The sequence below is a fragment of the Microbispora sp. H10885 genome (assembly GCF_014161415.1).
In the GTDB taxonomy this organism is placed as follows: domain Bacteria; phylum Actinomycetota; class Actinomycetes; order Streptosporangiales; family Streptosporangiaceae; genus Microbispora; species Microbispora triticiradicis.
Map to the genome: position 1 here is coordinate 413689 of NZ_JABBWY010000006.1, position 56400 is coordinate 470088.

Genomic DNA, 56400 nt, shown 5'->3' on the forward strand with positions numbered 1-56400 from the left:
GTTCCTGCGCGGCCGGCGCGTGATGACCATGCAGAACTCCAAGTACGCCTTCCGCGGGTCGAGCGGCAAGCTGGTCACCATCTACCCGGTCGACGAGGCCGAGCTCGAGCTGACGCTCAAGGAGCTGGCCGAGGTCCTCGACGGCGTCGAGGGCCCGTACATCCTCAGCGACCTGCGCTACGGCGACGGACCGCTCTACGTCCGGTACGGCGGGTTCGCCGAGCGTCACTGCCTCGACGAGAGCGGCGAGCAGGTCCTCGCGATCGAGAACGCCGACGGCGAGCTCGTCCCCGACGTGCGCGGCCCGGGGTTCTCCCTGCCCTCCTGGGTGCCCCTGCCGGCGTTCCTCGAACCCCACCTCGCCGCCCGCAACGCCGTGACCATGGAAGGCGTGCCGTACCAGGTCGACAGCGTGCTGCACTTCTCCAATGGCGGCGGCGTCTACCTCGCGCACGACACGCGCACCGGCGAGAAGGTGGTGCTGAAGGAGGCGCGCCCGCACGCCGGGCTCGACGTGGAGGGACGCGACGCGGTCACCCGCCTGCGGCACGAGGCCGAGATCATGGAGCGCCTCGCCGGGCTGGACTGCGTCCCCCGCCTGCACAGCCACTTCACCGTGGGCGAGCACCACTTCCTCGCGCAGGAGTACGTCGACGGCACCTCGCTCAGCCAGCTCATCGCGCAGAAGCACCCCCTCACGCGGGCCGACCGCACGCCGGAGATGAACACGGACTACGCGGAGTGGGCCGTCACGATGCTCGCCAAGGTGCGCGCGGCGGTCTCGGCCCTGCACGAGCGCGGCGTGGTGTTCGGCGACCTGCACCCCTTCAACATCCTCGTCGAGGACGACCGGGTGGTGCTGATCGACTTCGAGGTCTCCTCGCCGGTCGAGGAGCGCAGGCGGCCCACGCTGGCCAACCCCGGCTTCGTCCCGCCGAGCGGCCTGGCCGGCGTCGAGGCCGACGAGTACGCCCTGGCCTGCCTGCACCTCGGGATATTCGCCCCGATGACCACCATGCTGCTGCAGCTCCACCGGCCCAAGGCCGCCCAGCTCGGCAGGCTGGTGAAGGAGACGTTCCCGGTGCCGCCCGAGCTGATCGACGGCGCGGTGGCGACACTCCTCGGCCTCGAGACCGGCGTACGACCGGCCGAGCCGGAGCCGAGCCGGCTCTCCGAGGGCTGGCCCGCACTCCGGGACGCCCTGGCGACGGCGATCCTCGCCTCGGCGACACCGGGGCGCGACGACCGGCTGTTCCCCGGCGACATCGTCCAGTTCGAGCCCGGCGGCGGCGTGAGCCTCGCGAACGGCGCGGCCGGCGTGCTCTACACGCTGGCCGCGACGGGGGCCGGGCGCTTCCCCGAGCACGAGGAGTGGCTGGTCAGGCGGGCGGCGGAGCCGGGCATCGGAATCGGCTTCTACAACGGGCTGCACGGCGTGGCGTACGCGCTGGAGGAGCTCGGGCGGCGCGCGGACGCGCTCGGCGTGGCCGAGCGGTGCCTGCGGGAGCCCTGGGAGGGGCTCGACCTCAGCCTCTACCGCGGCCTGTCCGGCGTCGCCCTCGCCCTGATGCACCTGCACGACGCGACCGGCGAGCCCGAGTTCCGCGAGCGGGCCGCGCGCGTCGTCGCCGCGGTGGCCGACCGGCTCGGCGGCCCGGACGACGTCCCCGAGATCAGCGGAGGCAGGTATCCGCACGCGGGGCTGATGTACGGCTCGTCGGGGCCCGCCCTGATGTTCCTGCACGCGTACGAGCGCACCGGCGACCCCGGTCTGCTCGACCTCGCGGCCACCGCACTGCGCCAGGACCTGCGCCGGTGCGTCGGCCGCGAGGACGGGCAACTCCAGGTGCAGCAGGGCTGGCGGACCAACCCCTACCTGGACGAGGGGTCGGCCGGCATCGGCCTGGTGCTCGACCGCTATCTCACGCACCGCGACGACGCCCACCCTGACGACGACTTCGCCGGGTCGCTGGCCGCCATCCGGTCGGTGCTGACCCTTCCGTACTACGTCCAGTCGGGGCTGTTCGCCGGCCGGGCGGGCATGATCGCCTGCCTGTCGTCCGGCTCGCGCCCCGACCCCGGGGCCGCCGAGGCGCAGATCGCCCGGCTGGCCTGGCAGGAGCTTCCGTACCAGGGCGGGCTGGCCTTCCCCGGCGCGCAGTTGCTCCGCCTGTCCATGGACTTCGCCACAGGGAGCGCCGGCGTGCTGTTCGCGCTCGGCACCGCGCTGCACGACGAGCCGGTCCGCCTCCCGTTCCTCGAGCCCCCCGGACGGTCACAGGCGCAGGCCCCCCTGCGCACCGCCGCCGGGTCGGATGTCCCGACCAGCACCGGAAGGAGGTGAATCGCAATGGCGCTCCTCGACCTTCAGACCCTCGAGACCCCCGGTGGTCACGGTGGCGGCGGCGGCAGCAACCTGAGCCTGCTCGCCTGCACCCCGCACGAGAACAGCAGCCTCAGCCTCATCTGCGGCTGACAGCTCCTCGCTCGACCCCACTTCCGGCACCGTGCCGGGTGAACCATCCAGAAAAGGGAGATGATCCACATGGCGCTTCTCGACCTGCAGACCCTCGAGGCCCCCACCGGTGGCGGCGGCGGTGGCACCCAGGGCAGCAACCTGAGCCTGCTGGGCTGCACCCCGCACGAGAACAGCAGCCTGAGCATCATCTGCGGCTGATAGCCGCCGCTGCTGGCGCATGAAGCGAAGGTCTGGGCGGTCGTCGCGGCCGCCCAGGCTTCCGCGTTTCGGGACTGGAGGACCCCTGGTGAGTTCTCGTTCGGCGGACCTGCTGATCGCGCGGGCCGTACGGCGCGGCGGGCCCTGGCTCGCGGTGCTGACGGCGACGGCGCTGACGGGCGCCGCCGCCGACCTGCTCGTCCCGGCGGCGCTCGGCCGAGCGCTCGACGCCGTCGTGCGGACCTCCCCCGACCTCCCGGAGACGGTCGCCGTCGCCGCACTGCTGGCCGGGCTCGTCGTCGTGTGCGACGCGCTGGGCGTCCTCGCCGCGGGGGTGAGCGGCGCGCGGGCCGCCCAGTGGCTGCGCACCCGGGTCGTGACCCACACCCTGTCGGCCGGGACCGGGATGACCCGGCATCTCGCCCCCGGGGAGATCGTCACCCGCGCCGGCGTGAACGTCGAGGAGGCGGGCCGGACCCCGGAGGCCGTCGTGACGGCCGCCACCCTGGTCATTCCGTCGGCCGGCAGCGTCGTCGCCCTCGTGCTGATCGACCCGTGGCTCGCGGTCACGCTGGTCGCCGGCCTGCTGCTGATCGTGGCCGTGCTGCGCGCGTTCATGCGGAAGACCACCGCGGCCTCCGGCGGCTACCAGGAGGCGCAGGGCCAGATCGCGGGCATGCTCGTCGGAGCGCTCGCCGGTGCCCGCACCATCAGCGCGGCCGGCACCGAGGACCGCGAGGCCGCACGGGTGCTGGCCCCGCTCCCCCGGCTACGCGCCCAGGGCCTCGCGCTGTGGCGGCTGCAGGCGCGGGCCGGTGTGCAGGCCGCCGTCGTCGTCCCGCTCCTGGAGATCGCGGTACTCGCCGTCGGCGGGCTCCGCCTGTCGGCGGGCGGCCTCACCGTGGGCGAACTGCTCGCCGCCGCGCGCTACGTCGTGCTCGGCGCGGGCCTCGGATCGGCGCTGGGCTACGCCGCGCGCATCGCCCGCGCCCGGTCGGCCGCGCAGCGCCTGGAGCAGCTTTTCGCCGTGCCGCCCCCGGCGTACGGCTCCCGCCCGCTGCCGCCGGGCCCGGGCACCCTGGAACTACGTGACGTGACCGTACGGGCCGACGGGGTCCGGCTGCTGAGCGGGATCAGCTTCGTGGTGCCGGGAGGCACCTGCACGGCGGTGGTCGGCCGCTCCGGCTCGGGCAAGTCGTCGCTGGCCGCCGTCGCCGGACGGCTCGCCGACCCCGAGCGGGGCGTCGTGCTGCTGGACGGCGTGCCGCTCCGGGAGATCGGCAGGGAGCCGCTGCGGCGTGCGGTCGGGTACGCCTTCGAGCGCCCGGCCCTGTTCGGCCGCACCCTGGGCGAGGCCGTCGGCTTCGGGCTACCGGCGGACACCGCTCATGCCGAAGACAGGGTCAGGGCCGCGGCCGTCGCGGCCTGCGCCGACCCCTTCGTCCGCAGGCTGCCCCTCGGGTACGCCACCCCGGTCGAGGAGGCGCCGATGTCCGGGGGCGAGATCCAGCGGATCGGCCTCGCCCGCGCGTTCGCCCAGGCCGGGCGGGTGCTGATCCTCGACGACGCCATGTCGAGCCTCGACACGGTCACCGAGCGGCAGGTCGGGCGCGCGCTCACGGGCAGCCTGGCCGACCGCACCCGCCTGGTGGTGGCCCATCGGGTGACGACGGCGGCGCAGGCCGACCAGGTCGTGTGGCTGGAGGACGGGCGGGTCCGCGCGATCGGCACACACGAACGGCTGTGGGCCGATCCCGGCTACCGGGCCGTCTTCCAGGCGCAGGAGGCGTCGTGAGGCGGCGGGTCCTCCTGGACGCGCTGTGGCGCGAGCCGTCCCGGCTGCTGTGGCTGGCCTGCTGGTCGGTGGCCGAGGCCCTGCCCTCGCTCACCGGGGGATACGCGATCGCGCGCGCGGTGGACGACGGGTTCGCGGCCGGCCGGCCCGGCGTCGGGTTCGCCTGGCTCGGGGTCCTGGCCGCCGCGTGGGCGGTGGCCGCGGTGTCCGCCCGGCAGGTGCTGCTGCTGATCGCCGGGATCGTCGAGCCGTTCCGCGACGACCTGCTGAGGCGGGTGGTGACCGGGGCGCTGCGGGCCGGGCGGGGCGGCGACAGCGCAGCCGTCGCCCGGATGAACCATCAGGTCGAGCTGGCCAGGGACGCCTTCGGCGCCATCATCACGGTGGTCAGGTCGTTCGTGTTCACGCTGGTCAGCGTGGCGGTGGGACTGTCGACCCTGGCGCCCGCCGTGGTCCCGCTCGTGCTGCCCCCGGTGGCCCTCGGGCTGGGCCTGTTCCTCGTCTCCCTGCCCTCGCTCGCGCGGCGGCAGCGGGAGTTCATCGTCGCCGACGAGCGTACGGCGGCCGCCGTGGCCGCGATGGCGAGCGGACTGCGGGACGTGACCGCCTGCGGCGGGGAGGAGCGGGTCGCGGCCGAGGTCGGGCAGGCGGTGACCCGGCAGGCCGCGTCCGCGCGGGCGCTCGCCCGGGTGACCGCGACGCGGACGCTGTCGCTGGCCGTGGGAGCGTGGCTGCCGGTCGTGCTGCTGCTCGCGGGCGCGCCCTGGCTCGTCCGCCAGGGGGTCACCGGCGGGGTGATCCTCGGCACGCTGACCTACGTCATGCAGTCGCTCGCCCCCGCACTGGGCGGCCTGGTGCAGGGCCTGGGCGTCAGCGGCGTACGCCTCGCCGTCACGCTGGAGCGCATCCTGCACGTGCCCGGCCCGCCGGTGGCGCACGGTGACACAGAGCCGGACACCCTGCCGGACAGTGCCCGCCTGGTGCTCCGGGGCGTCCGGTTCGCGTACGGCACCGCCGATCAGAAGGCCCCCGAGCCGGTGATCGACGGCCTGGACCTCGACGTGCCGGAGGGCGACCACCTGGCCGTCGTCGGCCCGAGCGGGATCGGCAAGTCCACGCTGGCCGCGCTGGTCGCCGGCCTGCTCACGCCGGACGAGGGCGAGGTCCTCGTCGGCGGCGTCCCGGCCACGCGGGTGCTCCCGGCCGCCCGCGCGCTGATCCCCCAGGAGGCGTACGTCTTCCCCGGCACCCTGGCCGAGAACCTGACCTATCTCGCGCCCGGCGCGACGCCGGAGCGGGTGGACGAGGTCGTCGCGGCGTTCGGGCTCGCGGACCTCGCGCAGCGCTGCGCGGGCGGCCCGCTCGACCCGGCCGAGCTGTCGGCGGGCGAACGGCAGCTCATCGCGCTGGCCAGGACCTACCTGTCCCCCGCCCGGCTGGTCGTGCTCGATGAGTCGACCTGTCACCTCGACCCGGCGGCGGAGGCGCGGGCGGAGGCCGCGTTCGCGGCGCGCGGCGGGACGCTGGTCGTGGTGGCCCATCGCATCTCGTCGGCCCTGCGCGCCAAGCGGGTGCTCGTCATGGACGGCACCCGGGTCAGGCTCGGCTCCCACGAGGAGATGGTGGCCGCGTCACCGCTGTACGCCGACCTCGTGGGGCACTGGACCGGCCTACCGGCGGGGGCGGTAGCGGAGGATGCCGATGTCGCGTCCGGCAGACGGCCAGAGCCAGCCGCACTCGGAGGCGATCTGAATCGCCTCGACGCGTGAGCGGGCCCCCACCTTGCCGAGGATGCGGGACAGGTAGTTGCGCACGGTGCCCTGTGACAGGCACAGGCGGTCGGCGATCTCGCAGACGGTGGCCCCCGCGGCGGCGGTCTCCAGGACGTCCAGCTCGCGGGCGGTCAGCGGGTTGCTGTCGGCGTCGAGCGCCGCGACGGCCAGTTCGGGGTCGATGACCCGCTCGCCCGCGGCCACCCGGCGGATGCAGTCGACGAGGTGGGCCGGAGAGGCGTCCTTCACGACGTAGCCGCGCACGTTGGCGTCGAGCGCCTTGCGCAGGGCCGTGGGCGTGCCGAGCCCGGTGAGCACGACGGTCTTGCAGGAGGGTAATCGGCGGTGCAGCTCGGCCGCCGCGGTGAGGCCGTCGACGCCGGGCATGCCGATGTCGAGCACGGCGACGTCGGGGCGCCGCAGACAGCCCAGCCGCACGATGTCCTCGCCCTTGTCCGCCTCCGCCACGACCTCCAGGTCGTCCTCGCTCGACAGCAGTGCGACCAGCGCCTTGCGGATGAGGTGCATGTCCTCGGCGAGCATCAGTCGGATCAACCCAGACTCCCTACCACGCGACGCGAGCGGGTGCTCGCCCTGTGTGACCGCGATCTCACCACTATGACCGCCGAACGTGAGCACAGGGACCTCTCTACCCGAACTGTCATCTTTAATCTGCGGATGAGTCAGGAAAAAGCCGGACGCCCGGCTTCCTAGGGGAGCCAGGCGTCCGTGAACTGCTGATATGTTCGTTTTCTGGGGTGTTACTTAGTGGTGCCGGATCACCTTGACGTAGTCGGTGGCCTCGGAACCCTTGAGACGGCGGGTGCCGTCGAAGCGCACGCCCCAGGTGCCCGACTGGTAGGCCCGCACCCGGGTGGCGAAGTCGCCGTCGCCGTCGGTCCTGATGGTGTCCACGTACCGCCACTTGCGGGAACCCGCGGGCAGGAAGTAGACGCCGACCTCCTGGGAGCCCAGCCAGTGCCAGTCGTGCCAGTAGTCACGGCTGTCGTAGCAGTCGTCGTGCCCGCCGCGACGGCCGGTGTAGCCGTTCCAGCCGAAGTACCAGTCGGAGTAGCACTGCGCGACCTGCAGCTCACCCTCGAGGGTCAGCGCACGGCCCTTGCGGACCGGCTCGGGCGTGGCGTCGAAGCCGACGATGCGGGTCGCCTTGGGGCCCGACGGACGCGGCGCGTGCCACTCCTTGCGCTTGACCCTGAAGGAGCGCTCCGCGGTGAGCGTCCGGCCGTCGAGGCCCTCGGCCTCGATCCGCACCCTGTAGACGCCCTCCCGGTCGTGCCTGTCGAAGCTCCACGACTGGGAGAAGGTGTCGAAGGACGGGCCGTCGTGCGGGCCGCCGCTCTTACGCTTGCCCCACCACGGGCCGTCGTGGCCACCGTGGCCGCCGCCGTGCCCGCGGGACCCGGACAGGGTGAAGGTGACCTTCCTGACGTCCTTGGTCCTGACCGAGGCGGAGACCGTGGCGGAGCCACGCCCGCCCACGACGACCACGTCCGGGTTGACGCCGAACCACAGGATTCGCGCTTCGGGCACGTACGGGCGCCGGCTGTCCGCGGTCGGGGTGGGTGTGGGGGTCGGCGTCGGTGTGGCCGACGGTGTGGGCGTCGGCGTGGATGTGACCGGGTCCGCGTGAGCGGGCGCGGTCGCGAGCGCCGTGGCGCCCATGGCGATCACTGCCAGGGCGGTAGCAGCTCGTTTCACCATGAGGGTGTGTCCTCTCCCCGTGTTCAAACGCGCCCCCGGGTTGGGGCGCGCCAACGTCATAGACGCTAAAAGGAAAAGGAAGGTTGCTAGTTTCTCGGAGAAAATTGTAACGAGTCCGTAACTGTCCCCTATATGCCACTTCTACGCTTTTTATGGCTTCAATGGGCGTTTTATGCCTATCGCTCCGAGCTGACATCGGCGGCGTAGCGGGGCGAGCCCGCGTACTCGGCGCGCCAGGCGCCCTGGCCGTCCTCCCGCGTCCGGGCGCTGAACCAGCCGTCTCTCCGGGTGACCGCCTCGCCCACGGGCCGCCACTCCGACGACCCGGCGGGCCTGAAGGAGATCCTCACCCGCTGCCCGGGGAAGGGCCGGTAGTCGACCCGCCCGCCCGGGTCGACGCGCAGCAGCGTCCCCGTGACCCGGGTGTCGTCCCCGCCCCGGCCACGGGCGACCTTGAGCCCCTCGATCTCGGTCGCGCGCCGCAGATGGAACACCGCCCGCGCGACGGCCGTCCCGCCCCGGGCGTCCACGGCGGTCGCGGTGACCGTCCAGGGCCCGCTCGGATACCACCGTGACAGGGGCCGGTCGGGCAGGAAGCGCCACGTCTCCCATCCCCCGGTTGCGCCGTCTCCTCCGGTTGCGCTGTCTCCTCCGGCCGGGACCGGCCCGGCGGCCCGTCCGTGCCTGGCCGCGCCGACGATGCCGGGCACCGCGGTGGCCAGGCCGCTCAGCCCCGGCATCGGCACGGCGTCCCCGAACGGCGGCGGGGGGCCGTCGCCCGGATCGTCCTCCCCGCCGGGCTCTCCTTTACCGGGCTCCCCTTTACCCGGCCCCCCTGAACCGGGCTCTTCTCCACCCGGCCCCTCCCCGCCTGGTTCGTCCCCGCCCGGTTCCTCCCCACCGGCGGAGGGGGCGCGGCCGGGTTCGAGGACGACCGAGACGCGGTCCGCGCCGCGCGCCACCACGTCGACGACCAGCCGCACCGATCCGGCCGGCCCGACGACGGGGTCGGACGGCCGCACCACGACCGAGCGGATCGCCGTCCCACCGGCGGCGGGCACGGGAGCGGGCACCGCGGCCGTAGACGACGTGCTGAGAGATGACGCGACGAGGGAGGACGCGACGAGTGCGGGCACGAGAAGAGGCGTCGTCATGCCCCGAGACCGTACGCACGCCCGGCACGCGTCCCGCCCCCGACACTCTCCCGGGCCGGTAAAACTTCCCCAGGCTCAGCCGGCCGCGTACAGTTCCTCGATCACGTCGGCGTACCTGGCGTGCACGACGCGGCGCTTGAGCTTGAGGCTCGGGGTGAGCTCCTCGGTCTCGGCCGTCCACTCGACCGGCAGCAGCCGCCACCGCTTGACCTGCTGCACCCGGGCGAGCTTGCGGTTGGCGGCCTCCACCGCCGCCTCGATCTCCTTGAGCAGGTCCGGATGCCCGGCCAGGGCGGCCAGCGACTCGAAGGCGATGCCACGGGCCCGCGCCCACTCGGGCGCGACCTCCGCGTCGAGCGTGAGGATCGCCACGGGGTACGGCCGCCCGTCGCCGTACGCGAGGGCCTGCCCGATGAGCGGGTGCTCCTTCAGGTGGCCCTCGATGACGGCCGGGGACACGTTCTCCCCTCCGGAGGTGATGAACAGTTCCTTCTTGCGGTCGACGATGCGGACGAACCCGTCCTCGTCGATCGAACCGACGTCGCCCGTGTGCAGCCAGCCGTCGGCGTCCAGCAGTTCGGCGGTCGCCTCGGGCAGTCCCAGGTAGCCCCGGGTGTTGAGCGGGCTGCGGGTCAGGATCTCGCCGTCCGCCGCCACCCGCACCTCGACGCCGGGCTCGGCCCGTCCGACCGTGCCGAGCCGGAAGACCTCCGGGCTGTTGACCGTGAAGGCGCCGGTCGTCTCGGTCATGCCGTAGACGTCGATGACCTTCAGGCCCAGGCCGGCGAAGAAGCGCTGTACCTCGGGCGGCATCGGCGCGGCGGCGGTGGCGCACCAGAGGGCCCGGTCGAGCCCGATCAGGCCGCGGATCACCGACAGCAGTGCGGCGTCCGCCCGCTCGTACGCCTCCCGCACCTCCGGCGAGACCGTGTGGCCGTACTGCTGCCCCTCGATGTAGGCGAGCCCGGCGGCCATCGCGGCGCGGACGTTCTCCTGCTGGTCGGCGGGCTGCGCGGCCAGGAGGGCCTGCAGCCGGGCGGCCATCTTCTCCCAGACGCGGGGCACGCCGAAGAACAGCACCGGGCGCACCTGGCCCAGCGCCTGGGCGAGGGCGGCCAGGTCCGTGCAGAAGTACACGTGGTTGAGCTTGAACAGCGGCAGGTACAGGCTGAGCGCCCGCTCGGCGATGTGGGCGTAGGTGAGATAGGAGATCTGCGTCCCCCGCTCGGGCAGGTCGATCATCCGCTGCGTCGCCGCGATCTCGAAGAGCACGTTCGCGTGCGTGAGCGGGACGCCCTTGGGCATGCCGGTCGTGCCTGAGGTGTACAGCACGCTGAGGACGTCGTCCGGGGTCACCTCCCGCCAGCGCCGCTCGACCGCCTCCGGGTCGGCGGCGTACGCCCGCGCGCCGAGCGCCAGGAAGTCCTCCCAGCTCAGGAAACGCTCGTCGCCCTCGGGGGCGCCCTCCAGCATGATGATCCTGGTCAGTTCGGGCAGTTCCCCGAGCACGGGCTCCCAGCGGGCCAGGTCGCCGGGGCCGCCGAGCACCGCTACCCGGGCCCCGACGTCACGGGCGACGTACGCGACCTGCTCAGGGGCGAAGGTCGCGTAGATGGAGCAGGAGACGGTGCCCGCGTGGACGGCGCCGAGGTCGGCCAGCACGTGCTCGCTGCGGTTGACCAGCATCAGCGCGACCGCCTCCCCCGGCCGCAGGCCGAGCGCGGCGTAGCCGGCGGCGATCTCCAGCACGCGCCGCCGCGCCTCGGCGTACGTCAGCGTGCGCCAGCCACCGGCGCCGTCCGGATCGGAGTAGGCGGGCGCGTCCGGGTTCTCCTCCGCGGCCCATCTGAACTGTTCGCAGAGGGTCCTGCCCGCGATCTCGTGTTCGATCGCGGCCCGCTCCTCGAGAACGCCGGCCATCGTGCCTCCCAACGGGTATGTCGCACGCGTGGCCTGCATCGCACCACAGGGGATCACCGAGGACAAGACTCCGTGGGCGGGGAGCACAAGAATGCGTCATCTCAAACGGACAAACAGGACATAAGTGCATATAAAGTACTGAGATGATGCGTGATCGGGGGGTACGCATGGCATCCGGACGACCTGGGCCGCCTGCCGGGGAGCGACCGTTCTTCGGCCACCCGCGGGGGCTGGCCACGCTGTTCGGCACGGAGATGTGGGAGCGCTTCAGCTACTACGGCATGCGCGCCGTGCTCGTGCTGTTCCTGACGGCGCCCGCCACCCGCGGCGGCATGGGCCTGCCGGAGACGACCGCCGTGGGCGTCTACGGCGTGTACGTCGCCTCGGTGTACCTGCTGGCCGTCGTGGGCGGCTGGCTGGCCGACCGGCTGCTCGGGGCGCGCAGGACCGTCCTGGTCGGCGCGTCGGTGATCATGGGTGGCCACCTGAGCATGGCGATGCCCATGGGTGGCGGATTCGTCTGGCTCGGCCTCGTGCTCATCGCGCTGGGCAGCGGCCTGCTCAAGCCGAACATGGCGGCGCTGGTGGGTGAGTTGTACCGGCACGAGGACGACGCCCGGCGCGACTCCGGCTACACGATCTTCTACATGGGCGTGAACCTGGGCGCGTTCCTCGGCATCATGATCGTGCCCTGGCTGCAGACCAGCGGCCGCTGGCACCTCGCCTTCGGCGCGGCGGCGATCGGCATGCTCTTCGGCCTCGTGCAGTACGTGCGGGGCAGGGCGACCCTCTGCGGCGCCGGCGAGGAGCCCGACCACCGGCTCACGCCCGCCGAGGAACACCGCTTCAAGGTCGTCGCCGGGCTCTGCCTCGCCGTCGCCGCGGGCGGGCTGGCCCTGTGGGCGGTCAGCGGGACGCTCACCGTCGACCGCTTCGCCCTCGTGCTCACGGTCGTGACGGCCGCCGTGCCGATCGCGTACTTCGCCTTCCTGTTCTCGTCCCACGAGGTCACCGCGGAGGAACGCAGGGGGCTGTTCGCCTACGTATGGCTGTTCCTCGCCGCCGCGATCTTCTGGCTCGTCTACGACCAGGCCGGAAGCTCGCTGCTGCTGTTCGCCAAGAAGGACACGAACCTCGACGTGTTCGGCTTCACGATCCCTCCGGGCTGGGTGGGGAACATCAACTCTCTCGCGATCATCGTGCTCGCCCCGCTGTTCGCCGAGATGTTCCTCAAGGCCGGCACCCGGATCAGCACGCCGCTCAAGTTCGCGATCGGCCTGGTGATCGTCGGGCTGAGCTTTGTCGTGATGTCCGTCGCGGCGGGCGTCGCCTCGGACGGGGTGAAGGTCTCGATCATGTGGCTGTTGTCGGTCTACCTCATCCAGACCATCGCCGAGCTGTTCCTCAGCCCGGCCGGGCTGTCGGCCACCAACAAGCTCGCCCCCCGGGCTTTCGAGAACCAGCTCATGGGCGTGTGGTACCTGGCGATGGCGCTCGGCGACTCCGTCGGCGGCCAGACCTACCGGCTGACCACGGTCGTGCCCATGCCCGTGTACTACCTGGTCCTCGCGCTCGCCGCGGTCGCCGCGGGCCTCCTCATGCTGCTGTTCGTCCGCAGGCTCCGCCTCCTCATGGCCGAACACCACCTGCCACCCGTGCCCGCCTCGTCCTGACCGTCGCCGCCCCGGCCCCTCACATCACGATGAGCGCGAGCCACCTGGATCCAGCGCGCGCCTACACCCGCAGTCGGGTGGTGTGGGGGTTGCGGTAGGTGAAGGCCCAGCGGTCGGCTCCGATCTTGCGGCGGGTGTAGCGGGTGGGGTGGCGGTAGCGGTCGCGGTTGTGGAACTGGCACGCCGGTCCCAGCAGCGTGAGGTCGGTCAGCCCGCCGCTGCACCAGTCCTCGGCGTGGTCGATCTGGCACATCGTGGCCGGCAGCGGGCAGCCGTCCACCCAGCAGGTCGCATACCGCGCGAAGACCGCCCGCCGCTGCGCCGGGGTCGCCAGGCGGACCTTGCGGCCCATGTCCAGCACCTGCCCACCGGCGTCCATCACGATCCGCACCAACGTGCTGGTACGGGCCAGCCGGTGCACGCTGGAGACGGGCAGCAGATGCCCGGTCGCCAGGATCAACCCCGGCAACCCCCGCAACCACACCCCCGGCGGCGCACTGCCCCCCACACCCGCCCAGGCACCGCCACCCGTCCACGGCGGAGCAGCAGACTCCGCTCCCGGCGACGTGTTGGCTCCCGCGCCCGGCTCGGCGGGCGCCTGAATGGTGGGCTCGCCGGTGGCGCTGGTCGCGTCGGGGTGAGTCGCACAGGCGTCGGAGCCGAACTCCTCAGCGGTGCAATCGTCAGGGCCGGGAACAGGGTCGTCGCCTGAGCCGGGCTCGGGGCCGGGGTCGGTGCCCCAAGGGTCGGGATCAGGACCAGGGCCGGTGCCGGAGGAGTCGGGACCAGGGCCGTCGCTCGGGTCGGCGTCTGAGGGGTCGCTGGTGGGGTGGTCCGCAGAGGGGTCGGCCGTGGAGTCGGCTGAGGGGGTGGTGCCTGCGGGGTTGTCGGCTCCGGGGTTGTCGGCTGGGGGGTCGTCGGGGAGGGATTCGGCGTTGACCAGTACCAGGAGCTCGGTCGCGATCTTGTTCTCCAGGAACGCGATGACCGCATCGGCGTTCCGCACACTCGGGGTGCGGTCGTCGCCCTCGGCCTTGGGCCTGGCATAGACGTCCAGCAGGTGCTGCATCCGCGCGGCCGCCTCGACCGGGAGGTAGAACTCTCCCTCCAGCCCGCCGTTCCTGCGCCGCCGCACCCTAAAGAACCGGCGGTCGAAGTCGGCCTGCTCATCGCTTTCGTGGCCGTCGGGGTCCAGCACCGCCCGCAGATACCGCCCCGCCTTGGCCACCTCCGCCGCCCCCGCCGAACCCGCCAACTCCAGCAAAATCCCCTCGGCCGTCGTCGCCTGCTCGTCGGTCAACCCCGCCGTGGCGGTGCAGATCGCCTCCACAATTCCCTCCGCGAGGCTGCCCTCGGCGAACCGCTCACGCACCCGCGACAGACGACCCAACTCCATGCCCATCGTCACCAACCGACCGGCCCCGGGGATCGTCATCCCCCCAACAGAGCGCAGCCACAACCTGGTGGAGGCATGCCCGTGGTTCCTCGCCTCCCCAGCCCGGTGAACGCGCCCGACCCGGGCAGCCAGCGCGCTGGTGATGCGGTCGCGGGCCGCCAGCAACTCCTCGGCCTCGGCCAGACACACCTCCGCCGACTCAGGCACCGGCACCAGCGCCACCGCCCGCGCCGCCTCACCAACCGCCGCCACCGCCACCCACGACGACGACCCCACACCACAAGCACCCCAATCACGGCCCGCATCGTTCTGGTCGGCGCCCGTGGCACCGCCAGACGCACCAGCGGGATCACCGCTGCCGGCAGACCCGATGCCGTCAGGAGAAGGACCGTCTGGGGAGACACCACGCGCATTCTCATCGTGGGTGGATGCGGCACCAGACGCGGTATCACCACGAGTCGTGAATGGACGAGCGGGCCCGGGCGATTCCGCCGAGTCGTCGAACCGGCTCGCATGCTTCCGCGCCGCAGGGTCGACAATCGGCACATATTCGCGGGCGAGTGAATCCTCGGTGGACCACAGGGGCGAGCGGGCGGTGAGCTGCTCCCACCAGTCGCCATAACCCGCATCGTTCGAACGAGAGAGGCGCTCAGGATCGGCGTCGAACAGATCCATCAGACCTCCCCGCAGATTCGAAATCCTGTATGAATTCTTCCACATCAGCCAGTCATGAACGCCCCCGCACCGGCAATTGCTGGAGCCACAGGCCAATTCCCAATTGTCGAATATGTGACCCCTGCCGGCTTCTTTCCAATTGGCGGCGAAATGGCCTGCCAGACGGTGGTTACAGGGTCGGCGTGAGCGGCTCCCGGGATGGGCGGCCGGCCGGAGAGCCCCCGAGGAAGACCATGCCGGAGACGACGTGCGAGGTGCCCGGAGAAGTGGCCGGGGAGGAGCCGAGGCGGCGTACCGCATCCTCGAGCACGGCCGGGGGCTGGGTGAACGTCAGCCGCACGTATCGCTCCAGCGTGCCGTCCACGCCGAACCACGGCCCCGGGGACAGCCGTACGCCCCGTGCGGCGGCGGCCTCCGCGACCGCGCTCGCCGACGGCGTGTCGAGCCGCACCCACAGCGACCCGCCGCCGGGCGGCGGGGTGAAGGCCCAGCCCGGCAGTCGCTCGCGCAGGACCCCGGTGAGCGCGGCGAGCGAGGCGCCGAGCGCGCGGCGGCGCTCGGCCCGCGCCTCCTCGATGCGCTCGAACAGGAAGGCCACGACAAGCTGGTCGAAGACGGCGCTCGCGATGTCCACGGCGGCGCGCAGCAGGGCCAGGCGCCGCACCATCGCCGCGGTCGTCCGGATCCAGCCGACCCGCAGGCCGCCCCACCACAGTTTCGACGCCGATCCCACGCTGATCACCCGCCCGTCGGTGTCGAACGCGGCCAGCGGCGTCGCGCGTACGGAGGCGTCCAGGGCCATCTCGGCCCAGACCTCGTCGGCGATGAGCGTCGTGCCGTGACGCCGTGCGGCCCCGACCAGCGCGGCGCGGCCGGCGTCGTCCATGAGGTGACCCGTGGGGTTCTGGAAGTCGGGGATGACGTAGGCGAGGCGGGCCGCCGACTGGCGCATCGCGCCGCTCACCAGGTCGAGGTGCCAGCCGTCCTCCTGGACGCCCACCGGCACCAGGCGGGCCGACCGCAGCCGGGCCGCGTCGATCGCGTGCGGGTACGTCGGCGACTCGACCAGCACCGGGTCCCCCGGCCCCGCGAGCAGGGACATGATCAGATGGACGGCCTGCTGCGCCCCGCCCGTCACGAGGATCTGCTCGGGCCGGGTGGGCAGCCCCCGCTCGCCGTACCGGCGGGCGATCGCCTCCCGCAGCGGCGCGAGCCCGAGCGGGTGGTAGCCCGAGCCCAGCGCGTACCGGTGGTAGGCCCGGCCCGCCTCCTCCACGGCCTCGCCGAGGAGGGAGATCGCGGGCGGGGCGGCGGCGTGCAGCGGCAGCAGCCCGTCCTCGTCTGAGGCGAGCCACGGGTTGTCCACGCCCAGTGCGCCGGGGTCCGGCAGGGCGGTGCGGCTCCCCGACCCCTGCCTGCTCTCCAGGTAGCCCTGCTCGCGCAGCCGGTCGTACGCCGTGGTCACGGTGGTGCGGCTGACGCCGAGCGACTCGGCCAGGTGCCGTTCCGGCGGCACGCGCACCCCCACGGCGAGTCTCCCGTCGAGGATCAGACCGCGTACGGCGTCCGCGAGCGCCCGGTAGTACGGGCGGGAGCTCGGCGGGACCCGGACGAGCCGGGCGAGCTGGGGAGCGCTGACATACCGGTCCATGCGGACCAATTTCGCTGATTGGCCCTTTTATGACAAGCCATTGGCCTGCACCATTGAGCCCACTATGATCGAACTCTCCCTTTCGCGCCCCAGCTCGCTCCCGTTCCGGCTCGTCCGTCTCTACGTCGGCCTGGCGCTCTACGGCGGCGGGATCGCCCTGCTCGTCGAGTCCGGCCTCGGCCTCGACCCCTGGGAGGTCTTCCACCAGGGCCTCTCGGTGCGTACCGGCTGGTCGATCGGCATGTGCATCAACCTGGTGGGCGCGCTGGTGCTGCTGCTGTGGATCCCGCTGCGGCAGCGACCCGGCCTCGGCACGATCAGCAACGTCCTGGTGGTGGGCACGAGCGCCGACGCCGTGATGTGGCTGGTGCCCACGCCCGCCGTGTGGCCGGTCCAGTGGATCTTCCTGCTGAGTGGGATCGTGGCCATCGCCGCCGCCTCCGGGCTCTACATCCACGCGGGCTTCGGCCCGGGCCCGCGCGACGGCCTGATGACCGGCCTGCACCGGATGGGCCTGTCGATCCGGCTCGCCCGCACGATCGTCGAGCTCACCGTGCTCGCCGCCGGATGGCTGCTCGGCGGCACCGCCGGGATCGGCACCATCGTGTTCGCCCTGACGATCGGCCCGCTGACGCAGGTCTTCATGAAGCTGTGGGCCCCGGCCGGGGTCACCACCCGGTCATCGGGTACGCAGCCGTCATGACGCGCCGCGCGGGGAGGTGAGCGAATGCGGATCGAGGACTACGCCCTCGTCGGGGACACCCAGTCGGCCGCCCTCGTCGGCCGGAACGGCTCGGTCGACTGGCTGTGCCTGCCGCGTTTCGACTCCCCCTCGTGCTTCGCGCGCCTGCTCGGCGACGAGTCCAACGGCTTCTGGCGCCTGGCCGCCGCGGGACGGGACACGGCCGCCAGGCGGGCGTACGTCGGGGACTCCCTGGTGCTCGCGACCGACTGGGAGACCTCCACCGGGACGGCCAGGGTCCTCGACTTCATGCCGGTCCGGTCGGGCAACCCGGACCTGGTACGGATCGTGGAGGGCCTGTCGGGCACGGTCGAGATGACGACCGAGATCCGCATCCGCTTCGACTACGGCCGCATCGTGCCCTGGGTCCGCCGTACGGGCGGCCACCTCCACGCCGTCGGCGGCCCCGACTCGGTCTGGATCCACTCTCCCGTCCACCTCCAGGGCGGCTACTACCGGCACCAGGCCGCCTTCGCCGTCTCCGCCGGGGAGCGGGTGCCCTTCGTGTTCACCTGGCACCCCTCCCACCAGCCGCGGCCGAAGGCCATCGACCCTCTCGCCGAACTCGGCCTGACCATCCGGCTGTGGCAGGACTGGGCCGCGCGCTGCGGCTATCGCGGCCCGTGGCGTGACGCCGTGGTCCGCTCGCTGATCACGCTCAAGGCCCTGACGTACAGCCCGACCGGCGGCATCGTCGCCGCGCCGACCACCTCCCTGCCCGAGCACCTCGGCGGAGTACGCAACTGGGACTACCGCTACTGCTGGCTGCGCGACGCCGCCATGACGCTCGACGCGCTCCTGCGGGCCGGATACGTCGAGGAGGCCGACGCCTGGCGGGTGTGGTTGCTGCGGGCCATCGCCGGCCGCCCCGAGGACCACCAGATCATGTACGGCGTGGCCGGTGAACGCCGGCTGCCGGAGACGACGCTCGACTGGCTGCCCGGCTACGAGGGGTCCCGGCCCGTCCGCATCGGCAACGGCGCCGCCGGCCAGTTCCAGCTCGACGTCTACGGCCAGGTGGTCAACGCGCTCTACCGGGCCCGCAAGCAGGGCATGGCGCCCGACGACTACACCTGGGCGCTGCTGGTGAAGGGGGCCGAGTTCCTCGAAGGCAACTGGGACCGGCCGGACGAGGGGCTGTGGGAGGTGCGCGGGCCGCGCCGCCACTTCGTCCACTCGAAGGTCATGGCCTGGCTCGCCATGAGCCGCATGACCCGAGGGGCGGCCGAACTGGGGCGTACGGGGCCGTTCGAGCGGTGGGGCGCCCTGCGTGACCGCATCCACGCGGAGGTCTGTGAGAAGGGTTACGACCCGGTCCGCAACACCTTCACCCAGTCCTACGGCTCACAGGAACTCGACGCCGCCCTCCTGCAGATCCCCATCGTCGGCTTCCTGCCCCCCGACGACCCCCGCGTCACCGGCACCATCGACGCCGTCGAACGCGAACTCATGACCGACGGCTTCGTCCTGCGCTACCCCACCGCAGAACACAACCCAGCCGAACACAACCCCGTCGACGGCCTCCCCGGCGGCGAAGGCGCCTTCCTCGCCTGCAGCTTCTGGCTCGCCGAAGCCCGCGCCCTCACCGGCCGCCACCACGAGGCCGGCCAACTCTTCCAGCACCTCGTCAACCTCACCAACGACGTCGGCCTCCTCGCCGAGGAATACGACCCCCGCACCCACCGCCAACTCGGCAACTTCCCCCAAGCCTTCAGCCACATCCACCTGATCCACACCGCCCAGGCGCTGAGCGGCGCGGCCGCGCGCCCGTGACCGTACGGAGAACTCTCAGGCGGAGAACGAGATCCATGCGTCCGGCGGCAGGTCGGGCCGCCCGGGCACAGGTCTGTGCTCCTCGGTCCACGCGTCTGGCGCGATCTCCTCGGCGACGCGGCGCCAGAAGCGCACGGCGGCCGTGTTGGCGTCCTGGAAGGCCACCTCCCAGGAGCCGGGATGCCTGGCCGTCACCTGCCGCACCGCGCGAAGCCCGATCCCGGACCTGCGTGCCGCGCGTACGACGAAGAAGGCGCTGAGGACGCGTGTCCGTGCGGTGAGGCCGCGGACGAGAGCGAGACCGGCGGGGCGTTCGCCGGTTGTCAGCAGGTACGCCGCCCAGTCCGGGTCATGGAACGCCGCCTGGAGTCGCTCCGCGCGGAACGTCCCATCGGGCTTGGGCAGCACTCCGCCGAATTCCGACAGGTCGTGCCGGAACATCAGCCACAGACGCTCCAGCACCGGATGGTCGGCGGCATCGGCGAGACGGACGGTCAGATCGGGCATGACGGGTCCTTCACGATAGGAGGGGAAACAGGTGCCAGAAAAGGCGCCGGAAACGCCGAGAGCCTCCCGCCGGAATGTCCGGCCGGGAGGCTCTCAGTGGTGCACAGATCATATCGAATTCCCCCTATACCGGAGTGATAGGGGGAAAGTGGCCTGTCCCCGCCGGGCCTCGCCGCGCGTACGTTGACGGCAGCCCCACCCGAGGCGTGCCTCGCGGTGGCAACCCCCGATCGAGGAGATCTCGATGCGCCTGTCACGGTTCCTCCGCGCCCTCCCGGCCCTGGTCCTGGGCCTCGTCCTGCTGTCGCCCCTGCCGTCCGCCCACGCCGGGGTGAGCGGGGTGAGCGGGGTGAGCACAGTGAGCGCGGTGCGCGTGCTCCGCTACGACGCGAGCCGGGCCGCCGAGTTCCGCACAGTGGTCGACCAGGCAGCCCAGGTGTGGAACGCGAGCGTCACCAACGTCCGGCTCGTGGCCGGCACACCGGCCGACTTCACCGTGCTCGCCGACAACGGCTGGCCGCGCACGAGCCGCACCAGCCTCGGCCGGGGCACCATCTGGATGGGCAGGGAGGCGACGAGCGAGGGCTACTACCCGCTGCGCATCGCCACCCATGAGATCGGCCACATCCTCGGCCTGCCCGACCGGCGCACCGGCCTGTGCTCCGACCTGATGTCCGGTTCCAGCGCCCCGGTGAGCTGCACCAACGCCAACCCCAGCGCGGCGGAGCGCAGCGCGGTCAACGCCAACTTCGCCGGATCGGCCCTGCTCGGCGGATCCGGCGCTCTCTTCGTCGACCGGCCGGACGCCGCGAGCCTCGCTCCGGCGGCGTAGGAGCGGCGTAGGTACCGCCTCCCGGGTAGCGTGGCGGGCATGCGGATCGAGGACTACGCCCTCGTGGGCGACATGCAGTCGGCCGCCCTCGTCGGCCGGAACGGCTCGGTCGACTGGCTGTGCCTGCCGCGTTTCGACTCCCCCTCGTGCTTCGCCCGGCTGCTCGGCGACGAGTCCAACGGCTTCTGGCGCCTGGCCCCGACGGGCCACGAGGAGGCGACCCGCCGGGCGTACGCCGGGGACACGCTCGTCCTGGAGACGGTCTGGGAGACGTCCACCGGCGCGGTCAAGGTGATCGACTTCATGCCGCCCCGCTCGGCCAACCCCGATCTCGTACGGATCGTGGAGGGCCTGTCGGGCACGGTCGAGATGAGCACCGAGATCCGCATCCGCTTCGACTACGGCCGCATCGTGCCCTGGGTCCGCCGTACGGGCGGCCACCTGCACGCCGTCGGCGGGCCCGATTCGGTCTGGATCCACTCTCCCGTCCATCTCCAGGGCGGTGACTACCGGCACGAGGCGACCTTCAGCGTGTCCGCCGGGGAGCGGGTGCCGTTCATGTTCACCTGGCACCCCTCCCACCACCCGGAGCCCGAACGGATCGATCCCCTGGAGCAGCTCCGCGAGACCGTGGCCATGTGGGAGGCCTGGTCGTCCCGGTGCGGATACCGGGGCCCGTGGCGTGACGCCGTGGTCCGCTCGCTGATCACGCTCAAGGCCCTCACCTACAGCCCGACCGGCGGCATCGTCGCCGCGCCGACCACCTCGCTGCCGGAGCACCTCGGCGGGGTGCGCAACTGGGACTACCGCTACTGCTGGCTGCGCGACGCGGCGATGACGCTCGACGCGCTGACCGGATCGGGGTACGTCGAGGAGGCCGACGCCTGGCGCTCCTGGCTGCTGCGCGCCATCGCCGGCCGCCCGGAGGACATCCAGGTCCTGTACGGCGTGGCGGGCGAGCGCCGGCTGCCGGAGACGACGCTCGACTGGCTGTCCGGGTACGAGGGGTCCCGTCCGGTGCGGATCGGCAACGGCGCGGCCACGCAACTCCAGCTCGACATCTACGGGGAGGTCGTGAGCGCCCTGTACGAGGCGCGCAAGCAGGGCATGCCGCCCGACGACCACGCCTGGGCGATGATCACCGCGGTGATGAGGTTCTTCGAGCACAACTGGGACCGGCCGGACGAGGGGCTGTGGGAGGTGCGCGGGCCGCGCCGCCACTTCGTCCACTCGAAGGTCATGGCCTGGGTCGCGGCCGACCGCATGGTCCGGGTGATCGAGGAGCTGGGCCGGAAGGGCGACGTGGAGAGGTGGCGGGGGCTGCGTGACCGCATTCACATGGAGGTCTGTGAGAAGGGTTATGACCCGGTCCGCAACACCTTCACCCAGTCCTACGGCTCACAGGAACTCGACGCCGCCCTCCTGCAGATCCCCATCGTCGGCTTCCTGCCCCCCGACGACCCCCGCGTCACCGGCACCATCGACGCCGTCGAACGCGAACTCATGACCGACGGCTTCGTCCTGCGCTACCCCACCGCAGAACACAACCCAGCCGAACACAACCCCGTCGACGGCCTCCCCGGCGGCGAAGGCGCCTTCCTCGCCTGCAGCTTCTGGCTCGCCGAAGCCCGCGCCCTCACCGGCCGCCACCACGAGGCCGGCCAACTCTTCCAGCACCTCGTCAACCTCACCAACGACGTCGGCCTCCTCGCCGAGGAATACGACCCCCGCACCCACCGCCAACTCGGCAACTTCCCCCAAGCCTTCAGCCACATCCACCTGATCCGTACGGCGCTGGCTCTGCGGGGCTAGCCGTCAGGGCGTCCCGGACAGCGGGCCGTCGGCGTGCGGGACCCGCTCGGCGGGGATGACGCCCAGGCGTCCCGCCTGGTAGTCCTCCATCGCCTGGATGATCTCGGCGCGGGTGTTCATCACGAACGGGCCGTAGTGCGCGACCGGCTCGCGGATCGGCCGTCCGCCGAGGAGCAGCACCTCCAGAGCGGGCTCGGCCTGCGGCTGGGCGGTGTCCGCGGCGAGGGTCAGCGACCCGCCCGGACCGAAGAGGGCGAGCTGCCCCTTGCGGACCGGCCGCCGCTCGGCGCCCACGGAGCCCTGACCGGCCAGCACGTAGGCGAGGGCGTTGAAGTCCGGGTTCCACGGCAGGTCGAGCCGGGCGCCCGGGCTGACGGTCGCGTGCACCATCGTGATCGGGGTGAACGTGACGCCGGGGCCGGCGTGCCCGTCCAGGTCTCCGGCGATGACCCGGAGCAGCGCGCCGCCGTCGGCGGAGGCGAGCAGGGCCGCCTCCCGCCCCCGGATGTCCTGGTAGCGGGGCAGGTGGAACTTGTGCGCGCGGGGGAGGTTGACCCACAGCTGGATGCCGTGGAAGAGCCCGCCCGAGACCACCAGGTGCTCCGGGGGCTTCTCGATGTGCAGCAGGCCGGACCCGGCGGTCATCCACTGGGTGTCGCCGTTGGTGATGGTGCCGCCGCCTCCGTTGGAGTCCTGGTGCTCGAAGACGCCGTCGATGATGTAGGTGACCGTCTCGAAGCCGCGGTGCGGGTGCCACGGCGTGCCCTTCGGCTCACCGGGGGCGTACTCGACCTCGCCCATCTGGTCCATGTGGATGAACGGGTCCAGCAGCGACTGCGGCACCCCGGCGAACGCGCGCCGTACGGGGAAGCCCTCGCCCTCGAAGCCGCTGGGCGCGGTCGTCACGGACCGTACGGGGCGGGGTCCGGCGACGGCCGGATCGGGCGCGGCGACGCGGGGCAGGGTCAGGGTGTCTGCGGTGACGGCGGGCATGGCCACCTCTCCTGGTTGAAAGTTCAACTTCTGACGCGTTGAACCATGCCCGGCCGCGGGACATTCCCGGCGCCAACGTTCTCGGCCGAGCTCAGGACCGGCCGGCGATCCGGGCGAGGAGCCGGGCGAACTCCGGCGGCGGCGCGACGACGAGCCGGGTCTGCCCGTCGTGACTGATCAGGTCGGCCTGGATGCGGGTCAGCTTGCCGCGGCGCCACCAGTACACGTGCGGGCTGAGCCCGTCGGCGTGGCCGGCGTGCTCCCGGTGGGCGAACAGGCGCAGCCGCTCGATCGCCCGCACCACGCCGATGCCGGCCACCGGATGCACGGCGATCAACCCCCGGTGCGGCAGCACGGCGAGCATGCCGTCCTCGGGCACGTGGGTGTGGGCGGGCAGGCGGCGCAGGTGGGCGGCCGCGCTGGGCGCGGTCAGCAGCGTGACCTCGGTGCCGCCCAGGTCCAGCCGGGACACCGTGGGCCGCTCGTCGGCCAGGGCGTTGCCCACCGCGACGTCGAGCGCCTCACCCGGGGGGATGGGCCAGCAGAACGCCTCCTCCGGGCGGACCGGGCGGGCGCCGATCGTCAGCACCTCGATCAGGTCGGCGCTGAGGTGGCGGCCGATGATCCGGGAGGGGTCGGGGAAGGCCGGGTCGTCGGCGGCGTGGACCCGCGTGCGCAGCAGCGGCTTGATCGGCTTGAGGTTGCACGCGTCGAAGGGCTCCCCCGACACCGCGTGGGCCAGGTGCTCGGAGACCAGCATGGGCCAGTCCTCGCGGGTGCGCCGGGCGGCCTCACGGCGCAGGCCGACGAGGTTCACCACCCGTTCGCGCTCGGGGGAGGACAGCGTCAGCGACGTGCCGTCTGCGGCGAACCCGCAGGTGTAGCCCATGGTCTCGGCGACCAGCCCCAGCAGCGAGTCGAGATCGACGTCCTCGACGGCTCTCGGGGCGGGATGGTCCGGTCGCGTCCGGCTGAGCAGTCGCCGCAAGAGTCCCAACGCACCATCCCTTCACCACGGCCCGGGCGCCTCCGGGCGCGTATCAGGTTGCCGCGTCGGAGTCGCGGATTGCGCCCGCGACGGAACACGATTCGGTCACAATAGCCACATTCGTCTCCAACCACATACTCAGCTGTGGTGATCCGTGTCCGACGGGCAGCCCGGCGAGGACCGGCACACCCAGCGGCGCCAGGCGTTCGGCCAGCACCGGCAGCGGGTCGCCGCAGTCCACCCATGATCCGAGCACGATCCCCGCCGCGCCGTCCAGGCAGCCCGCCTGGAGCAACTGCGTCACCATCCGGTCGATCCGGTACGGCTCCTCGGTCACGTCCTCCAGCAGGACGATCCGGCCCTCCCCCCGCATCGCGTACGGCGTGCCGCACAGGGCGGCGAGCAGGGCGAGGTTGCCCCCGGTGAGCCGTCCCTCGGCCCGTCCCGGCACGACGACACGGTCGCCCGTGATCGGGGCGGGCGTGCCGCCCTCGAACAGCGCCTGCCGCAGGTGGGCGAACGTGACCGGTTCGGGCCCCCCGGGGTCGCTGATCGTCGCGCAGGCCGGCATCGGCCCGAAGAGCGTCGCCAGGCCGAGCCTGTCGGCGAAGGCCCGGTGCAGCGCGGTGATGTCGCTCGACCCCAGCAGGATCTTCGGCCCGGCCGCCGCCATGGCGTCCCAGTCGAGCAGCCCGAGCAGCCGGGTCGTGCCGTAGCCGCCCCGCGCGCAGATGACGGCCGCCACCTCGGGGTCGCACCAGGCCTCCTGGAGATCGGCCGCGCGCGCGGCGTCGGGCCCCGCCAGGTAGCCCTCCCGGGCCCGCACCGACGCTCCGTGCACGACCCGCAGGCCGAGCTCCTCCAGGACCGCCCCGCCGCGCTCCAGCCGTACGGGATCCACCGGCCCGGCGGGCGCGACCAGCGCGACGGTGTCCCCCGGCCGCAGCCGCCGGGGCGCCTCCGGTACCGTTACCGAGGCGACACCCCCCGCCCCGCCGCGGATGCGCTCGCTCACCCTTCAAAGGGTGTCAGACTAAGCGGTATCTATGCGACCTCCGACGCACATCCTCGTGGTCAACGGCGTCAAGGTCCGTCGCCCGGTGTTCGTGATCGCGGCCCCGCACTCCGGCGCGGACCTGCTGGGCCGTGCGCTCAAGCGCTCCCCCGGCTTCCACGTGACCATGGGCAGGGGCCCGGTGACCCGGGTCGTCTACGCCTTCGCCCGGAGGCCCTCGATCGCCCGAAGCGGCGGGGCGCCCCGGGTGCTGCGCGACGTGCTGGCGGAGGCCTGGCAGGTCGTCCCGGCCTCCTGTGCGGAGTGCACGACCGCCTGCCGGGAGGCCGGCGGCATCATCGGCGCCGGGCCCTGCGTCGGGCCGGGCGCGCTGTCGCGGTTCGGCGACGCCAGTCCCGACCTGATCTACAGCACGCCGGTGCTGCTGCGGGCGTTTCCGGACGCCCGGTTCATCCAGGTCATCCGCGACGGCCGCGACGTCGTCGCCGACATGCTGGCCGATCCCGCCTGCATGGCCTGGGTCAAGCCGCACATGCTGAGCGAGGACGCCGAGTTTCCCAACCCGTTCCTCGGCGTGCGCTCGGCCGAGCACCGGCAGCGCTGGGCCGAGATGCCGGCCGCGGGCAAGTGCGCCCTGCGCTGGCGCGGCGCCGTACGGCTGAGCGCGGCCCTGCGCCGCGAACTGCCCGCCGAGCACCTGCTCACGCTCAGGTACGAGGACCTGGTGGCCGCGCCCGGCGAGGCGATCGACGCGGTGTCGTCCTTCCTGGAGACCAAGGTCTCGATGATCGCGCTGTACGGCGCGACGATCCCCCGGCCGGGCGGCTGGCGCAGCCGCCTGTCCGGCGAGGACGCCGAGCTGGTGGAGAAGGTGGCCAGGGAGGAACTGGCCCGTCTCGGATACCGCTAGCGTCCCGAGCCGCCTGAGGACCCCGAGCCGGTGAACCCCGAGCCGTTGGACCCCGAGCCGGTGAACTGGGTGCGGTACAGCTCGGCGTACGCGCCGCCCCGCTTCAGCAGTTCCTCGTGCCGGCCGTGCTCCACCACCCGGCCGTCCTCGATGACCAGGATCGCGTCGGCCTCGCGGATGGTCGAAAGCCGGTGGGCGATCACCAGCGAGGTCCGTCCCCGCAGGGCCGTCTTCAGCGCCTGCTGCACCGCCGCCTCGGACTCGGAGTCGAGGTGCGCGGTGGCCTCGTCGAGCACGACGACCCGGGGCGCCTTGAGCAGCAGGCGGGCCAGGGCGATGCGCTGCTTCTCCCCGCCGGACAGCCGGTATCCGCGGTCGCCGACGACCGTCTCCAGCTCCTCGGGCAGGTTCTTGACCAGGTCGGCGATCTGGGCCGCGCGCAGCGCCTCCCAGACCTCCTCGTCGGTGGCGTCGGGACGGGCGTAGCGGAGGTTGCTGCCGATCGTGTCGTGGAACAGGTGGGCGTCCTGCATGACCACCCCGACCGTGTCCCTGATGCCGTCGAGGGTGGCGTCGCGGACGTCGAGCCCGTTGATCCGCACGGCTCCCTCGTCCACGTCGTACAGCCGGGAGACCAGCGAGGTGATGGTGGTCTTGCCCGCGCCCGAGTGGCCGACGAGCGCCACCAGCTCGCCCTCGCGGGCGGTGAACGACACGCCCTTCAGCACCTCCTGGGAGGGACCGGTGTCCGGGCGGGCCACCGACTCCAGCGACGCCAGCGAGACGTCGGAGGCGGCCGGGTAGCGGAAGCGCACGTCGTCGAACTCGATCGTCACCGGTCCCCCGGGGATCGGCCGCGCGCTGGGCTTCTCGGCGACCATCGGCTTGAGGTCCAGGACCTCGAAGACCCGGTCGAAGCTCACCAGCGCGGTCATCACGTCGACGTGCACGTTCGACAGGCTGGTCAGCGGGCCGTACAGGCGCATGAGCAGGGACGACTGGGCGACCAGGGTGCCGAGCGCGAACGCCCCGGAGATCGCGAGGCTGCCGCCGAGGCCGTAGACGAGCGCGGTGGCGAGCGCGGCGACCAGTCCCAGCGCGATGCGGAACACCGCGCCGTACATCGCGACGATCACGCCGACGTCGCGGACCCGGCCCGCCCGCTCGGCGAAGTACGCCGCCTCGTCGTCCGGCCTGCCGTACAGCTTGGCGACCATCGCCCCGGCCACGTTGAAGCGCTCGGTCATCACCGAGCTCATCTCGGCGTCGAGCTGCATCTGCTCGCGGGTCAGCGCCGACATCCGGCGGCCGACCCACTTGGCGGGGAAGATGAAGATCGGTAACAGGACCAGCGCGACCAGCGTGACCTGCCACGACAGCACGATCATGGTGCCGAGCACCAGCACCAGGCTGATCACGTTGGAGACCACCGACGACAACGTGCTGGTCAGCGCCCGCTGCGCCCCGATGACGTCGGTGTTCAGCCGGGAGACCAGCGCGCCGGTCTGGGCCCGCATGAAGAACGCCACGGGCATGCGCTGGACGTGGTCGTAGACCTCCGTGCGCAGGTTGTAGATCAGGCCCTCGCCGATGCGGGCGGAGAACCAGCGTTGCGCCAGGCCGAGCCCGGCGTCCACGACGGCCAGCGCGGCGATCGTGACGGCGAGCCAAAGCACCACCTCGACCCGCTTCGGGATGATGCCGTCGTCGATGATCGCCTTCATCAGGAGCGGGTTGGCGACCACGATGACCGCGTCGACCACCACCAGCGCGAGGAATCCGGCGATCTGCGCCCGGAAGGGCCGCGCGTACCCGGCGATACGCCGGACGGTCCCCGGCGCGATGCGCTCCTTCGTCACGGAGCTGTCACGCCGCAGGGACCGCATCACCTGGAAGCCGTAGCCCCCGTTCATCATCGACATATGCCGTACATCCTCCCAGGCCGTGCAGCGATGGGAGGACTCCCCCCGATTCCCCCGTCAGCTCGAAGCGAACAGCGCCTGTCAGTTCGAAGCGAACACTGCCCGTCAGTTCGAAGCGAACAGTGCGCGGATGCGCGCCACCTGTTCGGCCCGCTCGGCGGCGGCCTGCTCCTCCAGGGTGCGCCCCGGCGCGGCCCTCAGCAGGCGCTTGGTGGCGGTCGCGGCGGCGTGGTCGGTGGCCAGCAGCGCGGCGGCCAGGTCACGGGTGGTCTGGCCGAGCTCGCCCGCCGGCACCGCGATCTCGGCCAGGCCGAGCCGTACGGCCTCCTCGGCCCCGACGACACGGGCGGTCAGGCACATCTCGATGGCGCGGGGAACCCCGACGATGTCAGCCAGGGGCTTGGTCCCGGTCAGGTCGGGAACCAGCCCCAGCGCGGGTTCCTTCATGCAGAACTTCACGTCGTCCGCGACGACCCGCAGGTCACACGCGAGCGCGAGCTGAAAACCCGCCCCGATGGCGTGACCCTGCACGGCCGCGATCGACACGATCTCCGGCCTGCGCAGCCACAGGAAACCCCTCTGTGCCTCCGCGATCAGCCGTTCCAGCTCGGTCTCGCCGAGCGCCGCGACGCTCGCGAAAGATTCCTGCCCGGGTACCCCCTCGGGCGTGAACATGCGCAGGTCGATTCCGGCTGAGAAGGACGGCCCCTCGCCTCTGACCACGACCACTCTCACCCGCTCCGGAAGGGTGTCCCCTATCCGGGCCAGAGCCGACCAGGTCGCGAACGTCTGTGCGTTGCGCTTGTCCGGCCGGTCCAGGGTGACGGTCGCGATCTCGCCGTCCACCTCGCAGCGCAGTCCGATCTCGGCCGGCGCGGCCGCCGAGACCGTCGACACATCGGAGCCGCCGCCCGTCTCGCGGGCGTGCTCCGGATCCCCCCCCACTGCCGCTTCCGCCATGCCTGCTCCTGCCTTCGGTGAGGAGCCACGTCGCCTCGCACGGCCGGTCCGGTGCGGCGCACCGCCCGTGCCGGGCGTCCGCGCTCCTGTTCGACCCGCGGTCGTGCCCGAGCCTACCGAACGACGTTCTGGTTAGCTGGACCCGACCACTCACTCTCACAGGAACGAGCGGCTGCGGTCGCGCGTCTTGAGGTGGATCTAGCGCTTGGACTTGCCCCGGGTCGCGCCGCCGCGCCCGCGCAGAGTCACTCCGGACTCGCTCAGGATGCGGTGGATGAACCCGTACGACCGGCCAGTGGAAGCGGCCAGAGCGCGGATGCTCTCACCCGCGGAATAGCGCTTCTTGAGATCGCTGGCCAGCTTTTCCCGGTCGGCCCCGGTCACCCGGGTGCCCTTCTTCAGAGTCTCGGCCACGAGTACCTCCTGTAGTGCCAGACTTCCGCAGCGTTACTTCAGCCCATGATCAGTCATTTCGACGGGATCGGCTACCTACTCCGCGGGAAAAGATCCCTACCCGCTCAAATTAAGATCAGGCAAGCGCCACAAGATCGGAAAATTCGTCGCTCCATGCGTCTTCTACTCCGTCTGGCAACAGAATCACCCTATCCGGCTTCAGCGCCTCCACGGCGCCCTCGTCATGGGTGACCAGCACAATCGCGCCCGTGTAGGAGCCGAGGGCGGTGAGCACCTGATCGCGGGAGGCCGGATCGAGGTTGTTGGTGGGCTCGTCCAGCAGCAGCACGTTGGCGCTCGACAGCACCAGCGTGGCGAGCGCCAGACGGGTCTTCTCACCGCCGGACAGGACCCCCGCCGGCTTGTCCACGTCGTCTCCGGTGAACAGGAACGAGCCGAGCACCTTGCGCAGGTCGACGTCGGCGAGGTCGGGGCCCGCGGAGCGCATGTTCTCCAGCACCGTGCGCCCGGCGTCGAGGGTCTCGTGCTCCTGCGCGTAGTAGCCGAGCTTGAGCCCGTGGCCGGGCAGGACCTCGCCGGTGTCGGGCTTCTCGATGCCGCCGAGCAGGCGCAGCAGGGTCGTCTTGCCCGCGCCGTTCAGGCCCAGGATGACGATCCGGGAGCCCCGGTCGACGGCGGCGTCGACGTCGGTGAACACCTCCAGCGAGCCGTACGACTTGGACAGGCCGCGGGCCGTCAGCGGCGTCTTGCCGCAGGGCGCCGGCTGGGGGAAGCGCAGCTTGGCGACGCGGTCCGACCGGCGCTCGCCCTCCACGCCCGAGAGCAGCCGCCGGGCGCGGCGCTCCATGTCCTGGGCCGCCTTGGCCTTGGTGGCCTTCGCCCGCATCCGGTCGGCCTGGGACAGCAGGGCGGACGCCTGCCGCTCGGCGTTGGCGCGCTCCCGCTTGCGCCGCTTCTCGTCGGTCTCCCGCTGGGTCAGGTAGGCCTTCCAGCCGACGTTGTAGGTGTCGATGACGCAGCGGTTCGCGTCCAGGTGGAGCACCCGGTTTACCGTCGCTTCAAGAAGGTTGACATCGTGGCTGATGATCACCAAGCCGCCCTGGTGGGAACGCAAAAAATCGCGAAGCCAGCCGATCGAGTCCGCGTCGAGGTGGTTTGTGGGCTCGTCGAGCAGGAGAGTCTCCGCCCCGCTGAACAGGATTCGAGCCAGTTCGACCCGCCTGCGCTGCCCTCCGGAGAGGGTCTGCAGCGGCTGGCCGAGAACCCGGTCGGGCAGCCCGAGGCTGGAGGCGATCGAGGCGGCCTCCGACTCCGCGGCGTAACCGCCGAGGACGTGCAGGCGGTCCTCCAGCCGGCCGTACGCGCGCACCGCCCGGTCGCGCACGCGCGGGTCGTCGGCGGCCATCCCGGCCTCGGCCTCGCGCAGTTCGCGCAGCACCTCGTCGAGCCCCCGGGCCGACAGGATCCGGTCGCGCGCCAGCACGCTCAGGTCTCCCGTACGGGGGTCCTGCGGCAGGTAGCCGACGCTGCCGGAGATCGTGACCGAGCCCGTGGCGGGCAGGCCCTCGCCCGCGAGGACCTTGGTGAGGGTGGTCTTGCCGGCGCCGTTGCGCCCGACCAGCCCGATCTTGTCGCCCGGGTTCACCCGGAACGAGGCGCCCTCGATGAGCAGGCGGGAACCCGCGCGAAGTTCGACGTCGGTGGCGATGATCATGATAGAGGGGACACTCCCGTGGATGATGCGGACAGGACCGGTGCCGGGAGCGATCAGTCGGGAGCGCTCATGGGCTCAAGTGTAGTGCCGCCGTCGCCGCCGCCGGCTGCGGCGAGCGCCCGGTCAGGGGTCGAGCAGCCGGATCCGTACGGCGCGGAACAGGTCCGGGGCGCCCTCCAGGACCGCCGGCCGGGGATCGGGAACGGTGAGGAACGGCCCGGCCTCCAGAGCGAACAGCGGCGCGAGACGCCGGTCCTCCCGGATCTCGTCGATCGCCCGCCGGTCCCCGCCGAGCACCAGCGCCTCCAGGTCGGCCAGCCGCGGCGTCAGCAGCCGGAAGGCCACGTCGGCGGCGGCCCGCAGCGCCTCGGCCGACTGCTTGTCCCTGCGCCGGGCGAAGCGCTGCTGGGACCATCCCCCCGCCGCGTTGCGCCCGTGGACCTGACGCGACCCGGCCTTGGCCGCGACCAGGCGGGTGCCGGTGAAGACGCCGGCGGCGTGCCCGCCGAGGCGGGCCAGCAGCACGCCGACGGTCCGCTCGCGGCAGGCGTGGGCCACCAGCGCCGCCGCCGGGGCCGGGAGCCCGGGAGGCGCCAGGCCCGGCGGCGCGACGGACGGCGCGGCGGACGATTGGGCGGACAGCGTGGCGGACGGCGGGCGCAGCGGCGGGAACGGCACATGACACTCGGCGACCGCGCCATCGGTCGCGTCGAGACGCACGACGTCCGGCAGGGTGACCGCCTCGATCGGGCCGTGCCGTGCGGCGAAGCGCGCGATCCAGCCCGCCAGCCGCTCGGGGGCCACCGAGACCCATCTGCCGCCTCCGGCGGCGGGCCGTCCTGTCATGGCTGATCAGACTACCGGTGTGGTCGTTTGCCGGATTCCCTCCAACTGATGGGGAAATGTAGGTGAATTTCCCACTGTAAGCGTCAACGACCCCCGGGAGTCGTCCCACAATTCACCCCGTGACGCTCCCCTCCTCCCCGGCGTCGCCGGTCGCCGCGTCCGTCCCGGGCGCCCCGTCGGCGTACCACCCGGACGACCCGCAGGGACACCACCCGGCGGGCCTCGTGCGGCGGTACACCCCCGCCGCCTCCGCAACCGGGCCCCTGCCCTCGCCCTTCGCCCCGGGGACTCCCCACGGAACCCACCACGGCGCTCCGCTCCGCCCGGCCGTCCCGCTGTTCCTGCCGGTGGTCGACCTCGACACCGGTGGCGCGATCGCCGTGCAGGTGGTCCCCGAGGACCCCGGCGGCGTCGCGGGCGGCGTGGGGGGTGTGGCGGACACGGTGAACGGCGTGCTGGCCGCGGCCCGCGAGGAGACCGCGCTGCCGCTGGTGCTGCCGATCTCCGCCACCGTCGTCGCGGCCGGTTCGGCCGGCACGGCGCCGCTGCACGAGGCGCTGCGGATGTGCAACCGCCGTCCACGCGAGGTCATCCTGATGATCGAGGGCGACCTCGCGGCAGTGGGGCGGACCGCCCTGCTGTCCGGGATCGACGGCCTGCGCGCGGTGGGTTACCTCGTCGCCTTCGGTGAGCTCGGCACGGCCCCGCTGCCGCTCGACCTGCTCGCCGACGCCGCGCCGTACGTGATCGCGCTCTCCGGCGATCTGGTGGCGCGGGGAGCGCGCGACCCCCGGCGCGGCGCGCTCGTGGAGTCGCTCGTCCGCCTGGCCCGCGGCGCCGGGGCGCACGTGCTCGCTCCCGGCGTACGCGAGGAGACGCAGCTCGCGGCGGTGCGCGGCTGGGGCATCAGGCTCGCTCAGGGCCCCCTGCTCGCGCCGCTCGACTGGCGGCCCTCCCACGGCCACAACCGCGTCCACGTGCCGCTGCCGGTGCCGGAGGCCGAGGCCGTCCCGGCCGCGCCGGGCCTCACCGGGCCGGGCGGCTATGGATTGGGACCACGCGTGCAGGAGTTCCTGCTCCCGGCGGTGACGCTGCCAGCCGGTTCGACGGCCGAGGAGGTCGTGGGCGTGCTCAGCGCGGAGCCCTCGATCACCAGCGTGGTGCTGGTGGACGAGTACCAGCGCCCGCAGGGCAGCGTCGACCGCAGCCGGTTCCTGCTGTTCATGGCCGGGGCGTACGGCCACGCGCTGCACGCGAAGAAGCCGGCCAGCCGCCTGGCCGACCCTCCGAAGATCGTGGCGAAGACCACCCCGGCGATCGCGGCCATGCAGGTGGCCGGGCGCGACAACACCCGCGCGTACGACGACCTGGTGGTGGTCGACGAGGTGGGCCGGTGCATGGGCGTGGTCCGGGTCAGCGACCTGCTGCGCCACGTCGCCGAGATCCAGGCCGCCCGCTGACCCGGCCGGGTCAGAGCCAGCCCTGCGCCTGGGCCTTCTGGACGGCCTCGATGCGGTTGCGCGCCGCGGTCTTCTGGATGGCCGCCGACAGGTAGTTGCGCACCGTGCCCTCCGACAGGTGCAGCCGCAGCGCGATGTCGTTGATGGTCGAGCCGTCCGCGGCGGCCGACAGCACGTCCCGCTCGCGCGGCGACAGGGGGTTCGGCCCGGCGCTGAGCGCCGCGGCGGCCAGCCCGGGGTCGATCACCCGCTCTCCCCGGAGCACCCGCCGGATGGCGGCGGCCAGGTCGCGCGCCGGGCTGTCCTTGACCAGGAACGCCACCGCCCCGGCCTCCATCGCCCTGCGAAGGTAGCCGGGCCTGCCGAAGGTCGTGAGGATCACCACCCGGCACCCGGGGACCCGCCGGCGCAGCTCCTCGGCGGCGGCGATGCCGTCCCTGCCGGGCATCTCGATGTCCAGCAGCGCGATGTCCGGCCGGGTCGCCTCGGCGACCTCGACCGCCTCGTCGCCGTTCGCCGCCTCCCCGACCACCTCGATGTCGGGCTCCAGACCGAGCAGCGAGGCCAGCGCGCCCCTGACCATGCTCTGGTCCTCCGCCAGCACGACCCTGATCACTCGGCCAACCTATCCGCGGCGATCTCCGGAGTGGGAGTGCGGGTGAGGTCCGGGGGCGGCGCGACCCTGATCCGCACCCGGAACCCCCGCCCGCCGCTCTCGACCTCCAGGTCGCCGCCCGCGGCGCGCGCCCGCTCGCCGAGCCCGGTCAGGCCGTTGCCCGGCCGGTACGGCCCGCCGCGGCCGTTGTCGGCGACCTCCAGCACAGCCCCCCGCTCGCCGTACGACACGGTGATCTCGCAGCGGGTGGCCCGGGCGTGCCGTACGACGTTGGTGGTGGCCTCGCGCACGGCCCAGCCGAACAGGCCGTCGAGGTCCTCGGGCAGCGGCGCGCCGGACGTGCGGGCGGTGAGGGCGATCCCGGCGGCGGCCAGTGCGGCGCGGGCGCCGTCGATCTCCTCCGGCAGCGAGCTGCGGCGGTAGCCGGTGACGGCCTCGCGCACCTGGAGCAGCGCCTGCCTCGCCACCGCCTCGATGTCGGCCACCTCCCCGGCCGCCTTCGGCGACCCCTGCTCGGCCAGCCGGCGGGCGAGCTCGCTCTTCAGCACGATCAGCGAGAGGCCGTGTCCCAGCAGGTCGTGCAGGTCGCGGGCGATCCGCAGCCGCTCCTCCGCGGCGGCCAGCCTGGCCACCTCGCTCTGGGCCTCCCTGAGCTTGCCGATGAGGACGCGGGTGTTGCGGACGCTCATGAACAGCACGCCGAGGGTGGCGGTCTGCAGCACGAGCATCCACAGCAGCCCGTCCTCGGCGCCGATCACCAGGCCGTCGGCGATCAGGAGCGCCGCCATGGCGCCGATGCCGAGCACGGCGCGCCGGGGCGGCAGGGCCATCGCGTAGACGACGGCCAGGTAGACCGGCAGGGTCAGCCAGCTCTCGCTGTGGAACACCAGCGGGAAGGCGGCCCCCATCAGGGTCGCGAGACCGAGCAGGGGGAATATCCACCGGGGACGGTGGCCGAGGCCCCGCGGGCCCAGCACGACCGTCAGGTAGACGCCCACGAAGGCCGCGAGCGCGACCATCCGCCAGACCGCCTGCGCCGTCCCCAGCCTGCCGTCGATCACCTCGGCCACCGGGTAGAACAGGTAGATCAGGCCGAGCGACATGCCGATCAGCCGCCGCAGGCGATACGGACCGTCGTCCGGTCCGCCGAAGCTGAAGATCCTGGCCAGCCGGCTCATCGCGCCGCCCCTCTCCGCTTTTTCGCCGGATCAGGCGCGGACCACGGCGCGTCGGTAGACGAACACCGCGACGGCTCCCAGCGCGACGGCCCAGGCGACGATGCCCGCCACGTCGGGCCCGTACGGCGCCTGCCCGGCGACGATGCGCCATCCGATGCCCGCGTAGTCGTACGACGGCAGCACCCTGGCGACGTTCCGCATGGCCTCCGGCATGAGCGACGTGGGGAACCACAGGCCGCCCAGCAGGGCCAGGCCGAACATGGAGATCATGGCCACGGGCTGGGCCGTGTCGGGCCGCAGCATCGAGCCGATGGCGAGGCCGAGCGCCACGAAGGGGATGGTCCCGATCCACATGAACGCGAGCAGCCCGGCCCACTGCCCCGCCGGCAGCGACACGTGCTGGGTGAGCACCGCGGCCAGCCCCACCAGCACCAGCGCGGGCAGCACCAGCAGCAGGGACGCGACGAGCTTGGTCGCGAGGATGGCCCAGGCGGGCAGCGGGGTGATCTGGAGCTGCCGCAGCCAGCCGCTGTGCCGTTCCTGCGCCCAGGGCACGGCCGTGGACATCACCGACGAGGCGAGCGCGCCGTACGCCGCCATGTTGACCATCAGCAGCACGCTGCCCTTGATCCCGGTGGTCTCGTCCGTCTGCGCGCCCCACAGGTTCGAGTACAGCAGGTAGAAGCCGAGCGGGAACGCGACGACGAAGATGACGTACCGCTTGTTGCGCAGCATGCGCAGCACTTCGACCTTCAGGTAGTGCGGCATCGTCACGACTCCTTGGTGAGAGCGAGGAAGGCGTCCTCCAGATCGGCCCCGTGGACCTGGAGATCGCGCACGTCGAGGGTGGTCTTCCGGTACAACGCCTCGACCGTCGAGTCGAGGTCGGTGGTGCGCAGCGTGACGCGGCCCGCCTGGAGTTCCACGCCGGTCGTGCCCGGCAGGCTCTCCAGCCCGGCGGCCGGCTGGTCGCCCAGCCGGAAGCTGACCGTCTGCCCGGCCACCCCGGCCTTGATCTCGGCGGCGGTGCCGTCGGCCACGACCCGCCCCCGCGCGATCACGACGACCCGGTCGGAGTTCTCGTCGGCCTCCTCCAGGTAGTGCGTCGCGAACAGGATCGTGCGCCCCTGCGCCGCGTATCGGCGCATGTTCTCCCAGAACGTACGGCGGGACTCGACGTCCATGGCCGCGGTCGGCTCGTCGAGCAGCAGCAGCCTCGGCCCGCCCGCGACCGCCAGGGCGAAGCGGACCCGCTGGGTCTGCCCGCCGGAGAGCCGGTTCGCCCGCCGCCCGGCCAGCTCGGTGAGGTCGGCGAGCCGGAGGATCTCCTCGCGCGGCAGGGGGTTCGGGTAGAGCCGGCGGACGAAGTCCACGGTCTCGGCCACGGTCAGCTCGGGGATCAGCTCGCCCTCCTGGAGCATCGCGCCGATCTCGCCGTGGGCGACGGCGGTCTCCGGCGGCTCGCCGAAGACCCGGATCTCGCCCGCCGAGGGCCTAAGCAGGCCCAGCAGCATGTTGATGGAGGTGGACTTCCCGGCCCCGTTCGGCCCGAGGAGCGCGACCGTGCTGCCGGCCGGGACCTCCAGGTCGAGGCCGTCGACCGCGAGCACGTCGCCGTACCTCTTGGTGACGTCCGTGAAGGAGATGGCGTTCATGCGGACAAAACTAGAAGCGGGCCGGGAAACGCGGCAGTGGGATGCCTCCGGCCTCCGCGATGACAAATGTCATCGCGTGCGGCCGGCCCCGCGGGTCACAGGCGGCAGGCGAAGATGGCGGTGACGAGGATCGCCTTGGCGCCGATCTCCCAGAGCTGGTCCATGACCTGCTGGTGGCCCTTGCGCGGGACCATCGCCCGCACCGCCACCCAGCCCTCGCGGTGCAGCGGGGAGACGGTCGGTCCCTCCATGCCCGGGGTGATCGAGATGGCCTCGTCGATGCGCTCGGCCCGGATGTCGTAGTCGATCATGACGAAGTCGCGGGCCACCAGCACGCCCTGCAGGCGGCGGATGAGCTGCTGGAAGCCGTTGGCCTCCGGCGCCCCGGCCCGCTTGATCAGGATGGCCTCGGAGTGCGCGATCGGCTCCCCGAAGACCTCGAGCCCGACGTTGCGCAGCGTCGTGCCGGTCTCCACCACGTCGGCCACCGCGTCGGCGACGCCGAGCCTTATCGCGGTCTCGACCGCGCCGTCGAGCTTGATCACCCGGGCGTCCACGCCCTGGTCGGCCAGGTACTTGCCGAGCAGCCCGGCGTACGAGGTGGCGATGCGCAGGCCGGACAGGCCGGCCACGCCGGAGTGGGCGCCGGCCGGGGCGGCGAAGCGGAACGTGGACCGACCGAACCCGAGCGGCATGACCTCCTCGGCCGGCGCCCCGGAGTCGAAGAGCATGTCGCGCCCGGTGATGCCGGCGTCCAGGGTGCCCTCGCCGACGTAGACGGCGATGTCGCGGGGGCGCAGGAAGAACAGCTCGCAGGAGTTCTCGGAGTCGACGACCACGAGTTCCTTGCTGTCCCTGCGCTGGCGGTAGCCCGCCTCCTTCAGCATGGTCTGGGCGCCCTCGGAGAGCGCGCCCTTGTTCGGTACGGCGATGCGCAGCATGAGTGAAAGATCCTTCCAGGCAGGACGAGGTCGATGAGATTCAGGACATCCGGGGCCGCCGCGGCGGCTACAGATGCTTGTAGACCTCGTCCAGCCCGATCCCGCGGGCCAGCATGAGCACCTGGACGTGGTAGAGGAGCTGGGAGATCTCCTCCGCCGCCCGCTCCGCCGACTCGTGCTCGGCCGCCATCCAGCTCTCCGCGGCCTCCTCGACGACCTTCTTGCCGATGGCATGGACGCCGGCGTCCAGCGCGGCCACGGTGCCGGACCCCGCGGGCCGGGTCCGGGCCTTGTCTGTCAGCTCGGCGAACAGCTCTTCGAAGGTCTTCATGGTCTCTCTCGGAATCGTGGGCCTGCCCGTTCAGGGTATCGGCCCCAGGGTAGTTGCGGACGCGGGGAGTCCGCGCCCCGCGTCCACCCTGCGAGATCACGCCCGTGTGTGGCGGACCCTCAGCCGAGGATCTTGCGGGCCAGCCGGAGCTGCTCCAGGGCCTGCTGCGACTCCCCGCCCTCGTGGCCGTTGAACGGCCACACGGTGATGTCCTTCGGGCCGGCGTAGTGGTTGTAGGCCCCGAACACGGTGGAGGGCGGGGTGACGCCGTCGCGCAGGGCGACGGAGAACCGGGCGGGCGTGCGGGCCCGCGCCGCGAAGTGCAGCCCGTCGAAGTAGCCGAGCGTGGCGAAGATCTCCTCGACCCGGGTGCGGTGGATGCCGCAGAACCGCCCCAGCTCGCCGTACGGGTCCTCGTCGGTGATCTCCACCGCGTGCCGGATGTCGCACATGAACGGCACGTTGACGAACGCGTACGCGAGGTCCGGCACGAGCGCCGCGGCGGCCAGCGCCATGCCGCCGCCCTGGCTGCCGCCGGTCACGACGACGCGCCCGGCGTCCACGAGGGGATGCGACCTGGCCGCCTCCACCGCCCGCACGACGTCGGTGTAGAGCCGCCGGTAGTAGTAGTCGTGCGGGTCGAACACGCCCTGGGTGAGCTTGCCGGGGATCTGCGCGCCGTTGCCGCCGACCGGGTCGGGCGTGTCGCCCGAGCGCCAGGTGCCGCCCTGCCCGCGGGTGTCCATCACGAAGGTCGCGTAGCCGGCGGCGGGCCACAGCAGCCAGTCGTGCGGCCGGCCGCGGCCGCCGCCGTACCCGATGAACTCCATCACACACGGCAGCGGGCCGGACGCGCCCGCCGGCGCGATGAACCACCCCTTGATCGGATGCCCGCCGAACCCGGCGAACGTCACATCGGCCACGTCCACCAGCGCGAGGTCGGCCTCGTACGGCTCGAAGACGGCGTTCAGGTCGTGCTCGCGCGCCTCGGCGAGCGTGCGGTCCCAGAAGTCGTCGAAGTCCGCCGGCTCCCGGCGCTCGGGCAGGTACGCACGCAGGTGGTCGAGGGGCATGTCAACGAACATGGGGGCTCCCGTGGACTGGTGGGGCATACGCCGGTCAAGGCTACACAAGTGCCTCGTTTCAGGGTTCTGACCCGGTTAAGGGTCGCCAACCGGAACGAATCTCCTGATCGGATACGGCGATCACCTGCGTAATCACGCCTGATGGCCTGTAAAGCGTGGATTGACGGACTGAAAGACCCTCTTGCAACTAATCCGGTTTAGTGCTGGACTCTGCACGAATTCCACGCGTGTGAGGTGCGTCCGCACGGCACGGTGTCGCGGCGGCCGCCTCTCGGGGGCACGACATGTCAATCGATCACCGTCCGTGAGATCGGAGACCCCATGCGACGAACGACAGCGGCCGCCCGCGCCGCCCTCATCACCGGCCTGATCACCCTCGGCGCGGGCTGCGCGACGAGCGGGACCCCGGAGACCCGGCAGGCCGACGCGAACGCCCCCGCCGCGCTCACGTGGTGGTCCACCGGAGGCGACGACGAGAGCGCGGCTTTCCAGAAGGCGGCCGACCTGTACACGAAGTCGCACCCCAATGTGACGATCAAGGTGCAGACGCTGAGCTGGGACGACGCGTACGCCAAGCTGCTCGCGGCCTCCACCAGCCGCAGCGGGCCGGACGTCGTCTCCGGCGGCATGACCTGGACCATCCAGTTCGGCCTGCGCGGCGGGATGGTCGACCTGCGCAAGTACGGCGTCGAGCAGCTCAAGGCGCAGGCGCAGCCCGCCCAGTGGAAGTCGGCCGTCTCCCCCGACGGCACCGTCTACGGCATCCCGCTCGACATGTCCACCGAGGCCCTCTACTACCGCACCGACCTGTTCGAGAAGGCCGGGATCAAGGAGCCGCCCGCGACCTGGGACGAACTGACCGCCGACATCCGGAAGCTCAAGGACGCCGGGGTCAGGACGCCGTTCGGCATCGACTGGGGCAACCTCGACTGGATCGGCTACTTCAACTTCCTCTACCAGGCCGGCGGCAGCTTCTACACGCCGGACTGCAAGCCCTCACTCGGCACCCCCGAGGCCGAGCGGGCGCTGTCGTTCTGGATCGACCTGCACCACAAGTACGGCGCGCCCACCGACACGGTCACCACCTCGGACGCGCTGGACGCGGGCACCGCGATGGTTTACGGCGGCAACTGGAACGCCCTCGTCATCGACACCTCCAAGCCCAAGCTGAAGGGCAGGTGGGCGGTGGCCCCGCTGCCGGCCGGCCCGGCGGGCCCGACGACCTTCATCGGCGGCCGGGCGGTCGGGGTGACCTCCTACAGCAAGCACATCCAGCAGGCGGCCGACTTCGTGAAGTACCTCTACACCGACGAGGCGGTCGACGCGGTGAACGCCGAGTCGAAGGCCCGCAACGTCTCCTACCTCCCGCCGCGTCCGGACAAGGTGGCCGACTCGCCGTTCCAGCCGCAGCAGTCCGAGGTGTTCGCGAAGATCATCAGCACCGGCGCCGCGGCCCCCGGATGCCCCGGCTGGGACGAGAGCGCGGGCGACGTGGCCAAGCACCTCCAGTCGGCGATCCTCGGCAAGGCCGACATGAAGACGGCCCTGGGTGAGGCCGCCAAGGTCATGGAGCGCAACGCCGGCTGACCGCCCGCCCACGGCCGCGGACCGGCCGGTGACACCTGACCTCTCACCGGCCGCGGCACCCCTCACCGGCCGCCTCGCGTCCGTACGGACCGCGGGGCGGCCCCCTTCCGACTGGAGAATCTGATGGCAACCCCTGCCGCCGTCTCCCGGCACCGATGGCGCCGCCACGGCACGTCCTATCTGATGCTGCTGCCGTTCCTCGCCCTGTTCGCCGGCTTCCTGGTCTGGCCGCTGGCCAACTCGCTCTATCTCAGCTTCACGAGGTTCGACGGGGTGACCGCCCCCGAGTTCACCGGGCTGGAGAACTTCCGGCGCCTGCTGTTCGACGACGACCGGTTCCGGCACGCCCTCGGCAACACGTTCCTCTACGTGGTGGCGTCCGTCGGCGTCGGCACGCTGCTGTCGCTCGGTCTCGCGCTGGCCTTCAGCGGGTCGGGCTGGCCGCACCGCGTCATGCGGACCGTCTTCTTCCTGCCCTCGGTGACCTCGTCCATCGCGTTGATGCTGCTCTGGAAATGGATCTTCAATCCGGGTGACTTCGGCCTGGCCAACACCGTCGCCGGATGGTTCGGCGGCCGGGCCGTCGAGTGGCTGGCCACACCCGGGCTCACGATCCCGATCCTCGTGCTCATGTCGGTGTGGGGCGGGATGGGCTACGGCATGATCCTGTACGTCGCCGGGCTCAACACCATCCCCCAGGAGTACTACGAGGCCGCCCGCATCGACGGCGCCACGCCCTGGCAGCAGTTCCGCCGGGTGACGCTGCCGCTGCTGCGCCCGGTCACCACGTACGTGGTCGTGACCGGTCTGATCGGGGCGTTCCAGGTCTTTGAAGCCGTCTACATCGTGTTCCGGGGCACCAACAACATCGGCGGCGTGCTCGACTCGGGCCTGATGATCGTGCCCTACCTCTACGACCAGGGCTTCACGCACTTCAAGCTCGGCTACGCCTCGGCGATCGCGTGGGTGCTCTTCGTGATCATCTTCGCGCTCAGCATGGTCAACCTCCGCATCGGCCGCGCCCTGAAGGAGCTCTGATGACCGCCGCTCCCCTGCTGCGCCTGCCGTTCTACCTGCTGTCGCTCACCATGATCGCGCCGTTCTACTGGATGGTGATCACGGTGTTCAAACCGGTGACGGAGATCGACAGGCAGCCGCCGTCGTTCGTGCCCGAACACCCCACCCTGGACAACTTCTACGACCCCGGCTACTCCCCCACCCAGGTCAACCCCGGCCACCTCCAGGGCATCTTCCAGCGGTTCCAGGTCGACTTCGGCTTCGGCCGGTTCATGTTCAACAGCCTGGTGATCACGGTCGCGATCACGGCCGGCTCGTTGCTGATCGCCTCGCTGGCGGCGTACGTGATCACGAAACACCGGGTGCCGGGCAGACGGCTGATCTTCCTGATGATCGTCGCCTCGATGATGGTGCCCTGGCAGACCACGCTGGTGCCCAACTACGTCATCATGCGGAACCTGGGCTGGCTGGACACCTACCAGGGCTACATCGTCCCGGCGCTGGCCAAGGCGTTCGTGCTGTTCTTCCTGGTCCAGTTCCTCCACTCGATCCCGGACGAGCTCGTCCAGGCGGCCCGGGTCGACGGGGCCGGGGAGTGGCGCATCTGGTGGCGGATCGTGCTGCCGCTGCTGCGCCCCGCCCTCGCCGCGATGTCGATCTTCATCGTGCTCGCCGAGTGGAACAACTTCCTCTGGCCGCTGATCCTCGTGCAGAGCGACGAGATGGCGAACATCCCGGTCGCGCTCGCGCGCCTCAACTCCTACTTCACCGGCGCGCAGAACCAGGGAGCGATCATGGCGGGCGGCCTGCTCGCCTCTCTGCCGTCGATCGTCTTCTTCCTGGTCTTCCAGCGCTACTTCACCCGGGGGATCGTGCTGAGCGGCCTCAAGGGCTGAGCGACGCCGCCGGGGACGCACCGGGAAAGCACCGAGGGGAGGGATCGCGATCAGCATCCGGATCGCGATCCCTCCCCTCGGGAGGGCTCAGGTAAAAGGCCTCAGGTCAGAGAACCCGGGTCAGAGGGCGCGTCAGCGGCCGGTGTACCGGCGGCCGCCGCCGCGCCCGCCACCGCTGTAGCCACCGCCGTTGTAGCCACCGCCGCCGCCGCTGCCACCGCGGGGACGTCCGCCGCCGCCGTAGGAGCGGTCACTGCTGTGCGGCCGGTCACCGCTGTGCGGCCGGTCAGCACTGTGCGGCCGGTCGCCGCCGTAGGAACGCTCGCCGTTGAAGGAACGCTCGCCGCCGGCACGCCCGGTGCCACCGCCGCCGCCACCGCCGCCGCGGGAACGGTCGCCGAAGCGCCGGGGGCGGCCGGCCCGGGACTGGTCGTCCGGCCGGGACCGCAGCGGCGTGCGCACCTCCGGTTCCCACACGGGCACCGTGTCGCCGCTCGGCCGCCTGGCCCCGGCGATGTCGGCCAGGATCGGGTCGCCCGGAGCCACCCGGTGCCGGGACGCGGTGACCCCCGCCTTGCGGGTCAGCGACTCGGTGGCGCGGCGCTCGCTCGGCAGCACCAGCGTCAGCACCACTCCGTGCTCGCCGGCGCGGGCCGTGCGGCCGCCGCGGTGCAGGTAGCTCTTGTGGTCGGCCGGCGGGTCCACGTGCAGCACGAGACTCACGTCGTCCACGTGGATGCCGCGGGCCGCGACGTCCGTGCAGACGAGCACGCCGATGTCGCCCCGGCGGAACCCGTCGAGGATGCGGGTGCGCTGGTTCTGCCGCTTGCCGCCGTGCAGGCCGCCGGCGCGGACCCCCGCCCGGGCCAGCTGCTTGACGACCCGGTCCACGCCGTGCTGGGTCCGCACGAACAGGATGGTCCGGCCGTCGCGGTTGGCGATCTCCGCCGTGACGTCCGTCTTCTCCTCCCGGTGCACCTGGAGCAGGTGGTGCTCCATCGTGTCGACGGGGGAGGTGGCCGGGTCCAGCGAGTGGACGACCGGGTCCGTCAGGAACCGCTGGACCAGCTTGTCCACGTCGCCGTCGAGCGTCGCGGAGAACAGCAGCCGCTGGCCGTCCGCCGGCGTACGCGCCAGCAGCGCGGTCACCACCGGGAGGAACCCGAGGTCGCACATGTGGTCGGCCTCGTCCAGGACGGTGATCTCGACCTCGCCGAGGTCGCACTCGCCCTGCTCGATCAGGTCGGTGAGGCGGCCGGGCGTGGCGACGACGACGTCGACCCCGCGGCGCAGATCCTCGATCTGACGGCCCATCGGCATGCCGCCGACGACGGTCCTGGTGCGCAGCGACAGCCCCCGGCCGAGCGGCTCGATGGCGTTCGCCACCTGGAGCGCGAGCTCGCGGGTGGGCACGAGGACGAGGGCGCGGGGCCGCCGGGGGCGGGCCCGCTCCCCCGCGATCCTGGCCAGCGTGGGCAGGCCGAACGCGAGGGTCTTGCCGGAACCGGTCCGGCCCCGCCCGAGGACGTCGAGTCCGGCGAGGATGTCGGGAATGGCCGCCCGCTGGATCGGGAACGGCGCGGTGATGCCCTGCCGGGCGAGCCCCGTCACGAGCGGCCTGGGCAGTCCCAGATCCGCGAACTCAACGGGGTTCTCGGTGATACCGGCGGTCGCGCCGTCACCGAGGTCAAGCATGGTCACGTAATCGTGCCTTTCGTAGGAGATCCCGCCACGTGGGCGGGTTGAGAACGTGCCGGAGCACGCGGGGCGTCACTTCTGCGAAAGGACGACCCATGACGTACGGCGAGCCGTACCGATCGGGGCGCGGCACGCCGATGACTGACCGGCGGCCCTGGGCCCGGAGAACCGTGCGCCCTGAAACCGTGCACCCAGAGAACCACAAGCCGGCGTCCGGTGCGGTGGGCCGCCTGGCGGCGGCTTCCCGCGGACACTCGACTCGCGTCGCACAAGATGGAGCAAAGAATCACTCTACGGCATTCCCGCGCTGCGCGGGGCGACGCGGACCCGCGCGGCGGGATGAGCACCGGCAGGCGGCCTCCCGGCGGAAGGCCGCCATGGACGGGCAGCGGGACGGATCAGACGTTGAAGCCGAGCATCCTGAGCTGGTCGCGGCCCTCGTCAGTGATCTTGTCCGGGCCCCACGGCGGCAGCCAGACCCAGTTGATGACCACGTTGGAGACCAGGTCGGCGAGCGCCGAGTTGGCCTGGTCCTCGATGACGTCGGTGAGGGGGCAGGCGGCGCTGGTGAGCGTCATGTCGATCGTCGCGATCGGCCGCTCGCCCTCGCCGGCCGGGTCGAGGTTGACGCCGTAGACGAGGCCCAGGTCGACCACGTTGATCCCGAGCTCGGGGTCGACGACGTCCTTCAGCGCCTCCATCAGGTCGTCCAGACTGGGAGACCCGTCGAAGGCGCCGGGCTCGGCGGTCTCGGTCACGGTTCCCGTCGGGGTCTCGGTGGGCTTGCTCACGTCGTCTCCTCAGCTCTTCTCCCGGGCCGGTCTGTGCGCCCAGCCAGGGTGTCAACACCGGTGGGGTGTCCGGTCATCCCTGGCTCCGCATCAGCGCGTCCTTGTAGGCCATCCAGGCCAGCAGCGCGCACTTGACCCTGGCCGGGAACTTCGCCACGCCGGCGAACGCGACGGCGTCGCCCAGCACGTCCTCGTCCGGCTCCACCTGGCCCCTGCCCTGCATCAGCCGGGTGAACTCCTCCACCACCGACAGCGACTCGTCCACCGTGGAGCCGGTGGCGAGCTCGTGCAGCACCGAGGCGGCGGCCTGGCTGATCGAGCAGCCCTGGCCGTCGTAGGACACGTCGAGCACCTTGCCGCCGTCGGCCACCTTCACCCGCAGCGTCAGCTCGTCGCCGCAGGTGGGGTTGACGTGGTGGACCTCGGCGTCGAAGGGCTCACGCAGGCCGCGCCCCTGGGGATGCTTGTAGTGCTCCAGGATCAGCTCCTGGTACATGGATTCAGCGATCATGTTCAGCCGAACACCTTCTGCACGTGGTGGAGGCCGCGGACCAGTGCGTCGATCTCGGCCGTCGTGTTGTACAGGTAGAAAGACGCCCGTGTGGTGGCCGGGATGCCGAACCTGAGATGCAGCGGCCGGGCGCAGTGATGACCTACCCGGACCGCGATCCCGTACACGTCGTCGAGGATCTGCCCCACGTCGTGGGGGTGGATGCCCTCCAGCGTGAACGAGATCGTGCCGCCGCGGGCGATGGGCGTGCGGGGCCCGATGATCCTGAGCCCGGGGATCTCCGGCAGCGCTTCCAGGGCGTACGCCACCAGTTCCTTCTCGTGCGCCTTGATCTGGTCCATGCCGACGGCGTTCAGGTAGTCGACCGCCGCGCCGAGCCCGATCGCCTCGACGATGGGCGGCGTCCCGGCCTCGAACTTGTGCGGCACCGGCGCGTACGTCGAGTGGTCCATCCAGACCGCCTCGATCATCTCGCCGCCGCCGAGGAACGGCGGCATCGCCTCGAGCAGCTCACGCCGGCCCCACAGCACGCCGATGCCGGAGGGACCCACCATCTTGTGACCGGTGAACGCGACGAAGTCGACGCCCAGCTCGGCCACGTCCACGGCCTGGTGCGGCACGGACTGCGACGCGTCGAGCATCATCAGCGCGCCGACCTCGCGCGCCCGCGCCAGGATCGGCGAGACCGAGTTGACCGTGCCCAGCACGTTCGACTGGTGCGTGATCGAGACGATCTTCGTCCGCTCGTTGACCAGCTCCTCCAGGCCCTCGACGTCGAGGCGGCCCTCGTCGGTCACCGGGAACCAGCGCAGCGTCGCGCCGGTGCGCTGCGCGAGCAGCTGCCACGGCACGATGTTGGAGTGGTGCTCCATCTCCGAGATGACGATCTCGTCGCCGGGGCCCATCCGGAACCGCTCGTCCTCGCCGACGGGGTTGCCGAAGGCGTACGCCACGAGGTTGAGGGCCTCGGAGGCGTTCTTGGTGAAGACGATCTCGTCCCGCGACGGCGCCCCGACGAACGCGGCGATCTTGTCGCGGGCCTCTTCGTACGCGACGGTCGACTCGCTGCCGAGCACGTGCAGGGCCCGGCCGACGTTGCCGTAGTGCCAGGTCAGGTGGTCGCGCATGGTCTCGACCACCTGGGCCGGCTTCTGGGAGGAGTTGCCGGAGTCGAGGTAGACCAGCGGCCTGCCTCCGGGAAGCTCGCGGGTGAGGACCGGGAAGTCCTTCCTGATCCTCTCCACGTCGAAGCCGGACACGGCACTCATCAGGCGGACGCCGCCTTCGTGTATGCCTCGTAGCCCTCGGCCTCCAGCTTGTCGGCCAGCTCGGGGCCGCCCTCCTCCACCACGCGCCCGCCGGCGAAGACGTGGACGAAGTCCGGCTTCACGTAGCGCAGGATGCGGGTGTAGTGGGTGATCAGCAGCACGCCGGTGTCGCCGGAGGCGCGGAACCGGTTGACGCCCTCGGAGACCACGCGCAGGGCGTCGACGTCGAGGCCCGAGTCGGTCTCGTCCAGCACCGCGATCTTCGGCTTGAGCAGCTCCAGCTGGAGGATCTCGTGCCGCTTCTTCTCACCGCCGGAGAAGCCCTCGTTGGTGTTGCGCTGGGCGAACGCCGGGTCGATGGACAGCGCGTCCATGCCCGACTTCAGCTCCTTGGCGAACTCGCGCAGCTTCGGCGCCTCGCCGCGGACCGCGGTGATCGCCGAGCGCAGGAAGTTCGACACGCTGACGCCGGGGACCTCGACCGGGTACTGCATGGCCAGGAACAGGCCGGCGCGGGCGCGCTCGTCCACCGCCATGTCCAGCAGGTCCTCGCCGTCGAGCAGGACGGTGCCGGAGGTGACGGTGTACTTGGGGTGCCCCGCGACGGCGTACGCCAGCGTGGACTTGCCCGAGCCGTTCGGGCCCATGATGGCGTGCGTCTCGCCGCTGCGGACCGTCAGGTCGACGCCGCGCAGGATCTCCTTGTCGCCCACGGCGACGTGCAGGTCACGGATCTCAAGGGTGGACACTGGTATTTACTCCTTCGAGAGCGAGACGTACACGTCGTCGCCTTCGATCTTGACTCGGTAGACGTTGACGGGCCTGGTCGCGGGCGGCCCGGTGGGCTTGCCGCTGCGCAGGTCGAAGCAGGAGCCGTGCAGCCAGCACTCCAGCGTGTTGTCGTAGACCTCGCCCTCGCTGAGGCGGACCTCGGCGTGCGAGCACACGTCGCGCAGGGCGAAGACCTCGCCGCCGGTCCGCACCAGCGCGACCGGCGTGTCCTCGACCTCCACGCCGACGACGCCCCCGTCGGGGATGTCGTCGACCTGGCAGACCTTCTCCCAGCGGGGCTCGCCGCTCATCGGGCCAGCTCCGCCTCGACCGCGGACAGCACGCGCTCGCGCAGCTCCGGAAGCTGGATCTTCTCCAGCAGCTGGGCGAAGAACCCGTGGATGACCAGGCGGCGGGCCTCGTCGAACGGGATGCCGCGGGCCTGCAGGTAGAAGATGTGCTCGTCGTCGAGGCGGCCGGAGGCGGACGCGTGGCCCGCTCCCGCGACCTCGCCGGTGAGGATCTCCAGGTTCGGCACCGAGTCGGCGCGGGCGCCGTCGGTGAGGATGAGGTTGCGGTTGAGCTCGTAGGTGTCGGTGCCCTCGGCCTCGGCCCGGATGATCACGTCGCCGATCCAGACCGCGTGGGCGGCGTCGCCCTGCAGCGCGCCCTTGTAGGTCACGTTGCTGCGGCAGTTCGGCACGCTGTGGTCCACCAGCAGGCGGTGCTCCAGGTGCTGCCCGGCGTCCACGAAGTAGAGCCCGGTGAGGTCGGCGTCGCCGCCCGGGGCGGTGTACGACACCGAGGGCGACAGCCGTACGAGGTCGCCGCCGAGGGTGACCACGAACGACCGGAACGTCGCGTCCTTGCCGAGTCTCGCGTGGTGGTGGGAGACGTGCACGGCGTCGTCGTCCCAGTCCTGCAGGCTGACGACCTTCAGCGTCGCGCCCTCGGCCACGTCGAACTCGACGTTGTCGGCGTAGACCGCGCTGCCGCGGTGGTCCAGGACCAGCACGGCCTCGGCCATCGGCTCCACCGACACGAGGATGTGCCCGTAGGCGGCGGCGCCGGCCCCGGACCCGCGCAGCGTGATCACGGTGGGCCGGGAGGCGGCCGTCATCCTCGGGACCGTGACGACGGTGGCCTTCTCGAACGACGAGTACGCCTGCGCGCTGACCCGGTCGGCCGGGGTGTAGGCCCGGCCGAGCCGGGCGTCGTCGCGGGCGACGGTCTCGACCCGCACCTCGGGCGCGGCCTCGACGTCCACCACGACGCCGCCGGTGACGGCGGCCGTGCCGTCGTGCAGCCCCTTCAACCGCGCGAGCGGCGTGAAGCGCCACTCCTCCTCGCGGCCCGTCGGCACCGGGAAGTCCGCCACGTCGTACGACGCCTTCTCGTGCAGCGTCGACAGCGGTTTGGTCTCCAGGCCCATCAGCCGACCGCTCCTTCCATCTGCAGCTCGATCAGGCGGTTGAGCTCCAGGGCGTACTCCATGGGCAGCTCGCGGGCGATCGGCTCCACGAACCCACGGACGATCATGGCCATCGCCTCGTCCTCGCCGAGGCCCCGGCTCATCAGGTAGAACAGCTGGTCCTCCGACACCTTGGAGACCGTGGCCTCGTGGCCCATCGAGACGTCGTCCTCGCGGACGTCGACGTACGGGTAGGTGTCGGACCGGCTGATCTGGTCGACCAGCAGGGCGTCGCACTTGACGGTCGAGGCCGAGCCGGCCGCGCCCTCGTCGATCTGCACCAGGCCGCGGTAGGACGTGCGGCCGCCGCCGCGCGCGACGGACTTGGAGATGATCGTCGAGGAGGTCTTCGGCGCGAGGTGCACCATCTTGGCGCCCGCGTCCTGGTGCTGGCCCTCGCCGGCGAAGGCGACCGACAGCGTCTCGCCCTTGGCGTGCTCGCCCATGAGGTAGACGGCCGGGTACTTCATCGTGACCTTGGAGCCGATGTTCCCGTCGATCCACTCCATGGTCGCGCCCTCGTACGCCACGGCGCGCTTGGTGACCAGGTTGTAGACGTTGTTCGACCAGTTCTGGATCGTCGTGTAGCGGCAGCGGGCGCCCTTCTTCACGACGATCTCGACGACCGCCGAGTGCAGCGAGTCGGACGAGTAGATCGGCGCGGTGCAGCCCTCGACGTAGTGGACGTAGGAGTTCTCGTCCACGATGATCAGCGTCCGCTCGAACTGGCCCATGTTCTCGGTGTTGATCCGGAAGTAGGCCTGCAGCGGGATCTCGACGTTCACGTTCGGCGGCACGTAGATGAACGAGCCACCGGACCACACGGACGTGTTGAGCGCGGCGAACTTGTTGTCGCCCACCGGGATCACCGTGCCGAAGTACTCCTTGAAGAGCTCCTCGTGCTCGCGCAGGCCGGTGTCGGTGTCGACGAAGATGACGCCCTTCTCCTCGAGGTCCTCACGGATCTTGTGGTAGACGACCTCGGACTCGTACTGGGCGGCGACGCCGGCGATGAGGCGCTGCTTCTCCGCCTCCGGGATGCCGAGCTTGTCGTAGGTGTTCTTGATGTCGGGCGGCAGCTCGTCCCAGGAGGCGGCCTGCTTCTCGGTGGACCGCACGAAGTACTTGATGTTGTCGAAGTCGATGCCCGTGAGGTCGGAGCCCCAGGTCGGCAGCGGCTTCTTGTGGAACAGCCGGAGGCCCTTGAGGCGCAGGTCGAGCATCCACTCCGGCTCGTTCTTGAGCGCGGAGATGTTGCGGACGACCTCTTCGGACAACCCACGCCGGGCCGTGGCCCCCGCCACGTCCGCGTCGGCCCAGCCGAACTTGTAATTCCCGAGGCCTTCCAGCTCCGGGCGGTCGGTGACAGTCACCTGCCGGACTCCTTGCTCGTCGTTGTGCTCGATATGTGTGCGGCCGGTGCGGGTGCGACCGGCGGATCGGTACGGCCGTGCCGCGCGGCAAGCGCGGGTGAACTGACGTGGGTGGTGCAGACACCGTCGCCGTTGGCGATCGTGGCCAGCCGCTGCACCGGAGTGCCGAGCAGCCGGGCGAACGCCTCGGTCTCCGCCTCGCACAGCTGCGGGAACGCCGCCGCGACGTGCGCCACCGGGCAGTGATGCTGGCAGAGCTGCTCGCCGCCCTTGCCGGTCTCGGTCGCGGACGCCGCGTATCCCTCCGTCGACAGCGCCTCCGCCAGCACGCGGACCCGCTGCTCGGCCGGGACCTCGCGCATCAGCGTCTCCAGCCTGCCGACCAGCCCGGACACCTGCGCCCGCGCGAACTCCGACACCGCCTCGCCGCCCAGGCGCTCGGCCAGGAAGCGCAGCGCGCTGCCGGCCAGGTCGTCGTAGGCGTGGACGAAGGCGCTGCGGCCCGCGTCGGTGATCGCGAACATCTTGGCCGGCCTGCCGCGTCCCCGCTGACCGCGGGGGCGGGCCGTACGCGGCTCGATCATGCCGTCGGCCAGCAGCGCGTCGAGGTGACGGCGCACCGCGGCCGGTGTGAGCCCGAGCCGCTCGCCGAGCGCCGCGGCGGTCACCGGCCCGTGTTCCAGGATGAGCCGGGCCACCCTGGCCCGGGTGCCCCGCTCGGCGCTGATGTCGCCCCTGCCGGCGCCGATGGCGGCGGCCTCACGCGCGGGGGACGCGGACGCCGAGAACGGCCGCGTCGCCACGGCCTTCTCCACGCTCTGTCGCCCCTGCACGTTTTTCACAACATCAGTGTGCCGTAATTCCTTCCCGGTCGACAAACCCAAGACGGGGTCGACGGGCATGCAATTTCTCACGCAGGCAAGGCTTACCTAACCTGCGACGACGGCGCCGCGAAGGTTTTCCGTGCTCTTTACTCCGCGGACGTTCGCGAGCGGCGTCCGCCGACGAGAGCGCGCCCTCCGCTCCCTAAACTCGATGCAGTCGACGGCGTGGAGCGGGGCCCGGATTTCCGTCCCGCCGCGCGGTCGCGTCTGTGAGGGGAGGCCGGTCGCGTGACCGGGGTAGGCAGCACGCCCGGCGGCGTGGGTGACAGTGGTGGGTGACAGCGCGGTGGGCGACGGCGCGCCGGCGGTGGAGATCGACGGACTGGTCAAGCGGTACGGCCGCACCACGGCCGTCGACGGGCTGGCCTTCACCTGCGCCCGGGGCGCGGTCACCGCCATCCTCGGCCCGAACGGCGCGGGCAAGACCTCCACGATCGAGATCTGCGAGGGGTTCCGCAGGCCGGACGGCGGGACCGTGCGGGTGCTCGGGCTCGACCCGGCCGATCCCGCGCTGAAGCCGCGCCTGGGCATCATGCCGCAGGCGGGCGGGGTGCCGCCGGCCGCCCGCGCGGGCGAATGGCTGCGCGTGGTCTCCCGGTTCTACGCCCACCCCCTCGATCCGGACGCCCTGCTCGCCCTGCTGGGCCTGACCGCGCACGCGCGCACGCCGTACCGGCGGCTGTCGGGCGGCCAGCAGCAGCGCCTGTCGCTCGCGGCGGCCGTCGTCGGGCGGCCCGAGCTGGTCTTCCTGGACGAGCCGACGGCCGGGCTCGACCCGCAGGCCAGGCACGCCTGCTGGGACCTGGTCACCGCGCTGCGCGACGCCGGGGTGTCGGTCGTGCTGACGACCCACCAGATGGACGAGGCCGAGAGGCTCTCCGACCACGTGGTGGTCATCGACCACGGACGGGTGGTCGCCGAGGGCACCCCGTCGGAGCTGACCGGCGCCGAGCGCCAGCTCAGGTTCCGCGCCCGCCCCGGCCTCGACGTGGAGGAACTGCTCGCGGCGCTGCCGCCGGGCAGCGCCGCCAAGGAGTCGCCGTCGGGGCACTACATCATCGAGGGACAGGTCGGCCCCCAGCTGCTGGCGACCGTCACCGCGTGGTGCGCCACCGAGGGCGTGACCACCGAGGACCTGCGCATCGAGCGGCGCACGCTGGAGGACGTCTTCCTCGAACTGACCGGCAGGGAGCTGCGGTGAGCGCGATCACCACGCTGGACCTCACCCCGCGGCCCGGAGCCGCGCCGCTGCACCGGATGGTGCTCGCGCAGGCGGGCGCGGAGATCCGGGCCACGCTGCGCAACGGCGAGCAGCTCCTGCTCACCCTGATCATCCCGATCCTGCTGCTGGCGGGCTTCTCCGCGGCCCCGCTCGTGGACGTGGGCGGCGGCCGGCGGGTCGACTTCGTCGCCCCCGGCATCCTCGCGCTCGCGGTCATGTCGACCGCGTTCACCGGCCAGGCCATCGCCACCGGCTTCGAGCGGCGGTACGGCGTGCTCCGGCGCCTGGGCGCCACCCCGCTGTCGCGGACCGGGCTCCTGCTGGCCAAGACCGTCGCCGTCGTCGCGGTGGAGGCGCTGCAGATCGTGGTGATCACCGTGGTGGCCCTGGCCCTCGGCTGGTCGCCGCACGGCGGCCCGCTGTGGGCCGTGCCGCTCCTGCTGCTCGGCACGGCGGCCTTCAGCGGCCTCGGCCTGCTCATGGCGGGCACGCTGCGGGCGGAGGCGACGCTCGCCGGGGCCAACCTCGTCTACCTGGTGCTGCTCGGGCTCGGCGGCGTGCTGTTCCCGCTGGACCGGTTCCCGGGCGGGGTGCGGCAGGTGCTGGAACTGCTGCCGATCAGCGCGCTCACCTCCGGCCTGCGCGGCGTCCTCAGCGACGGCGGCGGCTTCCCCGGCGGCCCGCTGCTCGTGCTGCTCTGCTGGGCCGTCGCCGCCCTCGCCCTGGCCGCCCGCACCTTCCGCTGGGAGTAGTCCGGCGGGTCCGTCGCCCGTTCTGCATCGTATGTAAGCACCGTATGCAGGCACCGTATGATTGCGGAGTTTGCGCTGATCGGGGTGACGGGTGAGGGTTGGGCATGACGGCTGAATCGCTGTCCGGGGCAGCCGAGCCGTATCGCGCGGGGCCACGGGCCGGCAGGGCGCTGCGGGCGGCGTCGGACGCGGTGCCGCCGCCGGGGCTGGTGCTGCTGGCCATTCTGTCGGTGCAGGTGGGGGCCGGGCTGGCCAAGAACCTGTTCGGGCAGGTTCCTCCGGCGGCGATGGTGTTCCTGCGCATCGCCACCGGCGCCGTCATGCTCCTGGCCGTGGTGCGGCCGAAGGTGCGCGGGCTGTCGCGGCGCGACCTCGGCGTCGGCGTCGCCTTCGGGCTCAGCCTCGGCCTGATGAACCTGTCGTTCTACGAGGCCCTGGCCCGGCTGCCGATCGGGATCGCGGTGTCCATCGAGTTCATCGGGCCGCTCACCCTGGCCGTGGTGTCCTCCCGCCGCCGACTGGACCTGCTGTGGGTGGCGCTGGCCGCCGCCGGCGTGATCCTGCTCGCGCCCTGGGGCGAGGCGGGCTCCGCGACCTGGGCCGGCATCGGGTTCGCCGCACTGGCCGGGACGTTCTGGGCCGCCTACATCGTGTTCTCGGCGGCCACCGGCGCCCGGTTCCCCGGCGCGAGCGGGCTGACCTTCGCCATGATCGTGGCCACGGTGTTCGTCACCCCCGTCGGGGTCGTGGCGGGCGGCGACGCCCTGCTGCGGCCCGAGGTCCTGCTCCTCGGGGCCGGCGTCGGCCTGCTCTCCTCGGTCATCCCGTACTCGCTGGAGCTGGAGGCCCTGCGCCGGATGCCCAAGCGGGTCTTCGGGATCCTGATGAGCCTGGAACCCGCCGTCGCCGCGCTCGTCGGCCTGTTCGTCCTGCACGAGGTGCTCCAGGGCCGCGAGTGGGCGGCGATCGGCTGCGTGGTCGTCGCCTCCATCGGCGCCACCCGCGCCGGCGGCTGAACCGTCCGCCGCCGGGCCCTACTGCGGCGGGTCGGCCGACCAGATCGCGCGTACCTGCTGGATGTGGTGGTGGGTCAGGCGCTCGGCCGCCGGGACGTCGCCACGGACGACGGCGTCGAGAAGGTCGAGGTGCTCGCGGGCCGAGGCCACCAGCATCCGGGTGTCGGGCAGCCCGCGCAGCCCGTAGAGCCGGGCCCGGGCCCGCAGGTCCCTGACCGTCTCCACCAGCCGGGCGTTGCCCGACAGGCCCAGCAGTGCCAGGTGGAACCGCTGGTCCGCCGCGACGTAGGCGAGCAGGTCGCCGCGGGCCGCCGCCGCCACGATCTCCCGGGCGAGCGGGCGCAGCTCCTCGGCCTCGGCGGCGCGGCCCTCCCGGGCCAGCCGGGCCACCGTGGGCGCCTCGATCAGCCGCCGGATCTCGATGATCTCGTCGAGGTCCCGCTCGGACACCTCGGCCACCCGGAAGCCCTTGTTGCGCAGGGCCTCGAACAGGCCCTCCTTCGCGAGGTCGAGCATCGCCTCGCGCACCGGTGTGGCGGAGACGCCGAACCTCGCCGCCAGGGCGGGCGCCGAGTAGACGACGCCCGGCCGCATCTCACCGGCCACCAGCGCGTCGCGCAGCGCCTGCGCCACCTGCTCGCGCAGGTTCTGCCGGGTGGCCGGGACCGCCGGGCCGGCGTCGCAGGGCTCTCCGCGGCCCGGCTCCCCGCGTACCGGTTCTCCGCGCATCTGCCTTCCCCCCGCCCCGGACATCGTCCGGCCACCGCCCTCCTCACGCTCCACGGCCGATCGTACCGTTTCCCCGCCCGCGATGATCTACGCGTACGGGCTCCGGGAGCGGCCCTTCACGCAGGCACGGGCCCCCGGGGCGGGGAGGGGACCACCCCCCGGGCCGCCTACCATGAGTGTCGTGAAGCCCACGACTGACCGGATTCGCTCCGCCCTGCTCGCCCTGTACCGCTCGATCGTGTTCCCGACGGCCGAGTCGATGCGGCGGTGGGCGCTCGCGGCGATCGTGGTCAACGTCGGCATCACGATCACCGGCGCCGCCGTGCGCGTCACCGGCTCGGGCCTCGGCTGCCCGACCTGGCCGCGCTGCACGCCCGGCAGCTTCGTGCCGGCGCGGATCGACACCCACGCCCCGGTCAACATGGCGATCGAGTTCGGCAACCGGCTGCTGTCGTTCCTGGTGCTCGCGGTCGCGGCCGCGTGCGTGGTCGCCGCCTGGAGGCTGGGACGCGGCGAACGCGGCAGGCCGGTCCTGCTGCGGCTCGCGCTGCTGCAGCCGGCCGGAGTCGTCGTGCAGGCGCTGTGGGGCGGCCTGGTGGTGCACAGCATGCTCAACCCGGTGACCGTGGCCGTCCACTTCCTCTTCTCGATCGGCATGACCGCCGCCGCCGTCGTGCTGTACGCGCGGGCCTCCGAGGGAGACGCCCCGGGGCAGCGGCTGGTCCACAAGGACATCCGCACGCTCGGGTACGTGCTGGTCGCCGCCGCCTTCACGCTGCTGCTGGCGGGGGTCGTGGTGACCGGAACCGGCCCGCATTCGGGGGACGAGGCGGCCTCCCGGTTCGGCTTCGACATTCAGAGCGTGGTGCGGCTGCACACCGACGTCGCCTACCTCGTCGTCGGGCTGACGTTCGCCCTGCTGTTCGCCCTGCACGTGACCGACTCCCCCGGCCGCGCCCGGCGTGCCGCGCTCGTGCTGCTCGGCGTGGAGCTGTCGCAGGGCGTGGTCGGGTACGTCCAGTACTTCCTGGCCGTGCCCGCGGCCCTGGTGCTGCTGCACGTGCTCGGGGCGACGCTCGTGTGGATCTGCGCGCTCCGCGTCGTGTTCCTCATGCGCACCCGGGGGCCTGTTCCCGTCTCCGCGGCCGAACGGCCGGAGCTCCACCACGCGGCGGTGTGACCGCGGTGGGAGGCTTGCCACCCCGCCCCTCGTCCCGCCTGGCGCCCTGGACCTGGTCGCGTACGGCCCGGCGCCGGGGCTTCCAGGCCCTCGTCGCCCTGAGCG

General features: G+C 72.1%; 52 protein-coding genes (2 of these 52 cut by a window edge). 20 read left to right on the forward strand and 32 right to left on the reverse strand.

Annotation, left to right across the window (positions count from 1 at the left end):
• The 5 genes from lanKC to HHX37_RS18545 all read left to right on the forward strand — a co-directional run.
• Window positions 1–2344, forward strand: partial view of a class III lanthionine synthetase LanKC gene (gene lanKC, locus HHX37_RS18525; protein WP_310740433.1) — the 3' portion only. The gene continues 278 nt to the left of window position 1, outside the view; 2344 of the gene's 2622 nt are visible here — the last part of the coding sequence; its start codon lies beyond the left edge, outside the window; it ends in the stop codon at window positions 2342–2344.
• A 6-nt stretch (window positions 2345–2350) separates the two neighbouring features.
• Window positions 2351–2476: a SapB/AmfS family lanthipeptide gene (locus tag HHX37_RS18530; protein ID WP_111698761.1), complete on the forward strand. Its 126-nt coding sequence runs from the start codon at window positions 2351–2353 to the stop codon at window positions 2474–2476.
• A gap of 69 nt (window positions 2477–2545) precedes the next feature.
• On the forward strand, window positions 2546–2677 hold the full coding sequence (locus HHX37_RS18535; protein ID WP_111698776.1) for a SapB/AmfS family lanthipeptide: 132 nt from the start codon (window positions 2546–2548) through the stop codon (window positions 2675–2677).
• An 88-nt stretch (window positions 2678–2765) separates the two neighbouring features.
• On the forward strand, window positions 2766–4472 hold the full coding sequence (locus HHX37_RS18540; protein ID WP_310740434.1) for an ABC transporter ATP-binding protein: 1707 nt from the start codon (window positions 2766–2768) through the stop codon (window positions 4470–4472).
• The gene (locus HHX37_RS18545; protein ID WP_182886204.1) at window positions 4469–6241 is read left to right on the forward strand and encodes an ATP-binding cassette domain-containing protein; all 1773 of its coding nucleotides are present in this window, start codon (window positions 4469–4471) and stop codon (window positions 6239–6241) included. Before HHX37_RS18540 ends, HHX37_RS18545 begins: the two co-directional genes overlap by 4 nt.
• Here the strand turns inward: HHX37_RS18545 and HHX37_RS18550 are convergent.
• The 4 genes from HHX37_RS18550 to HHX37_RS18565 form a co-directional block, all read right to left on the reverse strand.
• Complete coding sequence (locus tag HHX37_RS18550) at window positions 6143–6799, reverse strand: response regulator transcription factor (RefSeq protein ID WP_182874514.1); 657 nt, start codon at window positions 6797–6799, stop codon at window positions 6143–6145. The two genes, HHX37_RS18545 and HHX37_RS18550, sit on opposite strands and share 99 nt — an antisense overlap.
• A 210-nt stretch (window positions 6800–7009) precedes the next feature.
• Window positions 7010–7966: a hypothetical protein gene (locus HHX37_RS18555; protein WP_182886205.1), complete on the reverse strand. Its 957-nt coding sequence runs from the start codon at window positions 7964–7966 to the stop codon at window positions 7010–7012.
• A gap of 176 nt (window positions 7967–8142) precedes the next feature.
• Window positions 8143–9120, reverse strand: coding sequence for a hypothetical protein (locus HHX37_RS18560; RefSeq protein WP_182886206.1), 978 nt, complete (start codon window positions 9118–9120; stop codon window positions 8143–8145).
• 75 nt (window positions 9121–9195) lie between these two features.
• Window positions 9196–11040 (reverse strand): AMP-dependent synthetase/ligase, encoded by a 1845-nt coding sequence (locus HHX37_RS18565; RefSeq protein ID WP_182886207.1) that lies wholly within the window; start codon window positions 11038–11040, stop codon window positions 9196–9198.
• A 167-nt stretch (window positions 11041–11207) separates the two neighbouring features.
• On the opposite strand from HHX37_RS18565, the gene HHX37_RS18570 reads away from it, so the two are divergent.
• On the forward strand, window positions 11208–12713 hold the full coding sequence (locus tag HHX37_RS18570; protein WP_182886208.1) for a peptide MFS transporter: 1506 nt from the start codon (window positions 11208–11210) through the stop codon (window positions 12711–12713).
• 61 nt (window positions 12714–12774) lie between these two features.
• Here HHX37_RS18570 and HHX37_RS18575 read toward each other — a convergent pair whose 3' ends face one another.
• Both HHX37_RS18575 and HHX37_RS18580 read right to left on the reverse strand, forming a co-directional pair.
• Window positions 12775–14385, reverse strand: coding sequence for an HNH endonuclease signature motif containing protein (locus HHX37_RS18575; protein ID WP_182886209.1), 1611 nt, complete (start codon window positions 14383–14385; stop codon window positions 12775–12777).
• Window positions 14386–14953: 568 nt separating this feature from the next.
• Window positions 14954–16435: a PLP-dependent aminotransferase family protein gene (locus HHX37_RS18580; RefSeq protein WP_182886210.1), complete on the reverse strand. Its 1482-nt coding sequence runs from the start codon at window positions 16433–16435 to the stop codon at window positions 14954–14956.
• 64 nt (window positions 16436–16499) lie between these two features.
• On the opposite strand from HHX37_RS18580, the gene HHX37_RS18585 reads away from it, so the two are divergent.
• Both HHX37_RS18585 and HHX37_RS18590 read left to right on the forward strand, forming a co-directional pair.
• Window positions 16500–17138 (forward strand): YczE/YyaS/YitT family protein, encoded by a 639-nt coding sequence (locus HHX37_RS18585; RefSeq protein WP_182886211.1) that lies wholly within the window; start codon window positions 16500–16502, stop codon window positions 17136–17138.
• 24 nt (window positions 17139–17162) lie between these two features.
• Window positions 17163–18950, forward strand: a complete 1788-nt coding sequence (locus HHX37_RS18590) for a glycoside hydrolase family 15 protein (protein WP_182886212.1) — start codon at window positions 17163–17165, stop codon at window positions 18948–18950.
• Window positions 18951–18965: 15 nt separating this feature from the next.
• On the opposite strand, the gene HHX37_RS18595 is transcribed toward HHX37_RS18590, so the two are convergent.
• Window positions 18966–19457, reverse strand: a complete 492-nt coding sequence (locus HHX37_RS18595; RefSeq protein ID WP_182886213.1) for a GNAT family N-acetyltransferase — start codon at window positions 19455–19457, stop codon at window positions 18966–18968.
• 244 nt (window positions 19458–19701) lie between these two features.
• Between HHX37_RS18595 and HHX37_RS18600 the strand changes: the two genes are divergently transcribed.
• Together HHX37_RS18600 and HHX37_RS18605 are read left to right on the forward strand one after the other, a co-directional pair.
• On the forward strand, window positions 19702–20289 hold the full coding sequence (locus HHX37_RS18600) for a snapalysin family zinc-dependent metalloprotease (RefSeq protein WP_111698735.1): 588 nt from the start codon (window positions 19702–19704) through the stop codon (window positions 20287–20289).
• A 39-nt stretch (window positions 20290–20328) separates the two neighbouring features.
• Window positions 20329–22101, forward strand: coding sequence for a glycoside hydrolase family 15 protein (locus HHX37_RS18605; protein WP_182886214.1), 1773 nt, complete (start codon window positions 20329–20331; stop codon window positions 22099–22101).
• Window positions 22102–22104: 3 nt separating this feature from the next.
• Here the strand turns inward: HHX37_RS18605 and HHX37_RS18610 are convergent, their stop codons facing one another.
• The 3 genes from HHX37_RS18610 to HHX37_RS18620 form a co-directional block, all read right to left on the reverse strand.
• On the reverse strand, window positions 22105–23094 hold the full coding sequence (locus tag HHX37_RS18610) for a pirin family protein (protein WP_182874504.1): 990 nt from the start codon (window positions 23092–23094) through the stop codon (window positions 22105–22107).
• A gap of 91 nt (window positions 23095–23185) precedes the next feature.
• Window positions 23186–24091, reverse strand: coding sequence for a hypothetical protein (locus tag HHX37_RS18615; RefSeq protein WP_244301984.1), 906 nt, complete (start codon window positions 24089–24091; stop codon window positions 23186–23188).
• 43 nt (window positions 24092–24134) lie between these two features.
• Window positions 24135–25097, reverse strand: a complete 963-nt coding sequence (locus HHX37_RS18620; protein ID WP_244301985.1) for a S66 peptidase family protein — start codon at window positions 25095–25097, stop codon at window positions 24135–24137.
• 31 nt (window positions 25098–25128) lie between these two features.
• Here HHX37_RS18620 and HHX37_RS18625 point away from each other — a divergent pair, with 31 nt between their 5' ends.
• On the forward strand, window positions 25129–26007 hold the full coding sequence (locus HHX37_RS18625) for a sulfotransferase family protein (RefSeq protein ID WP_182886215.1): 879 nt from the start codon (window positions 25129–25131) through the stop codon (window positions 26005–26007).
• Here HHX37_RS18625 and HHX37_RS18630 read toward each other — a convergent pair.
• The 5 genes from HHX37_RS18630 to HHX37_RS18650 all read right to left on the reverse strand — a co-directional run bounded on the left by HHX37_RS18630 (window position 26004) and on the right by HHX37_RS18650 (window position 31863).
• On the reverse strand, window positions 26004–27929 hold the full coding sequence (locus tag HHX37_RS18630) for an ABC transporter ATP-binding protein (protein ID WP_182886216.1): 1926 nt from the start codon (window positions 27927–27929) through the stop codon (window positions 26004–26006). The genes HHX37_RS18625 and HHX37_RS18630 overlap by 4 nt on opposite strands.
• A 105-nt stretch (window positions 27930–28034) precedes the next feature.
• Window positions 28035–28889, reverse strand: a complete 855-nt coding sequence (locus HHX37_RS18635; protein WP_182880770.1) for an enoyl-CoA hydratase/isomerase family protein — start codon at window positions 28887–28889, stop codon at window positions 28035–28037.
• A gap of 198 nt (window positions 28890–29087) precedes the next feature.
• The gene (locus HHX37_RS18640; RefSeq protein ID WP_030904785.1) at window positions 29088–29303 is read right to left on the reverse strand and encodes a helix-turn-helix domain-containing protein; all 216 of its coding nucleotides are present in this window, start codon (window positions 29301–29303) and stop codon (window positions 29088–29090) included.
• A 115-nt stretch (window positions 29304–29418) separates the two neighbouring features.
• Window positions 29419–31017, reverse strand: coding sequence for an ABC-F family ATP-binding cassette domain-containing protein (locus HHX37_RS18645; RefSeq protein WP_117410033.1), 1599 nt, complete (start codon window positions 31015–31017; stop codon window positions 29419–29421).
• 123 nt (window positions 31018–31140) lie between these two features.
• The gene (locus tag HHX37_RS18650; protein ID WP_182886217.1) at window positions 31141–31863 is read right to left on the reverse strand and encodes an acVLRF1 family peptidyl-tRNA hydrolase; all 723 of its coding nucleotides are present in this window, start codon (window positions 31861–31863) and stop codon (window positions 31141–31143) included.
• A 119-nt stretch (window positions 31864–31982) separates the two neighbouring features.
• Here HHX37_RS18650 and HHX37_RS18655 point away from each other — a divergent pair, with 119 nt between their 5' ends.
• Window positions 31983–33323, forward strand: a complete 1341-nt coding sequence (locus tag HHX37_RS18655) for an EAL domain-containing protein (protein ID WP_310740435.1) — start codon at window positions 31983–31985, stop codon at window positions 33321–33323.
• 10 nt (window positions 33324–33333) lie between these two features.
• Here the strand turns inward: HHX37_RS18655 and HHX37_RS18660 are convergent, their stop codons facing one another.
• The 7 genes from HHX37_RS18660 to HHX37_RS18690 all read right to left on the reverse strand — a co-directional run bounded on the left by HHX37_RS18660 (window position 33334) and on the right by HHX37_RS18690 (window position 39129).
• Window positions 33334–33939 (reverse strand): response regulator transcription factor, encoded by a 606-nt coding sequence (locus HHX37_RS18660; RefSeq protein ID WP_117410035.1) that lies wholly within the window; start codon window positions 33937–33939, stop codon window positions 33334–33336.
• Complete coding sequence (locus HHX37_RS18665) at window positions 33936–35117, reverse strand: sensor histidine kinase (RefSeq protein WP_182880772.1); 1182 nt, start codon at window positions 35115–35117, stop codon at window positions 33936–33938. Before HHX37_RS18665 ends, HHX37_RS18660 begins: the two co-directional genes overlap by 4 nt.
• 30 nt (window positions 35118–35147) lie before the next feature.
• Complete coding sequence (locus tag HHX37_RS18670) at window positions 35148–35885, reverse strand: ABC transporter permease (protein WP_182874498.1); 738 nt, start codon at window positions 35883–35885, stop codon at window positions 35148–35150.
• A 2-nt stretch (window positions 35886–35887) separates the two neighbouring features.
• The gene (locus tag HHX37_RS18675) at window positions 35888–36772 is read right to left on the reverse strand and encodes an ABC transporter ATP-binding protein (RefSeq protein WP_117410038.1); all 885 of its coding nucleotides are present in this window, start codon (window positions 36770–36772) and stop codon (window positions 35888–35890) included.
• Window positions 36773–36867: 95 nt separating this feature from the next.
• Entirely contained in the window at window positions 36868–37713 is an 846-nt protein-coding gene (gene hisG / locus HHX37_RS18680; protein ID WP_138461186.1) for an ATP phosphoribosyltransferase, read from the reverse strand.
• A gap of 67 nt (window positions 37714–37780) precedes the next feature.
• On the reverse strand, window positions 37781–38044 hold the full coding sequence (locus HHX37_RS18685) for a phosphoribosyl-ATP diphosphatase (RefSeq protein WP_117410040.1): 264 nt from the start codon (window positions 38042–38044) through the stop codon (window positions 37781–37783).
• A 119-nt stretch (window positions 38045–38163) separates the two neighbouring features.
• Window positions 38164–39129 carry an acetylxylan esterase gene (locus tag HHX37_RS18690; protein ID WP_182880774.1) on the reverse strand — a complete coding sequence of 322 codons (966 nt, stop codon included), beginning with the start codon at window positions 39127–39129 and terminating at the stop codon, window positions 38164–38166.
• Window positions 39130–39450: 321 nt separating this feature from the next.
• Between HHX37_RS18690 and HHX37_RS18695 the strand changes: the two genes are divergently transcribed.
• From HHX37_RS18695 to HHX37_RS18705, 3 genes are all read left to right on the forward strand, one after another.
• Window positions 39451–40716 carry an extracellular solute-binding protein gene (locus HHX37_RS18695; RefSeq protein ID WP_182886218.1) on the forward strand — a complete coding sequence of 422 codons (1266 nt, stop codon included), beginning with the start codon at window positions 39451–39453 and terminating at the stop codon, window positions 40714–40716.
• Window positions 40717–40839: 123 nt separating this feature from the next.
• Window positions 40840–41754 (forward strand): carbohydrate ABC transporter permease, encoded by a 915-nt coding sequence (locus HHX37_RS18700; RefSeq protein ID WP_182886219.1) that lies wholly within the window; start codon window positions 40840–40842, stop codon window positions 41752–41754.
• The gene (locus HHX37_RS18705) at window positions 41754–42629 is read left to right on the forward strand and encodes a carbohydrate ABC transporter permease (protein ID WP_117410044.1); all 876 of its coding nucleotides are present in this window, start codon (window positions 41754–41756) and stop codon (window positions 42627–42629) included. The genes HHX37_RS18700 and HHX37_RS18705 overlap by 1 nt, the downstream gene beginning before the upstream one ends.
• A gap of 132 nt (window positions 42630–42761) precedes the next feature.
• Here the strand turns inward: HHX37_RS18705 and HHX37_RS18710 are convergent, their stop codons facing one another.
• The 9 genes from HHX37_RS18710 to HHX37_RS18750 all read right to left on the reverse strand — a co-directional run bounded on the left by HHX37_RS18710 (window position 42762) and on the right by HHX37_RS18750 (window position 51354).
• A complete protein-coding gene (locus HHX37_RS18710; protein WP_182886268.1) occupies window positions 42762–44324 on the reverse strand; it encodes a DEAD/DEAH box helicase in 1563 nt (520 codons plus the stop codon).
• Window positions 44325–44725: 401 nt separating this feature from the next.
• On the reverse strand, window positions 44726–45118 hold the full coding sequence (locus HHX37_RS18715; RefSeq protein ID WP_396776039.1) for a metal-sulfur cluster assembly factor: 393 nt from the start codon (window positions 45116–45118) through the stop codon (window positions 44726–44728).
• 73 nt (window positions 45119–45191) lie between these two features.
• Window positions 45192–45629, reverse strand: coding sequence for a Fe-S cluster assembly sulfur transfer protein SufU (sufU, locus tag HHX37_RS18720; protein WP_117410045.1), 438 nt, complete (start codon window positions 45627–45629; stop codon window positions 45192–45194).
• 2 nt (window positions 45630–45631) lie between these two features.
• Window positions 45632–46897: a cysteine desulfurase gene (locus HHX37_RS18725; RefSeq protein WP_182874494.1), complete on the reverse strand. Its 1266-nt coding sequence runs from the start codon at window positions 46895–46897 to the stop codon at window positions 45632–45634.
• The gene (gene sufC / locus HHX37_RS18730) at window positions 46897–47646 is read right to left on the reverse strand and encodes a Fe-S cluster assembly ATPase SufC (protein WP_182886220.1); all 750 of its coding nucleotides are present in this window, start codon (window positions 47644–47646) and stop codon (window positions 46897–46899) included. Before sufC ends, HHX37_RS18725 begins: the two co-directional genes overlap by 1 nt.
• A gap of 6 nt (window positions 47647–47652) precedes the next feature.
• Window positions 47653–47979, reverse strand: a complete 327-nt coding sequence (locus HHX37_RS18735) for a non-heme iron oxygenase ferredoxin subunit (RefSeq protein WP_182886221.1) — start codon at window positions 47977–47979, stop codon at window positions 47653–47655.
• A complete protein-coding gene (gene sufD, locus HHX37_RS18740; protein ID WP_182880779.1) occupies window positions 47976–49100 on the reverse strand; it encodes a Fe-S cluster assembly protein SufD in 1125 nt (374 codons plus the stop codon). The genes HHX37_RS18735 and sufD overlap by 4 nt, the downstream gene beginning before the upstream one ends.
• Complete coding sequence (sufB, locus tag HHX37_RS18745) at window positions 49100–50512, reverse strand: Fe-S cluster assembly protein SufB (protein ID WP_182874490.1); 1413 nt, start codon at window positions 50510–50512, stop codon at window positions 49100–49102. The genes sufD and sufB overlap by 1 nt, the downstream gene beginning before the upstream one ends.
• Window positions 50509–51354: a metalloregulator ArsR/SmtB family transcription factor gene (locus HHX37_RS18750; protein ID WP_310738074.1), complete on the reverse strand. Its 846-nt coding sequence runs from the start codon at window positions 51352–51354 to the stop codon at window positions 50509–50511. Before HHX37_RS18750 ends, sufB begins: the two co-directional genes overlap by 4 nt.
• A 313-nt stretch (window positions 51355–51667) precedes the next feature.
• Here HHX37_RS18750 and HHX37_RS18755 point away from each other — a divergent pair, with 313 nt between their 5' ends.
• The 3 genes from HHX37_RS18755 to HHX37_RS18765 all read left to right on the forward strand — a co-directional run bounded on the left by HHX37_RS18755 (window position 51668) and on the right by HHX37_RS18765 (window position 54386).
• Window positions 51668–52597, forward strand: a complete 930-nt coding sequence (locus tag HHX37_RS18755) for an ABC transporter ATP-binding protein (protein WP_310740436.1) — start codon at window positions 51668–51670, stop codon at window positions 52595–52597.
• Window positions 52598–52653: 56 nt separating this feature from the next.
• Complete coding sequence (locus HHX37_RS18760) at window positions 52654–53370, forward strand: ABC transporter permease (RefSeq protein WP_182880857.1); 717 nt, start codon at window positions 52654–52656, stop codon at window positions 53368–53370.
• Between the two features lie 104 nt (window positions 53371–53474).
• Window positions 53475–54386, forward strand: a complete 912-nt coding sequence (locus HHX37_RS18765) for an EamA family transporter (RefSeq protein ID WP_182880781.1) — start codon at window positions 53475–53477, stop codon at window positions 54384–54386.
• Window positions 54387–54404: 18 nt separating this feature from the next.
• On the opposite strand, the gene HHX37_RS18770 is transcribed toward HHX37_RS18765, so the two are convergent.
• Window positions 54405–55115 (reverse strand): GntR family transcriptional regulator, encoded by a 711-nt coding sequence (locus tag HHX37_RS18770; RefSeq protein ID WP_182874487.1) that lies wholly within the window; start codon window positions 55113–55115, stop codon window positions 54405–54407.
• A 172-nt stretch (window positions 55116–55287) separates the two neighbouring features.
• Here HHX37_RS18770 and HHX37_RS18775 point away from each other — a divergent pair, with 172 nt between their 5' ends.
• Together HHX37_RS18775 and HHX37_RS18780 are read left to right on the forward strand one after the other, a co-directional pair.
• Entirely contained in the window at window positions 55288–56295 is a 1008-nt protein-coding gene (locus HHX37_RS18775; RefSeq protein WP_138461190.1) for a COX15/CtaA family protein, read from the forward strand.
• 5 nt (window positions 56296–56300) lie between these two features.
• A protein-coding gene (locus HHX37_RS18780) for a vancomycin high temperature exclusion protein (RefSeq protein WP_396776047.1) crosses the window boundary here: on the forward strand, window positions 56301–56400 show its beginning. 623 nt of this gene lie beyond the right edge of the window; only the first 100 of its 723 coding nucleotides appear in the window; its start codon is at window positions 56301–56303; its stop codon lies beyond the right edge, outside the window.

Coding starts and splice junctions, on each gene's coding strand:
- sufD (WP_182880779.1), bottom strand. CDS start 49,100: ATGGGCCTGGAGACCAAACCGCTGTCGACGCTGCACGAGAAGGCGTCG.
- HHX37_RS18600 (WP_111698735.1), top strand. CDS start 19,702: ATGCGCCTGTCACGGTTCCTCCGCGCCCTCCCGGCCCTGGTCCTGGGC.
- HHX37_RS18630 (WP_182886216.1), bottom strand. CDS start 27,929: ATGTCGATGATGAACGGGGGCTACGGCTTCCAGGTGATGCGGTCCCTG.
- HHX37_RS18635 (WP_182880770.1), bottom strand. CDS start 28,889: ATGGCGGAAGCGGCAGTGGGGGGGGATCCGGAGCACGCCCGCGAGACG.
- HHX37_RS18560 (WP_182886206.1), bottom strand. CDS start 9,120: ATGACGACGCCTCTTCTCGTGCCCGCACTCGTCGCGTCCTCCCTCGTC.
- HHX37_RS18705 (WP_117410044.1), top strand. CDS start 41,754: ATGACCGCCGCTCCCCTGCTGCGCCTGCCGTTCTACCTGCTGTCGCTC.
- sufU (WP_117410045.1), bottom strand. CDS start 45,629: ATGATCGCTGAATCCATGTACCAGGAGCTGATCCTGGAGCACTACAAG.
- HHX37_RS18565 (WP_182886207.1), bottom strand. CDS start 11,040: ATGGCCGGCGTTCTCGAGGAGCGGGCCGCGATCGAACACGAGATCGCG.
- HHX37_RS18710 (WP_182886268.1), bottom strand. CDS start 44,324: ATGCTTGACCTCGGTGACGGCGCGACCGCCGGTATCACCGAGAACCCC.
- HHX37_RS18610 (WP_182874504.1), bottom strand. CDS start 23,094: ATGCCCGCCGTCACCGCAGACACCCTGACCCTGCCCCGCGTCGCCGCG.
- HHX37_RS18735 (WP_182886221.1), bottom strand. CDS start 47,979: ATGAGCGGCGAGCCCCGCTGGGAGAAGGTCTGCCAGGTCGACGACATC.
- HHX37_RS18535 (WP_111698776.1), top strand. CDS start 2,546: ATGGCGCTTCTCGACCTGCAGACCCTCGAGGCCCCCACCGGTGGCGGC.
- HHX37_RS18765 (WP_182880781.1), top strand. CDS start 53,475: ATGACGGCTGAATCGCTGTCCGGGGCAGCCGAGCCGTATCGCGCGGGG.
- HHX37_RS18595 (WP_182886213.1), bottom strand. CDS start 19,457: ATGCCCGATCTGACCGTCCGTCTCGCCGATGCCGCCGACCATCCGGTG.
- HHX37_RS18690 (WP_182880774.1), bottom strand. CDS start 39,129: ATGTTCGTTGACATGCCCCTCGACCACCTGCGTGCGTACCTGCCCGAG.
- hisG (WP_138461186.1), bottom strand. CDS start 37,713: ATGCTGCGCATCGCCGTACCGAACAAGGGCGCGCTCTCCGAGGGCGCC.
- HHX37_RS18775 (WP_138461190.1), top strand. CDS start 55,288: ATGAGTGTCGTGAAGCCCACGACTGACCGGATTCGCTCCGCCCTGCTC.
- HHX37_RS18675 (WP_117410038.1), bottom strand. CDS start 36,772: ATGAACGCCATCTCCTTCACGGACGTCACCAAGAGGTACGGCGACGTG.
- HHX37_RS18580 (WP_182886210.1), bottom strand. CDS start 16,435: ATGGACCGGTATGTCAGCGCTCCCCAGCTCGCCCGGCTCGTCCGGGTC.
- HHX37_RS18530 (WP_111698761.1), top strand. CDS start 2,351: ATGGCGCTCCTCGACCTTCAGACCCTCGAGACCCCCGGTGGTCACGGT.
- HHX37_RS18650 (WP_182886217.1), bottom strand. CDS start 31,863: ATGACAGGACGGCCCGCCGCCGGAGGCGGCAGATGGGTCTCGGTGGCC.
- HHX37_RS18555 (WP_182886205.1), bottom strand. CDS start 7,966: ATGGTGAAACGAGCTGCTACCGCCCTGGCAGTGATCGCCATGGGCGCC.
- HHX37_RS18670 (WP_182874498.1), bottom strand. CDS start 35,885: ATGCCGCACTACCTGAAGGTCGAAGTGCTGCGCATGCTGCGCAACAAG.
- HHX37_RS18645 (WP_117410033.1), bottom strand. CDS start 31,017: ATGATCATCGCCACCGACGTCGAACTTCGCGCGGGTTCCCGCCTGCTC.
- HHX37_RS18605 (WP_182886214.1), top strand. CDS start 20,329: ATGCGGATCGAGGACTACGCCCTCGTGGGCGACATGCAGTCGGCCGCC.
- HHX37_RS18585 (WP_182886211.1), top strand. CDS start 16,500: ATGATCGAACTCTCCCTTTCGCGCCCCAGCTCGCTCCCGTTCCGGCTC.
- HHX37_RS18700 (WP_182886219.1), top strand. CDS start 40,840: ATGGCAACCCCTGCCGCCGTCTCCCGGCACCGATGGCGCCGCCACGGC.
- HHX37_RS18570 (WP_182886208.1), top strand. CDS start 11,208: ATGGCATCCGGACGACCTGGGCCGCCTGCCGGGGAGCGACCGTTCTTC.
- HHX37_RS18760 (WP_182880857.1), top strand. CDS start 52,654: ATGGTGCTCGCGCAGGCGGGCGCGGAGATCCGGGCCACGCTGCGCAAC.
- HHX37_RS18665 (WP_182880772.1), bottom strand. CDS start 35,117: ATGAGCCGGCTGGCCAGGATCTTCAGCTTCGGCGGACCGGACGACGGT.
- HHX37_RS18725 (WP_182874494.1), bottom strand. CDS start 46,897: ATGAGTGCCGTGTCCGGCTTCGACGTGGAGAGGATCAGGAAGGACTTC.
- HHX37_RS18590 (WP_182886212.1), top strand. CDS start 17,163: ATGCGGATCGAGGACTACGCCCTCGTCGGGGACACCCAGTCGGCCGCC.
- HHX37_RS18625 (WP_182886215.1), top strand. CDS start 25,129: ATGCGACCTCCGACGCACATCCTCGTGGTCAACGGCGTCAAGGTCCGT.
- HHX37_RS18770 (WP_182874487.1), bottom strand. CDS start 55,115: ATGCGCGGAGAACCGGTACGCGGGGAGCCGGGCCGCGGAGAGCCCTGC.
- HHX37_RS18695 (WP_182886218.1), top strand. CDS start 39,451: ATGCGACGAACGACAGCGGCCGCCCGCGCCGCCCTCATCACCGGCCTG.
- HHX37_RS18685 (WP_117410040.1), bottom strand. CDS start 38,044: ATGAAGACCTTCGAAGAGCTGTTCGCCGAGCTGACAGACAAGGCCCGG.